At 58.0% G+C, this 53152-nt stretch carries 69 protein-coding genes and 2 tRNA genes (2 of these 71 cut by a window edge); 13 read left to right on the top strand and 58 right to left on the bottom strand.

Going from position 1 to position 53152, the window contains the following annotated elements:
• Positions 1–1801 carry the 3' end of an RHS repeat-associated core domain-containing protein gene (locus KHU30_RS02200; RefSeq protein ID WP_329956627.1) on the top strand. It extends 2816 nt beyond the left edge of the window, so only the last 1801 of its 4617 coding nucleotides appear in the window; the start codon falls outside the window, past its left edge; its stop codon occupies positions 1799–1801.
• Between the two features lie 195 nt (positions 1802–1996).
• Here the strand turns inward: KHU30_RS02200 and KHU30_RS25030 are convergent, their stop codons facing one another.
• Together KHU30_RS25030 and KHU30_RS02190 are read right to left on the bottom strand one after the other, a co-directional pair.
• Entirely contained in the window at positions 1997–2164 is a 168-nt protein-coding gene (locus tag KHU30_RS25030; RefSeq protein ID WP_329956651.1) for a DUF2345 domain-containing protein, read from the bottom strand.
• Between the two features lie 103 nt (positions 2165–2267).
• Positions 2268–3260: an MBL fold metallo-hydrolase gene (locus tag KHU30_RS02190; protein WP_230427156.1), complete on the bottom strand. Its 993-nt coding sequence runs from the start codon at positions 3258–3260 to the stop codon at positions 2268–2270.
• A 124-nt stretch (positions 3261–3384) separates the two neighbouring features.
• Here KHU30_RS02190 and KHU30_RS02185 point away from each other — a divergent pair, with 124 nt between their 5' ends.
• Positions 3385–4302, top strand: a complete 918-nt coding sequence (locus tag KHU30_RS02185; RefSeq protein WP_211441001.1) for a LysR substrate-binding domain-containing protein — start codon at positions 3385–3387, stop codon at positions 4300–4302.
• 515 nt (positions 4303–4817) lie between these two features.
• Here KHU30_RS02185 and KHU30_RS02180 read toward each other — a convergent pair.
• The 8 genes from KHU30_RS02180 to mltG all read right to left on the bottom strand — a co-directional run bounded on the left by KHU30_RS02180 (position 4818) and on the right by mltG (position 10624).
• A tRNA-Ser gene (locus KHU30_RS02180) sits at positions 4818–4907 on the bottom strand.
• 92 nt (positions 4908–4999) lie between these two features.
• Positions 5000–6256, bottom strand: a complete 1257-nt coding sequence (hemW, locus tag KHU30_RS02175; RefSeq protein WP_211441000.1) for a radical SAM family heme chaperone HemW — start codon at positions 6254–6256, stop codon at positions 5000–5002.
• Entirely contained in the window at positions 6253–6837 is a 585-nt protein-coding gene (gene rdgB / locus KHU30_RS02170) for an RdgB/HAM1 family non-canonical purine NTP pyrophosphatase (protein ID WP_211440999.1), read from the bottom strand. The genes hemW and rdgB overlap by 4 nt, the downstream gene beginning before the upstream one ends.
• Before the next feature lie 80 nt (positions 6838–6917).
• Positions 6918–7439, bottom strand: a complete 522-nt coding sequence (locus KHU30_RS02165) for a GNAT family N-acetyltransferase (RefSeq protein WP_407928011.1) — start codon at positions 7437–7439, stop codon at positions 6918–6920.
• Between the two features lie 16 nt (positions 7440–7455).
• Complete coding sequence (locus tag KHU30_RS02160) at positions 7456–7836, bottom strand: PilZ domain-containing protein (protein ID WP_211440998.1); 381 nt, start codon at positions 7834–7836, stop codon at positions 7456–7458.
• A gap of 20 nt (positions 7837–7856) precedes the next feature.
• The gene (locus KHU30_RS02155) at positions 7857–8900 is read right to left on the bottom strand and encodes a DNA polymerase III subunit delta' (RefSeq protein WP_211440997.1); all 1044 of its coding nucleotides are present in this window, start codon (positions 8898–8900) and stop codon (positions 7857–7859) included.
• 22 nt (positions 8901–8922) lie between these two features.
• Positions 8923–9552 carry a dTMP kinase gene (gene tmk, locus KHU30_RS02150; protein ID WP_211440996.1) on the bottom strand — a complete coding sequence of 210 codons (630 nt, stop codon included), beginning with the start codon at positions 9550–9552 and terminating at the stop codon, positions 8923–8925.
• A gap of 91 nt (positions 9553–9643) precedes the next feature.
• On the bottom strand, positions 9644–10624 hold the full coding sequence (gene mltG, locus KHU30_RS02145) for an endolytic transglycosylase MltG (protein WP_211440995.1): 981 nt from the start codon (positions 10622–10624) through the stop codon (positions 9644–9646).
• Positions 10625–10792: 168 nt separating this feature from the next.
• Here mltG and ygfZ point away from each other — a divergent pair, with 168 nt between their 5' ends.
• From ygfZ to KHU30_RS02130, 3 genes are read left to right on the top strand one after another with little or no spacing between them, the layout of a single operon-like run.
• On the top strand, positions 10793–11836 hold the full coding sequence (ygfZ, locus tag KHU30_RS02140; RefSeq protein ID WP_211440994.1) for a CAF17-like 4Fe-4S cluster assembly/insertion protein YgfZ: 1044 nt from the start codon (positions 10793–10795) through the stop codon (positions 11834–11836).
• A 7-nt stretch (positions 11837–11843) separates the two neighbouring features.
• Positions 11844–12137, top strand: coding sequence for a DUF4936 family protein (locus KHU30_RS02135; protein WP_211440993.1), 294 nt, complete (start codon positions 11844–11846; stop codon positions 12135–12137).
• Positions 12128–12904, top strand: a complete 777-nt coding sequence (locus KHU30_RS02130; RefSeq protein ID WP_211440992.1) for an NRDE family protein — start codon at positions 12128–12130, stop codon at positions 12902–12904. The genes KHU30_RS02135 and KHU30_RS02130 overlap by 10 nt, the downstream gene beginning before the upstream one ends.
• A 45-nt stretch (positions 12905–12949) precedes the next feature.
• Here the strand turns inward: KHU30_RS02130 and KHU30_RS02125 are convergent, their stop codons facing one another.
• From KHU30_RS02125 to KHU30_RS02075, 11 genes are all read right to left on the bottom strand, one after another.
• Positions 12950–13375: a GNAT family N-acetyltransferase gene (locus KHU30_RS02125; protein WP_211440991.1), complete on the bottom strand. Its 426-nt coding sequence runs from the start codon at positions 13373–13375 to the stop codon at positions 12950–12952.
• A gap of 27 nt (positions 13376–13402) precedes the next feature.
• Entirely contained in the window at positions 13403–13831 is a 429-nt protein-coding gene (locus KHU30_RS02120; protein ID WP_211440990.1) for a PaaI family thioesterase, read from the bottom strand.
• Between the two features lie 9 nt (positions 13832–13840).
• On the bottom strand, positions 13841–14152 hold the full coding sequence (locus KHU30_RS02115; RefSeq protein WP_211440989.1) for a Dabb family protein: 312 nt from the start codon (positions 14150–14152) through the stop codon (positions 13841–13843).
• Positions 14153–14266: 114 nt separating this feature from the next.
• Positions 14267–14866, bottom strand: coding sequence for a LysE/ArgO family amino acid transporter (locus KHU30_RS02110; RefSeq protein WP_211440988.1), 600 nt, complete (start codon positions 14864–14866; stop codon positions 14267–14269).
• A gap of 94 nt (positions 14867–14960) precedes the next feature.
• Positions 14961–17819: a putative bifunctional diguanylate cyclase/phosphodiesterase gene (locus KHU30_RS02105; RefSeq protein ID WP_230427155.1), complete on the bottom strand. Its 2859-nt coding sequence runs from the start codon at positions 17817–17819 to the stop codon at positions 14961–14963.
• A 246-nt stretch (positions 17820–18065) separates the two neighbouring features.
• Positions 18066–18851, bottom strand: coding sequence for an N-acyl amino acid synthase FeeM domain-containing protein (locus KHU30_RS02100; protein ID WP_211440987.1), 786 nt, complete (start codon positions 18849–18851; stop codon positions 18066–18068).
• 194 nt (positions 18852–19045) lie between these two features.
• Positions 19046–19771, bottom strand: coding sequence for an ABC transporter ATP-binding protein (locus tag KHU30_RS02095; protein ID WP_211440986.1), 726 nt, complete (start codon positions 19769–19771; stop codon positions 19046–19048).
• A gap of 1 nt (position 19772) precedes the next feature.
• On the bottom strand, positions 19773–21770 hold the full coding sequence (locus KHU30_RS02090; RefSeq protein ID WP_230427154.1) for a branched-chain amino acid ABC transporter ATP-binding protein/permease: 1998 nt from the start codon (positions 21768–21770) through the stop codon (positions 19773–19775).
• A gap of 2 nt (positions 21771–21772) precedes the next feature.
• Complete coding sequence (locus KHU30_RS02085) at positions 21773–22663, bottom strand: branched-chain amino acid ABC transporter permease (protein WP_211440985.1); 891 nt, start codon at positions 22661–22663, stop codon at positions 21773–21775.
• Positions 22664–22812: 149 nt separating this feature from the next.
• Complete coding sequence (locus KHU30_RS02080) at positions 22813–23970, bottom strand: ABC transporter substrate-binding protein (protein ID WP_211440984.1); 1158 nt, start codon at positions 23968–23970, stop codon at positions 22813–22815.
• A 310-nt stretch (positions 23971–24280) separates the two neighbouring features.
• Complete coding sequence (locus KHU30_RS02075; RefSeq protein WP_014005790.1) at positions 24281–24484, bottom strand: cold-shock protein; 204 nt, start codon at positions 24482–24484, stop codon at positions 24281–24283.
• 348 nt (positions 24485–24832) lie between these two features.
• Between KHU30_RS02075 and KHU30_RS02070 the strand changes: the two genes are divergently transcribed.
• The 3 genes from KHU30_RS02070 to KHU30_RS02060 all read left to right on the top strand — a co-directional run bounded on the left by KHU30_RS02070 (position 24833) and on the right by KHU30_RS02060 (position 29030).
• Positions 24833–26416, top strand: coding sequence for an ABC transporter substrate-binding protein (locus KHU30_RS02070; protein WP_211440983.1), 1584 nt, complete (start codon positions 24833–24835; stop codon positions 26414–26416).
• A 98-nt stretch (positions 26417–26514) separates the two neighbouring features.
• Positions 26515–27813, top strand: coding sequence for an MFS transporter (locus tag KHU30_RS02065; protein ID WP_211440982.1), 1299 nt, complete (start codon positions 26515–26517; stop codon positions 27811–27813).
• Between the two features lie 167 nt (positions 27814–27980).
• Entirely contained in the window at positions 27981–29030 is a 1050-nt protein-coding gene (locus KHU30_RS02060; protein ID WP_211440981.1) for an NADP(H)-dependent aldo-keto reductase, read from the top strand.
• A 46-nt stretch (positions 29031–29076) separates the two neighbouring features.
• Here the strand turns inward: KHU30_RS02060 and KHU30_RS02055 are convergent, their stop codons facing one another.
• From KHU30_RS02055 to KHU30_RS02035, 5 genes are all read right to left on the bottom strand, one after another.
• Positions 29077–30096, bottom strand: a complete 1020-nt coding sequence (locus KHU30_RS02055; RefSeq protein ID WP_211440980.1) for a bile acid:sodium symporter family protein — start codon at positions 30094–30096, stop codon at positions 29077–29079.
• 176 nt (positions 30097–30272) lie between these two features.
• Positions 30273–31625 carry a 4Fe-4S binding protein gene (locus tag KHU30_RS02050; protein ID WP_211442163.1) on the bottom strand — a complete coding sequence of 451 codons (1353 nt, stop codon included), beginning with the start codon at positions 31623–31625 and terminating at the stop codon, positions 30273–30275.
• A gap of 53 nt (positions 31626–31678) precedes the next feature.
• Positions 31679–32506 carry an FTR1 family iron permease gene (locus KHU30_RS02045; RefSeq protein WP_211440979.1) on the bottom strand — a complete coding sequence of 276 codons (828 nt, stop codon included), beginning with the start codon at positions 32504–32506 and terminating at the stop codon, positions 31679–31681.
• A gap of 93 nt (positions 32507–32599) precedes the next feature.
• Positions 32600–32935: a cupredoxin domain-containing protein gene (locus tag KHU30_RS02040; RefSeq protein ID WP_211442162.1), complete on the bottom strand. Its 336-nt coding sequence runs from the start codon at positions 32933–32935 to the stop codon at positions 32600–32602.
• A 33-nt stretch (positions 32936–32968) separates the two neighbouring features.
• The gene (locus KHU30_RS02035; RefSeq protein WP_211440978.1) at positions 32969–33511 is read right to left on the bottom strand and encodes an iron transporter; all 543 of its coding nucleotides are present in this window, start codon (positions 33509–33511) and stop codon (positions 32969–32971) included.
• 289 nt (positions 33512–33800) lie between these two features.
• Here KHU30_RS02035 and KHU30_RS02030 point away from each other — a divergent pair.
• Positions 33801–33877: transfer RNA gene (locus KHU30_RS02030), tRNA-Arg, on the top strand.
• Between the two features lie 102 nt (positions 33878–33979).
• Here KHU30_RS02030 and KHU30_RS25025 read toward each other — a convergent pair.
• The 18 genes from KHU30_RS25025 to KHU30_RS01940 form a co-directional block, all read right to left on the bottom strand.
• On the bottom strand, positions 33980–35092 hold the full coding sequence (locus KHU30_RS25025; RefSeq protein WP_230427152.1) for a tyrosine-type recombinase/integrase: 1113 nt from the start codon (positions 35090–35092) through the stop codon (positions 33980–33982).
• Positions 35093–35303: 211 nt separating this feature from the next.
• A complete protein-coding gene (locus tag KHU30_RS02020; RefSeq protein WP_211440977.1) occupies positions 35304–35690 on the bottom strand; it encodes a zinc-finger-containing protein in 387 nt (128 codons plus the stop codon).
• The gene (locus tag KHU30_RS02015; RefSeq protein WP_211440976.1) at positions 35687–36040 is read right to left on the bottom strand and encodes a hypothetical protein; all 354 of its coding nucleotides are present in this window, start codon (positions 36038–36040) and stop codon (positions 35687–35689) included. Before KHU30_RS02015 ends, KHU30_RS02020 begins: the two co-directional genes overlap by 4 nt.
• A gap of 47 nt (positions 36041–36087) precedes the next feature.
• Positions 36088–36333 carry a hypothetical protein gene (locus KHU30_RS02010; RefSeq protein ID WP_211440975.1) on the bottom strand — a complete coding sequence of 82 codons (246 nt, stop codon included), beginning with the start codon at positions 36331–36333 and terminating at the stop codon, positions 36088–36090.
• Between the two features lie 533 nt (positions 36334–36866).
• Positions 36867–37433: a siphovirus Gp157 family protein gene (locus KHU30_RS02005; protein WP_211440974.1), complete on the bottom strand. Its 567-nt coding sequence runs from the start codon at positions 37431–37433 to the stop codon at positions 36867–36869.
• On the bottom strand, positions 37430–37771 hold the full coding sequence (locus KHU30_RS02000; protein WP_211440973.1) for a hypothetical protein: 342 nt from the start codon (positions 37769–37771) through the stop codon (positions 37430–37432). Before KHU30_RS02000 ends, KHU30_RS02005 begins: the two co-directional genes overlap by 4 nt.
• Before the next feature lie 87 nt (positions 37772–37858).
• On the bottom strand, positions 37859–38524 hold the full coding sequence (locus KHU30_RS01995) for a hypothetical protein (RefSeq protein ID WP_211440972.1): 666 nt from the start codon (positions 38522–38524) through the stop codon (positions 37859–37861).
• Between the two features lie 28 nt (positions 38525–38552).
• Positions 38553–39209 carry an AAA family ATPase gene (locus tag KHU30_RS01990; RefSeq protein ID WP_211440971.1) on the bottom strand — a complete coding sequence of 219 codons (657 nt, stop codon included), beginning with the start codon at positions 39207–39209 and terminating at the stop codon, positions 38553–38555.
• Positions 39210–39310: 101 nt separating this feature from the next.
• Positions 39311–39544: a hypothetical protein gene (locus tag KHU30_RS01985; protein WP_211440970.1), complete on the bottom strand. Its 234-nt coding sequence runs from the start codon at positions 39542–39544 to the stop codon at positions 39311–39313.
• Between the two features lie 156 nt (positions 39545–39700).
• On the bottom strand, positions 39701–40150 hold the full coding sequence (locus KHU30_RS01980) for a VRR-NUC domain-containing protein (RefSeq protein WP_211440969.1): 450 nt from the start codon (positions 40148–40150) through the stop codon (positions 39701–39703).
• Positions 40147–40542, bottom strand: a complete 396-nt coding sequence (locus KHU30_RS01975) for a nuclease domain-containing protein (protein ID WP_211440968.1) — start codon at positions 40540–40542, stop codon at positions 40147–40149. The genes KHU30_RS01980 and KHU30_RS01975 overlap by 4 nt, the downstream gene beginning before the upstream one ends.
• Positions 40539–40778: a hypothetical protein gene (locus tag KHU30_RS01970; protein ID WP_211440967.1), complete on the bottom strand. Its 240-nt coding sequence runs from the start codon at positions 40776–40778 to the stop codon at positions 40539–40541. The genes KHU30_RS01975 and KHU30_RS01970 overlap by 4 nt, the downstream gene beginning before the upstream one ends.
• Entirely contained in the window at positions 40775–41005 is a 231-nt protein-coding gene (locus tag KHU30_RS01965) for a hypothetical protein (RefSeq protein WP_211440966.1), read from the bottom strand. Before KHU30_RS01965 ends, KHU30_RS01970 begins: the two co-directional genes overlap by 4 nt.
• Positions 41002–41373 carry a hypothetical protein gene (locus KHU30_RS01960; protein ID WP_211440965.1) on the bottom strand — a complete coding sequence of 124 codons (372 nt, stop codon included), beginning with the start codon at positions 41371–41373 and terminating at the stop codon, positions 41002–41004. Before KHU30_RS01960 ends, KHU30_RS01965 begins: the two co-directional genes overlap by 4 nt.
• Positions 41374–41379: 6 nt before the next feature.
• Positions 41380–41826 (bottom strand): hypothetical protein, encoded by a 447-nt coding sequence (locus tag KHU30_RS01955; RefSeq protein ID WP_211440964.1) that lies wholly within the window; start codon positions 41824–41826, stop codon positions 41380–41382.
• Between the two features lie 9 nt (positions 41827–41835).
• Positions 41836–42471, bottom strand: coding sequence for a DUF6475 domain-containing protein (locus KHU30_RS01950; protein WP_211440963.1), 636 nt, complete (start codon positions 42469–42471; stop codon positions 41836–41838).
• Positions 42468–43241 (bottom strand): hypothetical protein, encoded by a 774-nt coding sequence (locus KHU30_RS01945; RefSeq protein ID WP_211440962.1) that lies wholly within the window; start codon positions 43239–43241, stop codon positions 42468–42470. Before KHU30_RS01945 ends, KHU30_RS01950 begins: the two co-directional genes overlap by 4 nt.
• 24 nt (positions 43242–43265) lie before the next feature.
• Positions 43266–43655, bottom strand: coding sequence for a hypothetical protein (locus tag KHU30_RS01940; protein WP_211440961.1), 390 nt, complete (start codon positions 43653–43655; stop codon positions 43266–43268).
• A 201-nt stretch (positions 43656–43856) separates the two neighbouring features.
• Here KHU30_RS01940 and KHU30_RS01935 point away from each other — a divergent pair, with 201 nt between their 5' ends.
• The 3 genes from KHU30_RS01935 to KHU30_RS25450 all read left to right on the top strand — a co-directional run bounded on the left by KHU30_RS01935 (position 43857) and on the right by KHU30_RS25450 (position 45422).
• The gene (locus tag KHU30_RS01935) at positions 43857–44261 is read left to right on the top strand and encodes a hypothetical protein (protein WP_211440960.1); all 405 of its coding nucleotides are present in this window, start codon (positions 43857–43859) and stop codon (positions 44259–44261) included.
• A 257-nt stretch (positions 44262–44518) separates the two neighbouring features.
• On the top strand, positions 44519–44746 hold the full coding sequence (locus tag KHU30_RS01930) for an Arc family DNA-binding protein (RefSeq protein ID WP_211440959.1): 228 nt from the start codon (positions 44519–44521) through the stop codon (positions 44744–44746).
• A gap of 76 nt (positions 44747–44822) precedes the next feature.
• Positions 44823–45422: a DUF4902 domain-containing protein gene (locus KHU30_RS25450; RefSeq protein ID WP_211440958.1), complete on the top strand. Its 600-nt coding sequence runs from the start codon at positions 44823–44825 to the stop codon at positions 45420–45422.
• Between the two features lie 98 nt (positions 45423–45520).
• Here the strand turns inward: KHU30_RS25450 and KHU30_RS01920 are convergent, their stop codons facing one another.
• A complete protein-coding gene (locus KHU30_RS01920) occupies positions 45521–45949 on the bottom strand; it encodes a hypothetical protein (RefSeq protein WP_211440957.1) in 429 nt (142 codons plus the stop codon).
• A gap of 152 nt (positions 45950–46101) precedes the next feature.
• Between KHU30_RS01920 and KHU30_RS01915 the strand changes: the two genes are divergently transcribed.
• Entirely contained in the window at positions 46102–46410 is a 309-nt protein-coding gene (locus KHU30_RS01915; protein WP_230427151.1) for a phosphatidylserine/phosphatidylglycerophosphate/cardiolipin synthase, read from the top strand.
• Here the strand turns inward: KHU30_RS01915 and KHU30_RS01910 are convergent.
• From KHU30_RS01910 to KHU30_RS01850, 13 genes are all read right to left on the bottom strand, one after another.
• Positions 46407–46937, bottom strand: a complete 531-nt coding sequence (locus KHU30_RS01910; RefSeq protein ID WP_211440956.1) for a hypothetical protein — start codon at positions 46935–46937, stop codon at positions 46407–46409. The genes KHU30_RS01915 and KHU30_RS01910 overlap by 4 nt on opposite strands.
• Before the next feature lies 1 nt (position 46938).
• Complete coding sequence (locus KHU30_RS01905; protein ID WP_211440955.1) at positions 46939–47691, bottom strand: methyltransferase; 753 nt, start codon at positions 47689–47691, stop codon at positions 46939–46941.
• Entirely contained in the window at positions 47681–47872 is a 192-nt protein-coding gene (locus KHU30_RS01900) for a hypothetical protein (protein WP_211440954.1), read from the bottom strand. The genes KHU30_RS01905 and KHU30_RS01900 overlap by 11 nt, the downstream gene beginning before the upstream one ends.
• Positions 47869–48075: a hypothetical protein gene (locus KHU30_RS01895; RefSeq protein WP_211440953.1), complete on the bottom strand. Its 207-nt coding sequence runs from the start codon at positions 48073–48075 to the stop codon at positions 47869–47871. The genes KHU30_RS01900 and KHU30_RS01895 overlap by 4 nt, the downstream gene beginning before the upstream one ends.
• A gap of 2 nt (positions 48076–48077) precedes the next feature.
• Positions 48078–48299: a hypothetical protein gene (locus tag KHU30_RS01890; protein WP_211440952.1), complete on the bottom strand. Its 222-nt coding sequence runs from the start codon at positions 48297–48299 to the stop codon at positions 48078–48080.
• 199 nt (positions 48300–48498) lie between these two features.
• Positions 48499–48780 (bottom strand): hypothetical protein, encoded by a 282-nt coding sequence (locus KHU30_RS01885; RefSeq protein WP_211440951.1) that lies wholly within the window; start codon positions 48778–48780, stop codon positions 48499–48501.
• Positions 48777–49037, bottom strand: a complete 261-nt coding sequence (locus KHU30_RS01880; protein WP_211440950.1) for a hypothetical protein — start codon at positions 49035–49037, stop codon at positions 48777–48779. Before KHU30_RS01880 ends, KHU30_RS01885 begins: the two co-directional genes overlap by 4 nt.
• 50 nt (positions 49038–49087) lie before the next feature.
• Positions 49088–49441 carry a DUF3846 domain-containing protein gene (locus KHU30_RS01875; protein WP_211440949.1) on the bottom strand — a complete coding sequence of 118 codons (354 nt, stop codon included), beginning with the start codon at positions 49439–49441 and terminating at the stop codon, positions 49088–49090.
• 281 nt (positions 49442–49722) lie between these two features.
• Positions 49723–50610, bottom strand: coding sequence for a DUF7192 family protein (locus KHU30_RS01870; protein WP_211440948.1), 888 nt, complete (start codon positions 50608–50610; stop codon positions 49723–49725).
• Positions 50611–50673: 63 nt separating this feature from the next.
• Positions 50674–52020 carry an AAA family ATPase gene (locus KHU30_RS01865; RefSeq protein WP_211440947.1) on the bottom strand — a complete coding sequence of 449 codons (1347 nt, stop codon included), beginning with the start codon at positions 52018–52020 and terminating at the stop codon, positions 50674–50676.
• 40 nt (positions 52021–52060) lie between these two features.
• Positions 52061–52564, bottom strand: coding sequence for a hypothetical protein (locus KHU30_RS01860; RefSeq protein ID WP_211440946.1), 504 nt, complete (start codon positions 52562–52564; stop codon positions 52061–52063).
• Positions 52565–52567: 3 nt separating this feature from the next.
• On the bottom strand, positions 52568–52960 hold the full coding sequence (locus tag KHU30_RS01855; RefSeq protein WP_211440945.1) for a hypothetical protein: 393 nt from the start codon (positions 52958–52960) through the stop codon (positions 52568–52570).
• 1 nt (position 52961) lies between these two features.
• Positions 52962–53152, bottom strand: partial view of a hypothetical protein gene (locus tag KHU30_RS01850; protein WP_211440944.1) — the 3' portion only. It continues 172 nt past the right edge of the window; only the last 191 of its 363 coding nucleotides appear in the window; its start codon lies off the right edge, out of view; the stop codon is at positions 52962–52964.

Here is a 53152-nt window from a genome sequence, read left to right as displayed (position 1 = left end):
CGACCCGCTAGGAAACATCCTGCGTCACACCGATCCTGCCGGACGTGTAATGGAATTCCTCAACGATCCGGCTGGCGACCGCCTGCGCACGCGGATCCACCAGATGGAGATGAAACAGGCAGCCGGCGGTGAAGGCCACGCCGAAATTCTGTGGAGCCGCGAAGGCAGCCATGATGGTATGCACTATGTATTCGATCGCGCCGGCAACCTGATCCGGCGTGGCAGCAGCCCAATCGCATCGGCCAATTTATTGGCGACAGATCCCTCTTTAGAACTGCGCTGGGATGCCAACCAGCGCCTGATCGAGAGCAGTAACGCGGGCCGGACAACCCGCTACGGCTACGATCCGGTCGGACGGCGGGTATTCAAAAGCAATCCAAGCCACACCACCTGGTTCTTCTGGGATGGCGACGCCTTGCTGGGCGAAGTGACGCAAGCCAACGATACTCAGAGCGCCGACATCTGGTCGGCCGGCAATGTGGCCGATTTCATGGCGGTGCGCAAGCGGCTTGCTGCGCTGATGACGCTGCATGCACAGGCAAAGGAGTATGTGTATTACCCGGATACGTTTGTGCCGCTTGCATTGATTGATCGGCAGGCCAAAGTCGCCAAACGGCCTGCACGAGCTGCGGCAAAAAAAATGGCATCCCATCCCGTCGCGCAGAAGCCGGTAACAACTGTTCCTGTAGCAACACCGCAACCCCAGGCTTCACCAGACTCAAGGGCAGTTGCTACCGGGGATATCGACGGCATCGGTGCGTTAGGCAGTCTGGGTGGTTTAGGTGGCATGGGAGGATTGGGTGGTGTCAGGCTCGGCCAGCAGGGCGAAGCAGCTCGCTTGATGCAAGAGAACAATCATCAAGACAGTCTTGCAGGGTTGGGCACCGGGATGCAGCTGGGCAGCAGTTTCAGTGCGCCTCCACCCACGTTCACGTCGCCTGTCGTTGCGCCAGGCGCGGTGGCAAGTACCCCACCGGAGGTCACCGCCAGCGATGCGGAGCCAATCGTTGAAGAGGCCGGTAGTGGCGTCTTCCACTATCACGATGACCCCAATGGTTGTCCGACCGGATTGACGGATTGCCGCGGACAGGTAGTCTGGTCGGCTAGCTACACGGCATGGGGTGCGGTACAGCGACAGCATGTGCTAGCTGTCGACAACCCGATCCGGCTGCAGGGGCAGTATTTCGATGGTGAGACTGAACTGCATTACAACCGATACCGGTACTACGACCCCGCCATCGGACAGTTCGTCGGGCAGGATCCAATTGGTTTGGCAGGAGGCAATAACCCGTATCAATATGCCCCGTCATCTATTAGATGGTCGGATCCTCGAGGTTTAACTGCTGAGGACAATACTAAAAACGTTGTCGGAGATCTACCTCCTCACGTAAAAGGCATTCCAGCTCAAGGAAAATTTTGGATCCCCGGTGTCATGGCTCCAGATCAACAAAACATTTTTTCCTCTATAAATTCCGGCGGCACCGACATCATTGAGCCGTTTGTTAAAGGCCGCCAATCTGAGATCAGTAACAGAGCAATGGAAAAACAAGTGTTAGGTCATCTGGAAGGGCAAGCCGCTCTTTTCCTTCGCGTTTTTTCACATACATACAATGAAGGTCATATGGCCATCAACTATCTCAAGGGTCCTTGTGAAATCTGCATCCCTTATGTAGGTGGCATATTAAAAAAGGGGCAAAGGCTGTGGGTTGCATTTCCAACAGGCGCAGGAGGTGTCGACATTGGTCATTTCCATGGCCAGGAAAGTGGATTTTTCAAGAACGATGGGTGCCCGAAAGGGTGATAGCGAAACGTGTTGCCCCGTATATGCAATCAAACATCCATGGTGCAGTTTCGTTATCCGCCAACGCTGATGTATTTGCTCGAAAATATAATGAAATCCAGATATCCGGCAAGAAAAAGTACTCTGGTCATAATTCATCTTTCAAACTATTAAATGGCTGTGGCGCCGATGCCATGCAACGGCCCATCAAACAATCTATACCCCGTGCACATTCTTGCCGGTCGCGATGGCCGTGTTCTGAGTGCTGGCGATATGGGTACTGCCGCTGATGGTAGTCTCAATCCCGACAGGACCAGCCAGCACAACATGCGGTTGTGACAGTTCGGGGAAACTGCCTTCCTCGCTTGCGCCCTGCCCCTTGATCGCATCGTTCTGCGCCTTCGGGATTTGCGTGACATCACTCTGTTGCCCCTGCTTGTCCCGCGCCCCGGCCTGCTGCGATGTCTATCGCCGTCACTTTCGCGTGCTACAACGTCCCTTGTATTTGATACGGCGCAGTCACCCATTCATATCCCGTCGAGGTGCTTGCAACGTGGCCGAGGCCGGGGAACGAGATGTGCGCGCTGCCGACCAGGTAACCATTTGTCGCCGCCAAATGGAATAGGTGCTGACGCGATTTCACTGCGGCAACCGGATCAAAATCGTATGCGATCGTCACGTCCGGGTCCTTGAATTGCACGTGGCCAGCGTGAATTACGTCGCCCCACAGCAACAACTGCTTACCTCGGCTATCGATCAGGTAAGCAGAATGACCGGGAGTATGTCCGTAGGCTGGAATGCTGCTTATCCCAGGAAACAATTCTTGCGCGCCGACGAAAGGTTTCAGTTTTTTCGCGTCCATATAGGGATTGACTGTTGCGCGCGATTGGATAAAGGTCGTCCGCATTGACGACGGAGCGGCATTCGCTTTTTCTTCGCTGAGCCAATAGTCGGAATCATTCTTGTCAACATACACGTCCGCGTTCGGGAAAACGCGTTTGCCGCCTACGCTTAACCCGCCGGAATGATCGCCGTGGATGTGGGTCAGCAAGATGGCGTCAACCTGCTCAGGCTGGTAGCCGGCGGCACGCAAGTTGGTCACTAGGCGGCCACTACTGCCACCGCCAAACAGCTCACCAGCACCGGTGTCGACCAGAATCAGTTTCGATCCCGTATTGATCAGGAAGGTGTTGATTGAAAGCTCGGCCGGAAGCTCTTCGCCAATGTGGGAATAGGTTTCCCTGACTTCCTCTGGTTTGCTCATGATCTCGTCAACGTGACGCATTGCGGTGCCGTCGGACACGACGGTGACCTCGAAATCGCCAAGCATCATCCGATAAAAGCCCGGCGCCTGAAACTTCGCCATCGGTGCTTGGGCATAGGTGTTTTGTGTGACTGCAGTCATGCCGGCCAAAGCGGTCGCAACGATTATTGCAATTTTTCCGGCCTGCTTGATCAGCCTGCTTGAATCGACTTTCATGGGAGTTTCCTATTTTGAGGTTGAAATTGCGATTGGCGCAATGAAATTAGGGCTCCAGTGTAGCGAGAAATTATGATTTAATAATGCATCAATAACTTATTGCACTATGTAGCAAGGCTAATCAATGCGTGGAAATGAATTTGCGGAATTCAATGCTTTTGTAGCGATTGCCGAGCGTGAAAGCTTTGTTAAAGCAGCGGCATTTTTGGAAGTTACGCCGTCTGCGCTGAGCCAGTCGATGCGGCAGCTGGAAACGCGGCTGGGCGTGCGGCTTCTCCATCGCACCACGCGCAGCGTTTCGCTCACCGAAGCGGGTAGACAATTGTTGGACCATTTGCGTCCCGCATTGGATGGGCTGGCTAGAGCGGCGGAAACGATCAATGATTTTCGCGAAACGCCGTCCGGCACGGTACGTCTGACCGCACCGCGTGTCGCAACGGAGCTATTGATTGCACCGCGGCTTGCCGAATTCCGTAAGTACTATCCGGAGATAATCCTGGATATTTCGGTGGAAGATAAATTCGTCGACCTCGCAAAGCATGGATTCGATGCCGGAATTCGCCAAGGCGAGTTGCTGGCCAAGGACATGATTGCCAGCCGCATCGGCCGCGACCGGCGCTTTGCAGCAGTAGCGTCCCGCAGTTATCTTGCAAAACATGGCGTACCGCATTCCCCGCTCGATTTGCAAAAGCACGAATGCATACGCATCAAGCGCCCAACTACTGACGTCAACAAACCGTGGGTCTTCATGGACAAAGGACACACGCTCGAAATCTCCGTCACCGGACATTTACTCGCTAATGATGCCAATCTCGCATTGGCCGCCGCGCTAAGCGGTGCAGGTATCGCCTTGCTGGCGGAAGATCATGTGCGCCCCCATTTGCAAAGTGGCCGTCTAGTTGAAATGCTTGAAGACTACAGCTGGTCCCGCGCTGGCTTTTTCCTCTACTACTCCAGTCGCCGGAATATGAGCGCGTCCTTGCAAGCGCTAGTTTCATTCTTGCGCGAGCCGTTACGTCCGCCGGTCGCAGGCGCTCATTAAGAATTGATCCGTGCTCTTCCATCGCAGCTCCTCTCTTCAGAGATCACTAAAATTTCGCACGACCGCATTTGAATCTATATTCTGTTGATCTACACCGAAAACTGACCCACTTTTGGACGGAACCTCTCGGGCTGGGCCAAGGCCACGAGAGGAAGTGATGCGCTTGTCGAGCCTTCTCAGGAGGAGCGACATCATGTCAGCAAGAGGACCTTATTGGCGGCATAGTCCGCAATTTAAAATCCAGCTTTGCACGGGTAAACTTGGGCGCCGTGAGGCGCTCAAGACCGAGGCGGCCAAATCCCGCAAACAACGGCGCAGCCTGAAACAGCTTCACGAGGATCTGTTGGAATTGGGTTTCGAGGGATCTTACGACAGGGTGGCAGCGTTCGCCAGGCAATGGAGGAAGGGACAAACTGAGTGGGTTAATTCGGTGCGCAAACGAACAGAAACGATTGTTTTGCAAAAAATTTGCCAGAAAAGCAAAACGGCCCGTAGAGGGCCGTTTTGCTTGGATCTGGCGGAAGCGGTGAGATTCGAACTCACGAACGGGATAAACCGTCGCTAGTTTTCAAGACTAGTGCCTTCAACCACTCGGCCACACTTCCGGAAAGGACGTAATTATACCCAATTTGCAACAACTTAACGATAGCCGCCCCGCTTTTTATGCAAATTATCCTGGCTCAGCCGGGAAAACAGCTCAATCCAGCAGGAACATTTGCTGCAAATCATTCAAAAACCGCTGCCCCAGCACGGTCGGCTTGATGAGTTTGTGGTCGCGGTACAGCAAGCCCTTGGCTTCCGCCTGGTTCAGCGATTTTTCTATCGTATTCAGCGCCAGGCCGGTGCGTTCGCTAAACAGGTTGACCTCGAAGCCGCCATTCAGGCGTAGCGCATTCAGCATGAACTCGAAACCGAGGTCGTCGCGGCCGATTTCCGTTTCTTCCTGCACCACATTGCCCAGCCGGCTGTGCTCCAGATACGCCTTGGGCTGCTTGTAGCGCATCTGGCGGATCACGCGGTGCGGGAACGACAGCTTGCTGTGGGCGCCGGCGCCGATGCCGAGATAGTCGCCGAACTGCCAGTAGTTGAGATTGTGGCGCGCCTGCCGCCCGGCCTGGGCATAGGCCGATACTTCGTAGTGGCCGTAGCCGGCGGCGCCAGTGTGGGCGCTGATCATGTCTTGCATTTCGGCGCTGGCGTCGTCGTCGGGAATCACCGGCGGATACTTGGCGAAGTAGGTGTTGGGCTCCAGCGTCAGGTGGTACAGCGACAGATGCGGCGGCGCAAAGGCGATGGCGGTGGCAACGTCTTGCCGCGCCTCTTCCAGCGTTTGCGACGGCAACGCATACATCAGGTCGAGATTGAAATTGTCGAAGGTCGCGTGAGCGATCTCGACCGCGCGGCGCGCTTCGCCGTCGTCGTGGATCCGCCCCAGCGCCTGCAGGTGGCGGCCGTTGAAGCTTTGGATGCCGATCGACAAGCGGTTGATGCCGCTGTTGCGATAGGACTTGAATTTCTCGACTTCAAAGGTGCCGGGATTGGCTTCCATGGTGATTTCCGCGGCGCCGTCCAGCGGCAGCAGCGAACGCACGTCCGACATCAGGCGATCCAGTCCGGCTGCCGACATCAGGCTGGGCGTACCGCCGCCGATGAAGATGGTGTAGATCTTGCGGCCCCAGATCAGCGGCAGCGAGGCTTCCAGGTCGGCGCGCAAGGCGGCCAGGTATTCCTCTTCCGGAAAACCGCCCTTGGCTTCGTGCGAATTGAAATCGCAGTACGGACACTTCTTCACGCACCAGGGAAAATGGATGTACAGCGACAGCGGCGGCAAGGCGCTCAGGCTGAGCGCGCCCGGCTGCAAATAGGCCAATGCGGCCTGGGCGGCGGCGGAAGGCTTGTCCGCTGGCGTACTTTTGGCCTGGCCGGGCATGCCGATGGGCTTGATCGGGATCATCGCAGTTTCTCTACCAGCGCCCGCAGGGCCTGGCCGCGATGCGAGATGGCGTTCTTTTCCGCGGCGGTGAATTCCGCTGCGGTCTTGTTGTGCTCCGTGACCAGGAAGTACGGGTCGTAGCCGAAACCGCCGGCGCCGCGCGCTTCGCTGATGATCTGGCCGTTCCAGCGGCCGTCGGCGATCACCGGCTGCGGATCGTCAGCATGGCGTACAAACACCAGCACACAGTAATAATAGGCCGATTTGTCCGCATGCGGCGCCAGGTCGGCGATCAGCTTGCGGTTGTTTTCGGCATCGGACTTCGGTTCGCCGGCATAGCGCGCCGACAGTACGCCAGGGGCGCCTCCGAGGGCGTTGACGCAAACCCCGGAATCGTCGGCCAGCGCCGGCAGGCCGGTCAGGCGCGAGGCGTGGCGGGCCTTGGTCAGGGCGTTTTCGACAAATGTCAGATACGGTTCTTCCGCCTCGGGGACGTCGAATTCGCCTTGCGGACGGACGTCGAAATCGATCTGCGCCAGCAATTGGCCGAATTCTTTTAATTTTCCGGCGTTGTTGGAGGCTAGAACCAGGGTGCGTGACATAGGCAACTCAAAACAGAATAGGGGAAAACCGCTACTTTAGCAGCGGCAGGAAATTGCGTCGGACAGGGCTTAAATGCGTTTCAGGCGACGCGCTTGCCCAGGATCACCAGATCGCGCTCAATGCCATCGAGGGTGGCGACGCGCGGCATATTGGCCCAGCGCTCGAAGCCGAAGGCATCGAACAGCTTCAGGCTTGGCTGGTTATGGCCGAACACGAAGCCCAGCAAGGTGTGCACGCCGATGCTCGGGGCATGCGCAATGGCTTGCCCCAGCAGATAGCGGCCCATGCCCTTGCCGCGCGCATCTTCGTGGATGTAGATCGACAGCTCGGCAGTGCCTGCATAGGCAGGACGGCCGTAGAAATCGGAATACGACAACCATCCCAGCAGCGACTTCCGGCCATCGTCCCCCTCCTGCTCCACCACCCACAGCGGCCGGCGTTCCGGATTGTGATGGTCGAACCAGTCCTGGCGCGAAGCCACGGTGACCGGTTCGGTATCGGCCGTCACTTCGCGCGAGGCGACGGTGCTGTTGTAGATGGCGACGATCGCCGGCAAGTCCTGCTGCGTGGCGAGCCTGAAGCTGTAGTCCATATGATCCATGCTGCTGTATGTTTATTTAATAAGTATGAGTCGGACGCGCCGAACCCAGCGCCGAGCCCAGCACTTCCTCGATCCGCTTGCGCAGCCGCTGGCCGCTGTCGTCGTCAGGGAAATGCACGCCGACGCCCTGCGCCTTGTTGTTATTGGCATTCTTCGGCGTGATCCACGCCACCTTGGCGGCAATCGGGTACTTGGTGCCGTCGTCCATCAAGCTCAGGATCAGGTAGATTTCATCGCCCAGATGATAGGTCTTGTTGGTCGGCACGAAGATGCCGCCATTGGTCAGGAACGGCATGTAAGCGGCGTACAGCGCCGATTTTTCTTTGATTACCAGCGACAATACCGACGGCCGGGATAATTTGACCGGCTCGGCCGGGATTGTGGTGTTCTCTGCCATCTTGATCCTATAAGCAAAATTCAAGCAAACATGCTGGCGTAATCCAGCAGCATTTCTTCAATAAACAGGCGCGCCGAGAGCGGATGTTCGGCGACCGCGCGACGCTCGTTGCTGCTTTTCAGGGCTCGCAGCAAAGCACCGGTCTCGACTTTGGCGGCCAATCCGGCAAGCGCCTTTTCATACCGGGGATAATACCGGATTGTGCCGCACAATTTAAGCGAAAACAGATCGTACAGCCAGCGTTGTTGCCACGCCACCAGCTCGGCCACAGGGGTTTTCTGCAAGTGCTCGGCGCATTTCAGCGCGCCGTCGATGCCGGGCCGGGTCAGATGCTGCAAGAACTCGTCGACCAGCTCGCGCCCGTCGCTTTGCGACTGCGCATAGGCGGTCAGAGGCGCACCGCCCTGCTCGGCCAGCCAGACATCGGCATCCTTGACCTCCTGCTGGCGCAGCCAGGTCAGCGCCTGCTCGCGCGAAGGCAGCGGCATCGCGAACTTGCGGCAGCGCGAGAGGACGGTCGGCAGCAGCCGGTCCAGGCTATTGGAACTGAGCAGGAACACGGTATTCGGCGGCGGCTCTTCCAGTGTCTTCAGCAAGGCATTGGCGGCGGCGGTATTGAGCGCCTCGGCCGGATACAGCAGCACCACGCGCTGGCCCTGGCGATGGGTGGAAATGTTCATGAAGCCGGCCAGGGCGCGGATCTGGTCGATCTTGATTTCCTTGGACGGCGCCTTGGCCGACTTGGCGGTCTTTTTAGCGTCGCCCGCCTCGCCTTCGGCGCCATCGCCCTCGCCGGCGTCGTCACCGTCCAGGATCTCGGGCCGCACGCGGCGGTAATCGGGGTGGTTGTACTGCACGAACCAGCCGCAGGAGCCGCATGCGCCGCAGGCATGGCCATCCGGCTGCGGTGTTTCGCACAGCAGGGATTGGGCGAACTGTTCCGCAAAGGCGGTTTTGCCTATGCCTTCGGCGCCATGGAACAGGATCGCGTGCGGCAGCCGCGCGCGCATCTGCTGCAGCTGCTGCCAGATATCGCCCTGCCAGGGGAACAAGGTATCACTCATGCACGTGCCTTATCAGTCTGCGTCAAGGCTTGGCCTGTTCTGCACATAATGCTGCGATGATGCGGGTCAGCGCCTGCCGGACCTCGGCAATCGTCCGGGTAGCGTCGATGATCTGGAAGCGTTCGGGAAACTGGGCGGCGCGGCGCAGGTACTCTGCGCGCGTGGCGGCGAAGAAGTCCGATTTTTCCTGTTCGAACTTGTCCAGCGTGCGGCTGGCGTCGAGACGCTCGCGCGCCACTTCCAGCGGCACGTCGAACAGCAAGGTCAGGTCCGGCTGCAGATGCGGATGCACCCATTGCTCCAGCGCTTCCAGCTTGGCCAGCGACAATTGCCGGCCGCCGCCCTGATAGGCGAAGGTGGCGTCGCTGAAACGGTCCGAAATCACCCAGTCGCCGCGCGCCAGCGCCGGTTCGATGACTTGCGCCAGGTGTTCGCGGCGCGCCGCGAACATCAGCATGGCCTCGGTTTCCAGGTGCATTTTCTGGTGCAGCAGCACTTCGCGCAGCGCTTCGCCCAAGTCGGTGCCGCCCGGTTCGCGGCTGGTGACAACCGTCAGGCCGTGGCTGCACAGCAGATCGGCGACAAAGCCGATATGGGTCGACTTGCCGGCGCCGTCTATGCCTTCGAATGTGATGAATTTTCCTGATGCCATTGTCTTAATCTGTTTGTGAAGCTGTTTCACGCTATTGAGTTGCGCTACTGCTGCGTACTATTTTTACTATTATCGCCCATCGGCGAGAAATCTAGCGCTGATACTGATTGACCGCCTGGTTATGCTCGCCGAGGCTGCTGGAGAAATGGCTGCTGCCATCGCCGCGGGCAACGAAGTACAAGGCGTCGGTTTGCGCCGGATGCAGCGCCGCCGCGATCGACTCGGCGCCGGGCAAGGCAATCGGCGTCGGCGGCAGGCCGGCGCGCGTGTAGGTATTGTAAGGCGTGTCGGTGGTCAGGTCGCGCTTGCGGATGATGCCCTGGTACTGCTCTCCCATGCCGTAGATCACGGTGGGGTCGGTCTGCAGCAGCATGCCGATCTTCAGGCGGTTGACGAAAACGCCGGCGATCGTGCTGCGGTCGGCGCGGCGGCCGGTTTCCTTTTCCACGATGGAGGCCATGATCAGGGCTTCGTAGGGAGTCTTGTATGGCAGCGTAGCATCGCGCCCTTCCCATGCCTGGCTGAGGCGCTTGAGCAGCAAGGCATGCGCCTGCTTGTACACCTGCAGGTCGCTGGATCCCTTGGCGAACAGATAGGTGTCGGGGAAGAACAGGCCTTCCGGCATGCTGTAGTCGGGGCTGATCTTTGCCAGCAGTTCGGTATCGGACAAGTCCGCCGTATCGTGCTTGAGCGCGGCTTGCGCGGCGACCGCCTGGCGCATCTGGCGGAAAGTCCAGCCTTCGATCACGGTCAGCGATTCTTGCGCAAACTCGCCGCGCACCAGCTGCGTCAGCAGGCGCAGCGGCGTAGCGCCCGGTTTCAGCTCGTAGCTCCCGGCCTTCAGCTTGCCGCCCTTGCCGGTGACGCGCGCCAGCAATTCCAGCAGTTGCGGATTGACGCCGACGCCGGCATCGGCGATCTGTTCCACCGAAGTCGCGAGGGTGCTGCCGGGCTTGATGGCGAACGGCCGCACAGGCCCGGCGTCGAATACCGGCTGCTGGGCCCAGTAAGCCATGCCGCCGGCGGCCAGGCCGCCCAACAAGATCACCCACAACAATAGTTTTTTAAACAAGACCGGTCGCTCCGAATTTATCGCATTTATGAGCGCCTGTTAACATTTGAAAATGTTAACAGGCGCTCGTTCAAGCAGCGCAAAAACGGCTAAATCCAACGCCTTTTTTGCGACATCACTATAATCAACCCAATATGATAATCGCTGTTTTGGGAATGCCTACAATTTATGAATGAAATAACAAGTATCTGGCCGGATTTTTTACAGCAACAGACATTGGCAGCGCTGCCGCCGGCCGTGGCGGCTCAGCCGTCTTTCTTCGCCCCGCTGCCGGAACTGGGCCTGATCGCTGTCAGCGGCGAAGACGCCGCCAGTTTCCTGCATACCCAGCTCACCAACGACGTCCAGAACCTGACCGCCGCACAGGCGCGGCTGGCCGGCTATTGCTCGCCCAAGGGCCGCCTGCAGGCGACCTTCCTGATGTGGAAGAGCGGCGACAATATTTTCCTGCAGCTGCCGCGCGAGTTGCAGGCGGCGCTGCAAAAGCGCCTGCAGATGTTCGTCATGCGCGCCAAGGCCAAGCTGGCTGATGCAACCGATACGCACGCCATCCTCGGCCTGGCCGGCAATGCCGCTGCAGCAGCGCTGGCGCCATGGTTTCCGGCACTGCCGGACGCACCCTACGGCAAGATCGACAACCAGCACGGCAGCCTGATCCGCGTCGCCGACGCCGACGGCGCGCCGCGCTATCAATGGATTGCCAGCCCGGAAACCGCCATCGCCGCCTGGCCGCAGCTGAGCGGCAGCCTGCAAGCGCTAGGCGCGCAAGCCTGGCGCCTGAGCGAAATCCAGGCCGGCATCCCGCAGATCACCCTGGCTACGCAAGAACAGTTCGTACCGCAGATGGTCAACTTCGAAGTGCTTGGCGGCGTCAACTTCAAGAAAGGCTGCTACCCGGGACAGGAAATCGTCGCCCGCAGCCAATACCTGGGCAAGCTCAAGCGCCGCGCCGTGCTCGCCAGCGTGCAAGCCGTCGGCATCGCCGCCGCCACTGAAGTATTTTCCAGCAACGATCCCGAGCAGCCGTGCGGCATGATCGTCAATGCCGAGGCCGACAGCGCACACAGCAGCCGCTGCCTGCTGGAGATCAAGCTGGCCGCGCTTGAGGGCGGAGGCACCGTGCATCTGGGTTCGGCCCACGGCGCGCAACTGCAATTCCACGCGCTGCCGTATTCGATCATCGACGTCACCGACTCTGAGCTGTCGGCCTGAGCCTGCGATGAGCACCAATCTGTATATCTACTACAAGGTCGCGGCCAGCCGCGCCCAGGAGTTCGACCATGCCGCCGCGGCCATGCAGGCCGACCTGTCGCTGCAGCACCAGATCAATACCGCGCTCAAGCGCAGCGCGGAGATAAAAGATGAACACCACACCTGGATGGAAGTGTATTCTTCGGTGCCGCCGGATTTCCTGCAAGTGATCGATCAGGCGGTTGCCCGGCATGGCCTCGCAGCCCTTATCGATGGCCCTCGTCATACTGAATTTTTTGTCAATATTTCATCATGTGCTTGATTGTTTTTGCGTGGCAAGTGATTCCTGGCTCTCCCTTGATAGCCGCCGCCAACCGCGATGAATTCTATGCGCGCCCGAGCGCTGCCGCCAGCTGGTGGGAAGACCAGCCCGACATCTATGCCGGCCGCGACCTGCAGGACGGCGGCACCTGGATCGGCATCACCCGCGGCGGCCGCTTTGCCGCCATCACCAATGTCCGGGCGCCGGCGGAACGGCGGCCCGATGCGCCCAGTCGCGGCGCGCTGGTGGCCGATTTCCTGGCCAGCAGAAAATCGGCGGCGGAATATGTCGCTGAAATCGCTGTCGACGCCGCTCGCTTCAATGGCTTCAACCTGCTGGTCGGCGATGGCAGCCAGCTGATCTGGTATTCCAACAAGGGCGAGGCAGATCCGCGCAACGGCCAGCCTTTGGCGCCTGGCGTCTACGGTTTGTCGAACGCCACGCTGGACGTCTGCTGGCCCAAGGTGGTGCGCACCAAGGCGCAATTCTCCAGCCTGCTGTGCCAGGGCGCGCCCGATGCCTGTTTCTTCGACATGCTCAGCGACACCACCCGCTCCGGCGATTGCCGCCTGCCGTCCACCGGCGTCAGCATTGAGACCGAGCGCATACTGTCGGCCGTATTCATCGAATCGCCGGATTACGGCACGCGCGCTTCCACCATCGTGAGAATGAAGGCCAACGGCAGCGCCATACTGCACGAACGGATTGCGACGCCCTCGGGCGCGCCTTGCCACACGCACGCGCCATCCGGCCGCTGTACGCGCTGAAGGCGCCCCCTGCCTGCTGTCCTGCCTGTCCTGCCAGGATCAACGTCAGCTGAAAACCTGGCGCATGCAGACATGCGCAATCCCCGCTTCGTAATATTCCTCGCCATCGCGAATGAAGCCGTGGCGGCCGTAAAACGCTTCCGCCTGCGTCTGCGCATTCAGCACCACTTCGCGGTCGCCGCGCTGGCGCGCCTGCGCCATCAAGGCTTGCAGGATCGCTGCGCCTATGCCTTGCCCGCGGCCTGCCGAACGCACCGCCATGCGGCCGATATGGCCATCCGGCAGCAAGCGTCCGGTGCCGATGGCATGGCCGTTCTCGTCATAGGCGACGGCATGCACGCAATGCTCATCCATATCGTCCCACTCCAGCTCGACCGGGATTTTTTGCTCGATCACGAATACGTCGAAACGCACGGCGCGCGCGTCCGCCTTCTGCACCGCCCAGTTGTCGACTGTCAGATGAAATTTCATGTGTTCCACATTTTTCATGGTTTGCTTTCAGCCCGGCTTGATCTTGAGTGCCGCCCGGTTGTGCCTGAGATACTTGAAGGTGCCCATCGCCTTTGCCACCAGGTGGTCGCCGTGCCACAGCTCGGCGTCGCAAAAGCACATGGTGGTGGATTGATGGAAGGCCCGCCCCTTGGCCACGAGCCGCGCGCCGGTGCGCCCCGCAGGTTGCAGGAAGCTGGTTTTCATTTCCACCGTGACGGCCGCTTCGGCTTGCGGATAAAGCGAACGGCCGGCCAGCGCCATCACCACGTCCAGCATGGTCATCGACACCCCGCCATGGGTCACCTGCCAGCTGTTCATGTGATGCGGCTGCAAGGTCAGGGCCAGCTCGGCCGCGCCCTCGCCCATCTCGACGAATTCAACGCCGAGATAAGTCAGGAAGGGATTATCGATCGGGAAAACGTGGGAAGGAAACATGACGGCCGCTCAGCTCAGGTAATCCATGCATTGGCGCGCTTCGCGCACCGCGCCGAAGAAGGGCTTGATGGCGACGTGGGCCGAATGATTCTGGTAGGCGTCCAATGCCGCCTGCGACTCGAATTCGGAATTCAGCAAAACGTCATAAGTCGCTTCCAGGCCCGGCTGGGCCACGACTGCTTCGAACTTGATCATGCCAGGCACGATACCGGCGCAGCTATCCAGCAGGGCCTTGAGTTTCAGCGCATTGCTGGCCTTGTCGGCGCCTTCGGCGTGGTCTTTCAATTTCCACAATACGATGTGTTTGAGGGTCGCGCTCATGGGATCTCTGCTCTCTGTCTGATATGAATGAATGCCGTGCGCTCCTGCAACGCCGGTGCCGCGGCCAATCCGTCATTTTACATTCTTGGCGCGGCGCTGCCTCTGGCCGCAGGTTTACTCGGTCAGCAATTTATACGCAATCGTCCACATGGTAAGACCGACCACGACTTCCAATATGCGCCAGGAGACCGGCTTGGCGAAGATGGGGCGCAGCAAGGCGGCGCCGTAGCCGAGCGCAAAAAAGAACACCAGCGAAGCCAGCATGGCGCCGCCGGCGAATCCTACCTTGTCGTCCGGGAACTGGGTCGAGATGGAACCGATCAGCAATACCGTATCCAGGTAGACGTGCGGATTGAGCCAGGTCAGCGCCGCGCACGTCAGCAAGGTTGGCAGCAAGGCAGCTGCGCCATTGTCAGCCTGCTCCAGCACCGCCGAGGATTTCCAGGCGGTGTAGAAGCTTCTGGCGCCATACAGGAACAGGAAGGCCGCGCCGCCGTAGCGCATCGCGCTGGTCAGCCACGGCGCTTGCTGGATGACGATCGCCAGGCCGGTCACGCCCAGCAGTATCAGGACGGCGTCCGAAACCGCGCAAGTCAGGCAGACCCAGAACACATGCTCGCGCTTCAATCCCTGCTTGAGGACAAAGGCATTTTGCGAACCGATCGCCAGGATCAGCGACAGGGAAAGGGAAAAACCAGAAATTGCAGCAGTCATGCATCTCCAACGTCAAACATTTTCGGGCAGCGGCAGCGGCCCCGGGACAGCATTTTAAACCAGCCAGACCTTGGCCTCATCACCTGCCCTGTCCTCAATGCAGGTTTGAAGACCACTTGCCGCTTTCCGCCGTTTCGGCAGCGCCGCTGCGGCGCTCGGCGACGAAGCGCGCGACGTCCGGATCCACAATGAAACTGGCGGCGGAGCGCGCCAGCAGGATGGCGTCAGGCGATTGTGGCTTGGCCACGATAAATCCCTGCACGTAGTCGACCCCCAGCTTGGCCAGCGCTTCTATCATGGCGCAGTCTTCCACCCACTCGGCGATGCTTTTCATGCCAAGATTGCGGGCCAGCTCGACGATTGCTTCCACGATCGCTTCATTGGCGGGATGCTTGTTCATGCTTTGAATGAATGCGCCATCGATTTTCAGCGCATCCGCCGATAAGCTCTTCAGGTAGGTAAAGGAGGTATAGCCGGCGCCGAAATCGTCCAGCGCCACCTTGGCGCCCAGCGCCTGCAGCCGTTCGATGATGCGGCTGGTGTGGTCGAGATCGTGCAGCGCTACGCTTTCCGTGACTTCGATGCACAGCAAAGGCACCACCTGCAGATGCTTTTCCAGGATCACGAACAGATCCTGGATGAATTTCTCATCGTTGAGCGAAGCTCCGCTCAAATTCACGCACACGAACTTGGTCAGCGGCAGCCGTGCCTGGTGCTGGTCCAGCCACTCCAGCACGGTCGCCATGACCCAGCGGTCGATCACCGCGATGCTGCCGTTTTCCTCCGCCGCCGCGATCACCCGGGTCGCCGGCACCACCTTGTTGTCCGCATCGCGCAACCTGAGCAGGACCTCAAAATTCAGCGACTCTTCCGGGTGCTGCAGCGACATGATCGGCTGCATTTCGACAAACAGGCCGGAAGGCAGGAATTCCCCGCCCAGCCTTTCGATCAGGCTGAGCTCTTCCAGCCGCTCGCGGAACACCGGCGCGTTCTTGTGATACACCACGATATGTTCGTTATGGGCCTTCTTGGCCTCCCGGCAGGCGCGGTCGGCAGCGGAAATGGCGTCCTGCACGCGCATGCCGGCATCCACCTCGACCAGCCCGATCGAGCCCTTGACCTGGAATGCGCGTGCGCCGATGTGATAAGACTGGTAGCTGATTTTCTGGATGATGGCGGAACAGATTTCCGTAGCGGCGCCGATCCCCACATCCTGGAACAGGATGATGAATTCGTCGCCGCCGATGCGGCCGATATGGTTGCCCTCGCCCAGCGACAACTCGACCCGCTCGCACAGCTGCTTCAAGACCTCGTCGCCGGACTGATGACCGAACAGATCGTTGATCAGCTTGAAGCGGTCCAGGTCCAGATAAGCCAGGGCCAGGGGCCGGTCGTCGCACTGACGCTCGATGGCTTGCTGCAGCATGATCTCGATGCCGCGCCGGTTCAGCACGCCGGTCAGGGGATCGTGCTCGGCCAGGAAACGCAGGCGTTCTACAGCGTTGGAACGGTCGCTAATGTCTTGCAGCGAACCTTCGATACGGCCATTGGCGAAGGTAGCGGTGACCAGATAGGTGCTGGCCAGGCCGCCGGCGCCGGTAATCCCGTGCAGCTCGGTTTCATTGCCGCCCTTGCCGGACACGATATGCCACAGCTTGTTATGTGCGCCGGGTTCGAAATAGTCGTCCCATTTCTTCAGCCATGGGGTTCCGGCATCGTGGCCGAGTATTTTCTCCAGTGCCGGATTGGTGCGCACAAAGCTGCCGTCGGCCGAAAGCGTAAACAAGCCGATGGGCGTGACCTCGTAAGTGGTGCGCAATTCTGCCTGGGCCAGGGCCAGCTCGCGTTTTCCGGCGCGCATCTGTTCGGCGAAGGCAAACGACGCCATCAGGCTCGACAGCAAGGCCACGATCACGTTATTGGGGACTTCATCCAGCGTTTTGATGCCGAATGCGGCGGCGACCACCTCATCGACCCGCGTGAACAGCACGACAAACATGGATGCGCAATACCACAGCACGGCACGGGTGCGGGCTTTCCAGACGATGCGCGCCAGCAGGAAGATCAATATGAGTATGCCGACCACGGTCCAGCACCACAGCACCGGCAAGAACCGCTGGTAGGACAGCAATAAGGCGGCGACCAGCAGCAGCCCGCCAAGCCAGCGCAAGACGTTCTGCAGGAAAACGAAGCCTACCTGTTTCAACTCATTCTGGAACAGCCTGCCGAACAAAGTGAACGTCACGATGTAATAAGTGGCGAAAGTCAGTTTGCGCAGCCATGGCAGCCACTGGTTGGGAATCGTCCATATCAGCCAATGGGCGTCCCACCCCATGGCATTGGCGCCCAGCCGCAGATTGCCCAGCAGCCAGACGGCAAACAGGACATACATCCACTCGCGGTTGATCAGCGCCGCCACCAGCACGAACAGGGTCAGGGTCAGCAGGCCGCCTTCCATCAAGCCTATGCCGCGATAAAATTCCTTTTGCGATTGTTCGAAATCCGGAGCGCTCCATTGACGCACAGAAATTCGCGCCGGGCCGGAAAACACGCCACGGCACAGCACCGTCGCAGGCAGAGCCTGCGCCGCCAGCGACAAGATGAATCCGGTCTTCTCAGCCCTGACCTGGCCATCGGCACCGGAACGGCTGCCGCTCCCAAGCAAACGCCGGCCCTCGTCTTCCCAGCAGCTCACCTGCTGCGCGTGGCGCGAAGGCAGTTCTACTTCCACCGCACCGGAATCGGCGGCCGGCAGCACGACGAAGGAAAACCAGAATGGCGTTTCCAGCAATTGCGTGTTTTGATAAGTCTTTTGGGGGGCGCCTGTCAGTTTCTGCAATGCCTGTTCCGGCTGCAAGCTCTGCTCCGGGTCGCTCAGCACCCGTAACGGCGACGAAGCCGGATCCTTATGCCCGAAATGGCTATCAAGCGTCCCGAACGCAAGGATCGTCAACAAGATAACCAGAGCTGGCACCAATACAACCGAAAAATAGAAACCCAGCCAATCCCGCGGCTTAAGGTTGTCGGTATTTTTTTTCGGCGTATCGGCATGGAATAGCCACATAAACATCGCGTCCGTAGAGTGAGAGGGTTCTACTGTACTGTAAAAAAAGCCACATTATTTTTTTTCAACAACAATAACACCCTCTCATTATCATATTTTAACAATACTGAACTATATGACTATTCCAGCCCATGATTATCCCTTCCCTCTGCCGTGAAGGTCGCCGCGGCTGGGAGCAGATTGAGAGGCTGCCAGGAAATCGGGGGGTTGATCCAGCATCAAATCCGCATGGCGCATTTCAAACATCAAGGAAAACAGCGGATGGACGGCGGCGCTCCAGCGCGCCTTGGCAGTCGCGACTTCGAACGCCATGACGCGGTGAGGCAGCATGCCGACGTGCTGCATGGGGATGAACTGGCCGCCGGCAAAGACATCCTGAAACAGCAAGGCGTCATATTGCCGGTCCAGGGGCGAGCGCGCTGTGATCACCATCCAGTCGATCTCATTTTCTACACAGTACAGAAAATAAGCTTTGAACAGCAAGGTTTTCACCATCTTGCCGACCTGCCCTGGAGTTACGCCCAAACGTGTCGCTTCCGCCAGGCGCTGCCCCCGCAGCCACGCCGGCAAGGTCACCGACTGTTCCAGCACCAGGGGCTGGTCATGATTGGTCTGGATGCGCATCGTACCTAAAGACGAGCCGTCGAGCTTGGACTCCGCCAACAGGATGATCGTATCCTGAGCCAGGTCTGCCGGTTCGAACTGCGACAGGTTGCGGGCCAGTTCCGGCAGGTGGCGGCTGTAGGCCGCATGCCGGATCCTGACCGCTTTCTGCAAAGCCTGTTCGTCATTCACGATGCGGATAGTAAACGGCAAGCGCTGCTCGCGCAGCGCTGCCATTGCGGATTTTGAAGGCGATGATGGCTGCGTGCTGTAGTCGTTGACGTGGCCGGACGTGATGACTGTATGGTCGTGTTTCATGTTGAATGCTCCGAAGTAGAAAACATGGTTGGCCGTTTTATGCACGTATTGCATTACGGTATTGCCAGATTCTCACGTTCAGTGCACTGTAGAAAACTAAACCAGGTTAGTGTTCAAGCCATTAGTGGCATATAACTCACGCAAAATGACTGTCAATCAACATTAATTTCCAAGCGTCAATATATTGCACCGATTCAGTGCTGAGCGCCGCCCAGATACGCCGCCTTGACTGCAGGATCGTTCTGCAGTTTCTCGGCCGGGCCATGCACGGAAATCCGTCCATTTTCCAGCACGTAGCCGTAATCGGCGACATTCAGGGCGGCGGCTGCGAACTGCTCCACCAGCAGCATGGTGACGCCCTCCGCCTTGAGCCGGGAAATGATGCGGAACACTTCTTCCACCAGGATAGGCGCCAGCCCCATCGAAGGTTCGTCGAGCAGTATCACTTCAGGATTGAGCATGACCGCGCGCGCCATCGCCAGCATCTGCTGCTCGCCGCCGGACAAGGTGCCGGCCAGCTGGCCTTGGCGCTCTTTCAAACGCGGAAACAGTTCCAGCGCCCGCTCCAGGTCGAGCTTGATGTCGCCGCGCGGACGCATGCGGGTGAAGCGCGGAAAGGCGCCCAGCAGCAGGTTGTCGACCACGCTCATGGTGGCGAACACACGCCGCCCTTCAGGCGAATGCGCCAGGCCGGCGCGGGCGATCTTGTGCGAAGCCAGGCCGGTCACATCGACCCCAGCCAGGGTGACGCTGCCGGACTTGGCCTTGATCATGCCGGAGATGGCGCGCATGGTGGTGGTCTTGCCGGCGCCGTTGGAGCCGATCAGGGTCACCACTTTGCCTTTCGGCACATCCAGCGAAATACCGTGCAGCACTTCAACCTTGCCGTAGGCCGCATGCAAATTGGAAATCGAGAGCATCTTATATCTCCGCTGGTTTGGAAGTGGATGGCGCACCGGCTTCGGCTGCAACTGCAGCGCTGCCAGCGTCATCGCCGGCACTGCCGCCGAGATAGGCTTCGATCACCTTGGCATCGCTTTGCACCGCCGCCGGCTTGCCTTCGGCGATTTTCTGGCCGAAATCCAACACTGTTACCGTATCGGAAATCGACATCACCACATCCATATGGTGTTCGATCAGGATAATCGTGATGCCGTGCTGGCGGATCTTGTGGATGATCGCAATCAGCTCCTTGATGTCGGGCGCGGTCAGGCCGGCTGCCGGTTCATCCAGCAACAGCAGTTCCGGATTCAAGCCGAGCGCGCGGCCGATTTCCAGCAGGCGCTGCTTGCCGTAAGGCAGGTTGCGCGCCTCTTCGCCGGCCAGTTCACCGAGGCCGACGAATTCCAGGATGCTGGCGGCGCGCTGCCGCGCCTGCAGCTCTTCGCGCCGGTAGCGCGGCGTGTGGAAGATCACGTCCAGCACATTGCTGCGGAAGGTGTGATGCAGGCCGACCAGGACATTTTCGGTGGCGCTCATTTCGCCGAACAGCTGCACATTCTGGAAAGTGCGGGCGACGCCGCCCAGGGCAATCGCCGCCGGCGTGGTACCTGAAATCGTCTTGCCGTTGAACTCGACCATGCCTGCAGTCGGCTTGTAGATGCCGGTGAGGACGTTCATCATGGTGCTCTTGCCGGAACCGTTCGGCCCGATCAGGCCATGCACACTGCCTTTGACGATATCCAGGTTGACTTCATTCAAGGCCTTGAGGCCGCCGAACTGCATCAGGATTTTCCGGCCGCTAAGCAGCGTGCTGCCGACAGCGCTGCCGCCGACCATTGGCCCCCAAGCCTGTCCAGGCTGGGCGGCAACGCTGGCCGGATGGTCGTTTGCCGTCGCTTTGTACCCAAGGAGATTGCGGGCAAAGCCGACAATCCCGTCCTGCAGGTAATACACAACGAACAGCGTCATTACGCCGAAGATCGTCAAGCGCCAATCGGTGATGTTTTCCAGTCGATAGGAAAATAACGCCATGCCGACAGTCGCGGCCAGGGGCACCGCCAGTTCGCGCAAGGTCTTGCGCTTTTTCCACAGCAGGAAGGCGCTTGCCAGCACGCCGATCACGGCCGCCGCCGTAGCGATCTGGCGGAACAGTTCGATATCGGCCAGCAGGCTCGGCAGCATGACCACGATCAGCGCACCCAGCAGCGAACCGATGCGGCTCTTGCGGCCGCCCATGATCACCGCCAGCAGGAACAGGATGGTCAGCTCGAAGTTGTAGGTGTTCGGGGAGATATATTCTTCCGAATAGGCATACAGGCTGCCAGCCAGGCCGGCCAGCGCGGCGCTGATCACGAACGCGATCACTTTGTAGCGGTACACCGAGACCCCCATGCAGTCCGAAGCAATCGGGCTGTCGCGCAGCGCCTGGAAGGCGCGCCCGAGATACGATTTGACGATACGGTGGATCACGATCAGCGACAGCACCATCAGGACCGCCACCAGGTAGAAGTAACCGACTTCGCTGAGGCGGTGGCCGAAGAACTCAGGCTTGGTCAGCTTGATCCCCATCGGCCCCTCTGTCAGGAAACTCATTTCATTGATCAGGATCTGGATGATGGTGCCGAACGCCAGCGTCACCATGGCCAGGTAAGGCCCCGTTACGCGCAGCGCAGGCAAGGCCAGGATGGCGCCGAACAAGGCGGTCACGGCCAGGCTGGCCGGGGCGGCGATCAGGAACGGCCAGCCCAGCTTGAACACCAGCACGCCGGTGGTATAGGAACCGATGCCGAACAGGCCGGCATGGCCCAGCGACACCTGGCCGGTATAGCCGACCACGATATCCAGCCCGAACAGCAGGATGGCGTAGATCAGGATGGTTTCCGCCAGGTGGATGTAATACGGATTCGGGATAACTTGCGGAAACGCCAGCAGCAGCAAGATGCCCGCGATCGACAGTGCGAATAACTTTTTACTCATCTTCACACCTTCTTGATGGCAGTCTTGCCGAACAGTCCGGCCGGCTTGATCGCCAGCACCAGCAACAGCAGCACCAGGCCAGGCACTTCCTTGTAGCCGGTCGAAATATAGAATCCGGTCAGGGTCTCGGCAACGCCCAGGATCAGGCCGCCGACAATCGCCCCCATGCCGGATGTGAGGCCGCCGATGATCGCCACAGCGAACGCCTTGAGGCCGAGCGAGGTGCCCATGGTTGCCCCGGTCAGCGTCAGCGGCGCCACCAGCACGCCGGCAAAAGCCGCCGTGGCCGACGACAGCGCATAGGAAAAGGTGATCACCATGCTGGTGTTGATGCCCATCAGGCCAGCCGCATCGCGGTCGTTCGAGGTGGCCACCACCGCCTTGCCGTAAATCGATTTGCGATTGAACATTTCCACCGCCAGCATCATCGCCAGCGCGCCCAGCACCACCACGATCTGCATCGGCTGCACATTGGCGCCCAGCACCTGGAACGGCGTCGCCGACAGCGGCGTAGGAAAGGTCAGGTCGTCCTTGCCCCAGATGTTCTCCGCGACATTCTTGAAGATGATCGCCAGCGCGATGGTCGACATGATCCAGCCGAATTCGGACTTGATCTTGAGCGCCGGCCGCACCCCTATCCATTCCACCACCATGCCCTGCAGCGCACCGAACACGATCACCACCGGAATCATCAGCCAGTAGTTCAGGTACGGGCCGCCGTGGATGTTGCCGACCAGGCTGAGGCCGACCAGCGCGCCCAGCATCAAGGCTTCGCCCTGGCCGAAATTAAGGGTGCCGGAAGTGGCGAACGTGAGTTGATAACCAAAAGCGATCACCGCGTAGATCATGCCTAGCGCGATGCCGCTGAAGACGAGTTGCAGCAGAATTTCCATGATATGGGTCCAAGAGACTGCAATAGCCACGATATGGCAAAACGGCGCTGCCGTCTGACGAAACAAATCCAGCCTGTATACCTGCGCAGGCTGGACCGATGTCGCTTAAACGGATGTTTGGCGGGCGCGTAACCAGCGCCCGCCTCCTATTACTTGGCTAATACCACCCGGCCATTCTTGACCTCGCCGATCACCACCATGGCCGGCTTGATCGCTTCGTGGTCGTCATGGCTATATGGCTTGGTGTAGCTGGTGACCACGCCGTCCACGGTGCCGTTCAGGTTTTCCAGGGCCTCGCGCACTTTGACGCCGTCGGTGCTGCCGGCCTGCTTGATTGCCGCAGCCAGCAGATAGAGCGAATCATAGCCTTGCGCAGCTGACACGGGAGACGGCATGCGGTCGATCTTGTAGGCTTTCTGATAGGCTTCGATGAAGGCCTTGCGCTTGGCCGTGTTGCCATCCTGGATGAAGGTTTGCGGCATGCGCGCGCCGTCGCCGTTCTTGCCGGCGTTATCGATGAAATTCCCCATCGACAAAGTCCAGCTGCCGATGAGAGGCACTTTCCAGTTGAGTTTTTCCATGCCGTTGGCGATCTGCGCCAATTCGGGGCCGATGCCGTAAGTCAGCACCACTTCCGCGCCGCCCTGCTTGGCCTTCAGCAGCTGCGCCGTCATGTCGACGTCTTTCAGGTTGTATTTTTCAACGGCCACCGGCTTGATGCCTTTGGCGGCCAGGGCGCGTTCCAGGTCCTCGCGGCCGAGCTGGCCGTAGTTGGTGGAGTCAGCCAGGATCGCTACCTTGCTATGCTTCTGCCGCACTACCGCTTCGTCGACAATCATCGCCGATTGGATGGTGTCGTTGGCCGAGGTGCGGAAGACGTAATTATCTTTCTGGGCCGGCGCCACGAACTGCTTGGTGATGATGCTGCCGGTAGCGACGTTGTTGATGACCGGGATCTTGGCTTCCTGGTAGAAGCGCTGCGACGCCAGGGCGACGCCGGTATTGATGAAGCCGACCGTGCCGACCACTTTTTCCTTGTTGATCAGCTCTTGTGCAACCTGCACGCCGCGTTCATTCTTCGCTTCGTCGTCGCGCTCGACCAGTTGCAGCTGCCGGCCCAGCACGCCGCCGTGGGCATTGATGTCGGCTACCGCCAGCTTGACGCCGTCGCGCATGGAAACACCCATCGGCGCGGAACCGCCGGTGAAAGGACCGCTCACGCCGATCTTGATCGGTTCCGCCGCCACGCCAGCCAGCGACCAGCTAATCAGCGCTGCCGCCACACACGCTTTGCTTATGGTGTTCATGCATTCTCCTCTGTATTTTTATAAGACAAGTATCGGCATGCACAAATACCGAAGTACTCGATTAACGTAAAACCCCACCCAGCTTACTGTAAAAAAAAGTTATCTGTATACAGCAGACTTCTCCAGCATTTCAGGCCACCCTTACAGCTTCCTGACAGCAGCCTTCCTTTACGTTCTTATGGCAAATATATAGAGTATGTCGCGCGGCGCATCTACCCGCATTACGGCGCGCCGCCTGCATTTGCTGCAGACGAAAAAAATCCCCGGCGAGCCGGGGATTTTTGCGATGCTGATTCAGCGACTAATTAAATTAGATAGCTTGAATGTTCGAAGCTTGCTTACCCTTTGGGCCAGCAGTAACTTCGAAAGAAACACGTTGGTTCTCTTGCAGCGACTTGAAGCCGGAAGAATTGATTGCGGAGAAGTGCGCGAACAGATCTTCACCACCTTCGTCAGGAGTAATAAAACCAAAACCCTTCGAATCATTGAACCACTTTACGATACCAGTTGCCATTACATTTCCTATTTCAGTTAAGTTGGGCTGTCGCCCGTTAGATCGTTTGAAGCAAGAAAGAAATGACAGACTAATACTGCACTACTAGCTCGAATCTTAAACGATGCGCCATTATAACCGATAATTTTATTAAAAGCACCGGCCGGGCAAATAATTATTGCATCGGAAGAAAGAGTTGCCTTTTCGACTGCCCGCCGTCGCCTTCTGCGCTCCTTCCCCCGCCGCTTCTGCGCAAAGCGTATATAACTAAAACACATAACAAAAAGAAATTATTATGTTTTGATAATTATATGCCCGGTCATAGAATGGGAGTCAGTCTTATTTACCTCACACCGATTGGGAGATCGCATGTTTCAGCTTTCCAGAAAGAAAGTACTCGTCCTGGCTTTCGCCGGCCTGAGCGCCCTGGCCTCTTTGAATCCCGCAGCCAGCTACGCCGCAGATCTGAAGATCGGATTATATGCCGATGTCTCTACCCTGGATCCGCATTTCAACAATATCGCGCCGAATATCTCGCTTTCTTCGCATCTGTTCGATGCCCTGGTGAATGTTGATGCCAACGGCCAGCTGATTCCCGGTTTGGCGACGTCCTGGAAAGCCATCGATCCGCTGACCTGGGAGTTCAAGCTGCGGCATGGCGTCAAGTTCAGCGACGGCTCCGAGCTGACCGCGGAAGATGTTGTATTTTCGCTGGACCGGCCCGCCACCCTGACCACCAGCCCCGGCCCGTTCACCAGTTACACCAAGCAGATTATCGGCAAGCAGGTGGTCGATCCATATACAGTGCGCCTGAAAACCGCCACTCCTTACGGCCCGCTTGCGCTGGATGTCAGCACGATTTTCATCGTTTCCAAGAAAGCCGCGCAAAACGCCACGACCGAAGACTTCAACAGCGGCAAGGCGCTGGTCGGCACCGGCCCCTTCAAATTCGCCAGCTTCAAGCGCGGCGACAGTATCGAGCTGGTGCGCAACGATGCCTACTGGGGCGAGAAACCGGCCTGGGACAAAGTTACCTTCCGCATCCTGACGTCTGACGGCGCTCGCCTGGCCGCCCTGCTGGCGGGTGAAGTCGACGCTATCGAAAACGTGCCGCCTGCCGACCTGGCCAAGCTGAAGACCAATCCGAAATTCACGCTGGCGCAAAAAATCTCCTGGCGCACCATTTTCTGGACCCTGGACCAGTCGCGCGACAAGTCGCCCGACATCACCGACAAGAACGGCAAGCCGCTGGACAAGAACCCCTTGAAAGACGTGCGCGTGCGGCAAGCGATTTCCAAGGCCATCAACCGCCAGGCGCTGGTCGAACGAACGCTGGAAGGACTGGCGGTACCGGCATCGAACATCATCGCGCCAGGCATCCTGGGCTACGCCGATGCGCTCAAGGTGGAAAAATACGATCCGGAAGGCGCCAAGAAACTGCTGGCGGCAGCGGGTTATCCGACCGGCTTCGGCATTACGCTGCACGGCCCCAACAACCGCTACATCAACGATGAGCGCGTTGTACAGACGGTGGCGCAGTTCCTCAACCGGGTCGGCATCCAGGCCAAGGTTGAGACGCTGCCGCTGGCAGTCTATTTCGGCAAGGCGCGCGCCGGCGACTATAGCGCGGCCTTGCTGGGCTGGGGCACGCTGGCTGGCGATTTCGGCCTGCGCACCTTGCTCGGCACCACCAATCCCGACACCGGCTGGGGTTCCTGGAACTGGGGCAAGTACAGCAATCCGAAACTCGACCAGCTGGTGCAATCCTCGCTCGCTTCCGTCGACCAGAAGCAGCGCCAGGATTTTGCCCGCCAGGGCGCCGTGGTTGCACTCAGCGATTACGCTGTGATTCCGCTCTATCATCAGTACGCCACCTGGGCGCTGCGCAAAGGCTTGAAATACACGCCACGCACGGATGAGTTCACCTTTGCCTATCAGTTCCGTCCCGAATAGCCACATGCCACAAAAAAGCCGCTGAAGTTAGCGGCTTTTTTTACGGGATCGGCATATCCTATGGCCTCGCCCTGCTTCCCCGACACTGCCGCTGCATAATGACCGCCCCAGCTCCCACGCCCCCCGCCCCCGAAACCGAATCCGTCCTGCGCCATCGCCCCTTTACCCTGTTCTGGGGCGCCCGCGTTGCCTCCACCCTCGCCAACCAGATGCAGATTGTCGCTGTCGGCTGGCAGGTATATCAGCTCACCCATAGCGCTTTCGACCTCGGCATGGTCGGCCTGGTGCAATTTCTGCCGGCCCTGGTGCTGGCGCTGGTGGTCGGCCATGTCGCCGACCGCTACGACCGCCGCAAGATTGCCCGCATCTGCCTGTTCATCGAAGGCCTGGCTGCCGCCGCGCTGGCCATCGGCAGTTACCATGGCTGGCTGACCAAGGAAGTCATCTTTGCCATCGTGTTCGTGATCGGCGCCACCCGCGCCTTTGAGTCGCCCACCTTGCAGGCGCTGGTGCCGGGACTGGTGCCGCCGCGCCTGCTGCCGCGCGCGATCGCCTGGTCGGCATCGGCCACGCAAACCGCGGTGATCATCGGCCCGGCGCTGGGCGGTTTCATTTATGTACTGGGACCATGCGCGGTGTATGCCAGCAGCAGCACCCTGTTCCTGGCGGCCAGCCTGCTGGTGGCGCTGATCCGCATCGAAAGCGTGTTGCCGCGGCGCGAACCCGCCACCGTCAAATCCGTGCTGGCGGGGATTGCCTTCATCAAAAGCAGGCCGGCCATCCTGGGCGCGATTTCGCTAGACTTGTTCGCAGTCCTGCTGGGTGGCGCCACTGCCTTGCTGCCGATCTATGCGCACGACATCCTGGCCACCGGCCCGCTCGGCCTCGGCCTGCTGCGTTCGGCGCCGGCGGTCGGCGCTTTGTCCATGGCCATTTTCCTGGCGCGCAAGCCCTTGAGCCGCAAGGTCGGCCGCAGCATGTTTACTGCTGTCGCCATCTTCGGCCTGGCGACGGTGGTGTTTGCGCTGTCGCGCTCGTTTGCCTTGTCGCTGGCGGCATTGGTGGTGCTCGGCGCTTCCGACATGATCAGCGTGGTGGTGCGCTCTTCGTTTGTGCAACTGGAAACGCCAGACCATATGCGCGGCCGCGTCAGCGCCGTCAATTCTGTGTTCATCGGCACCTCCAACCAGCTGGGCGAATTCGAATCCGGCGTGACGGCGGCCTGGCTGGGACCGGTGCAAGCGGTGGTGCTGGGCGGCGTCGGCACCATCATTGTGGTGCTGCTGTGGATACGGCTGTTTCCTACCTTGTTCAAGCTTGACCGGCTGGCCGATCCGCACCTGCCGGCAGCCGGCAAAAGCGATGCGCCGGCCGCCGGCACAGCCAAGGCCGGCTGATCCCGGCTGGCCAGGAGCAGCAGCCGAACCCGCTTGCGGCTATACTCACTATCCTCTTTAAAACATGGCGCGGTTACGCTCAACGGCCATCGATGCGGGCAGGCAAGCCGTCCTGCATTTTCATACCGCATTCCATACTCATCCGGCCCGCAGCAAAGGAAACATCAATGCAATATCATGAACTGGGACACAGCAATCTGAAAGTCAGCCTGATAACACTAGGCACCATGACCTGGGGCGAACAAAACAGCGAAGCCGAAGCGCATGCGCAGATCGAGCTGGCGCTGGCGCACGGCGTCAACCTGATCGACACCGCCGAAATGTACCCGGTGCCGCCGCGCGCCGAGACCCAGGGCTTGACCGAACGGTATGTCGGCAGCTGGCTGAAAAAATCCGGCAAGCGCGACCAGGTGATGATCGCCACCAAAGCCACCGGACCTGCCCGCAAGCCGCACAATCCACGCCACGTGCGCGGCGGCATCAACAATTTCGACCGCAAAGGACTGACTGAAGCCCTCAACGGCAGCCTGGAACGGCTGCAGACGGACTATGTCGACCTGTACCAGCTGCACTGGCCGGACCGCAGCGTCAACTGCTTCGGCACGCTGAACTACAACCACATTGCCGATGAAGATACGGTGCCGATCGAAGAAACGCTGACCATCCTGGCCGACTTCATCAAGGCTGGCAAGGTGCGCCATATCGGGATATCGAATGAAACACCGTGGGGCATCGCGCAGTTCCTGCGAGCTTCGGAAAAATTCGACCTGCCGCGCGTAGTCAGCATCCAGAATCCGTACAGCCTGCTGAACCGTACTTTCGAGATCGGCCATTCGGAGTTTTCTTACCGCGAACAAGTCGGCCTGCTGGCCTATTCGCCGCTCGCCTTTGGCGTGCTGTCTGGGAAATACCTGGATGGAGCACGCCCTGCCGGCGGCCGCTTGACTTTGTTCGAACGCTTCAGCCGCTACACCAATCCGCAAGTCAACCGGGTCGTTGGCGACTATGTAGCGCTGGCGAAAAAGCACAACCTGGATCCGGCGCAAATGGCGCTGGCTTTCGTCAACAGCCGCGGCTTCCTGACCAGCAACATCATCGGCGCCACCACGCGGGAGCAACTGCAAAGCAACCTGGACAGCGTCAACCTGATGCTGGATGAAGAGATCCTGCGCGAGATCGAGGCGATTCATTCGCGTCAGCCCAACCCCGCTCCCTAAGCCTGCTGTCCGGGTGGGCCGAAGTCCAGCCCATCCGGACGGGCGATCAATCTTCCGGACTGACGTCCGGCCAGACCGGCCCCGGGGCGCCGGCCACGATCTCTACCGGCCGGCTGGCGTAGCGCCTGGCCAGTACCGCGCACACCATCAGCTGAATCTGGTGAAACAGCATCAGCGGCAAAACGATCATGCCCACGGTATGTCCGGCAAACAGGACTTTCGCCATCGGCACGCCGCTCGCCAGGCTTTTCTTCGATCCGCAAAAGACAATGGTGATCTCGTCTTCCTTGTTGAAACCCATGCGCCGGCTGGCGAAGGTGGCGATGCTCAGCATCACGAACAGCAGCAACGACACTACCAACATCAGGCCCAGCAGGGAAACCGGCGGCAACTGCTGCCACAAGCCCTGCACTACCGCTTCGCTAAAGGCCGTATACACCACCAGCAGGATCGAACCCTGGTCCACGATCTTCAAGATGATCTTGTGCTTTTCGATCCAGCCGCTGATCCAGCGCCGCGCGATCTGGCCGGCGACAAACGGCACCAGCAGCTGCAGCACGATATTCATGATGGAATCGAAAGAGCCCTTGCCCTGGCCGTGCGCCACCACCACCAGCCCGACCAGCACCGGCGTCAGGAAAATGCCCAGCAGGTTGGAAGCCGAAGCGCTGCAGACCGCCGCCGGCACATTGCCGCGCGCTACCGAAGTAAAAGCAATAGACGATTGCACGGTGGACGGCAAGGTGCATAAAAACAGGATGCCCAGATACAGATCAGGTGTGACCAGCGGCAGCAAGGCCGGCTTCAGCACCAGTCCGAGCAGCGGAAACAACACGAAAGTGGCGAGCAGCACCGTCAAGTGCAAGCGCCAGTGCAGCGCACCCTGCACCACCGCCTCGCGCGACAGCTTGGCGCCATGCAGGAAAAACAGCAGGCCGATGGCCAGCGTGGTGATCAGGTTGAAAGACTGCGCCACCTGGCCGCGGGCGGGAAAAAGACTGGCAATGAGAACGGTAGTCACCAGCAACAGCGTGAAGTTGTCGGGCAGGAAGCGGGGGCGAGCCATGATAATAGAAGGTCAGCTAAAGTTTAAAAGAGGCTTCCCGCCCGCAGCCGCGCTCCATGGACGGAAGGCAGCGCAGAAAATATGGACGGGACAACAATCTCATTTTACGCATTAACCGCGGCAAGCAACGGAGGATTTCCGTTTTCAGCGCATAACGATGGGGATGCGATGGGTATTTACCACAGCCAGAACATCAGCAGCCAGGCGAAATTGACCAGCCCCAGGCCAGCGATGACCGGCGCCATGCTCGCCAGCCGGCGTCCGAAAGACGCTGTGTAACGGCCGGTAACGCGCCACGCCAGCCAGACGCTCCACAAGGTGGTGGCGATCAGCAGGAGCGCACGCAAATCGTTGGCCCAGAATACCGGCAGATGTTCGCCGCGCAGCAGACTGATGGTGGTGGCCGACAAGCCGACAAACACGCCGCAGCCGGCCAGCGGAATGGTCGCTTGCACCAGATGGTTGAAGCGCTTGCGGTCCCAGCCGCCCAGCGCGCGGCTGCTCAGCGCGAACAGCAGGCTCAGCGCGCTGCCCAGCACCAGGCCGGTGGTCAGGATGTAGGCGATCACCAGGCCGCCGTCGAGCCAGCTGAAAACATCGTTCTGCGCCGGATAATTGGTAAACACCCACCACGGCGCATGCGTATCGAAAGGCCACATGATGTCGCGGTCGATCAGCCAGGTGGCAATGGCCTGCTTGATCTGCACAAACCAGGGACTGGCCGACCAGTGAAAAGCGCCGATGGCAATCCCCATCAGGCCATACAGCGCCAGGGCGCTTTCCCACAGGCTGTTTTGCTGCTCGCCATGGCGCACGATTTCCTCGGTCGGCGCGCGCCAGGTCAGCTCGATGGCGTCGCGGTGACCGCTGCAGCGGCCGCACATATGGCAATCGGCGGCGCCCTTCATAGCCCGCAACGGCAGCAGCGGCGCGCAGTTGACAGGAATCACGGTGCGCCCCTGCGTGTGGCTGTGGGTGCCATAAGAAGCGCGCCAGGCGGTTTCATTGACCTTGTAATGGAACGGCGCCAGCTTGGCCAGCAAGCCGAACACACCGTTCACCGGGCACAGATATTTGCACCAGACGCGCTTGTCGCGGCCATACAGATAGCCGACGATGATGGCGCCGACGGTGGAGCCGCCCAGCACCAGCAGCACCGCCTTGGGGTATTGATAGACGCTGACCATCTGGCCGTAAACCGTGGTCAGGGCAAAGGCCACGAAAGGCCAGCCGCCCCAGCGCATCCAATGCGGGATCGCCTTGCCGCGGCCGTGGCGGCTGGCGAATTCGGTCAAAGCCCCTTCCGGACACAGCACGCCGCACCAGACGCGCCCCATCAGCACCATGCTGATCAGCACGAACGGCCACCAGATGCCCCAGAAGGCAAACTGCGCGATCAGGGTCAGGTTCGACCAGATGTGCGCGGTCTCGTCCGGCAGCGGCAAAAAGATCGGCACCAGAATCAGGAAGCCGTAGACCAGCACAATCCCCCATTGCACCCAGCGAATCAGCTTCGCGTGGTCCCGCATCCAGTCAGCCGTGCGGGAAAGTCGTGTCGCCTGGGGAATTGCACAAGTAGTCATCAGATCGTTTTTGTTTTAGGACGGGCGCGTTTCAGGAACAGCAGGACACCGATCCAGTAAGCCGCATACACCAGCAAGCTCATCAGCGCAGGCTGTGCGCGATAGCCGGTCAGCGTGGATACCAGGTTGCCAAACTTGGTCGTATCATCGAGCAGGCGGGAGCTGTCCCAGACCGGATCGATCAGCGTCGGGATGATATCCAGCGACATCAGGCGCTCGATGCCGGTCAGCAGCAAGCCTGCAGCCAGGAACAACAAGATGATTTCGGTGACTTGAAAGAAGCGGCGCCAAGAGAAAATTCTACCACCGAGCTGCAGCAGATAGAAAGTCAGGAAGGCCAGCGCAAAGCCCAGCACTGCCGCCAAGATCATGGCGCCGGCGGTTTCGCCTTGCTGCGCCAGGCCGAGGCCGTACAGGAAAATCACGGTTTCGCTGCCCTCGCGCGCAATCGCCAATGCCGCCAGGGCGAATACGCCCCACCAGCTTGCCTGTTGCATGTTCTCGCTGAGCGAGGTTTCCATGTCGCGCTTAAGCGTACGGCCATGCTTTCGCATCCAGAACACCATCTGCACAATCAAGAAGGCCGCCAGGATCACCATCACGATCTGGAAGTAATCCTGTGCATCGCCCGACAGCAGTTCGCTAAAACCCAGCAGCGCTGCACCGAGGCCGATCGCGGCCAGGATGCCGACGCCGACGCCGCCCCACAGATAAGGCAGGCCGCGGCGCGCCGCGGCGCCGCCGTTCTTCAGCCACGCATGCAAAATACCCACCACCAGCAAAGCCTCGACGCTTTCGCGCCAGACAATGAATAATACCTGGCCCATTCCCAATCTCCAGTCAGTCGCGGCCGCGCCGTTCGGCACCGCCCCGCAAATATTTACAATGCAAACAATCGCAGCCTCTAGATATAGAGGCTCTTATTTGGCGACGATGACGCCCTGCGCGGTGGCATGGAAATCATCGAAAAACTTGTACTCGCCCGGCGACAGCGGCGCAATCACCACGAACGATTCCGCGCCCGGCGCCAGCACTTTTTCCTTGCGCAGCTGGACGCTTTCAAATTCCGCCGCCGACTTGCCGAGATTATGGATTTCGATTTTGATTTTTTTACCGGCCGGCACTTCGATCCGTGCCGGATTCAATACGCCATCCTTCATTTCCAACTTGAAGGTCGGCAAATCGGCGGCCATCGAAACCGCCGCCGCAAAGAATAAGCCGATACCCAGCAAGCCGCGCACTTTGGCAGACACCATGGTCATGCTCTCCGATCGAAAGTTCATGAGAGATTAATATCCGCCTTTTTTGCCGACGCCGGCGAAGGTGAATTCATTGACCACTTCAAACGGTTTGAACCAGGCGCCGACGCCGGTCTCCTTATCCACGTGACGGCCGAAGTGCGCGCCGGCATTGGCTGACGGCGGCGAGATGATCATCTTCAAGGTGTACTTGCCCGGCCCTGCCAGCTTGACGTTGTCGCCGTAATGCGGACCGTCGCTGGCCACCATCGGCATCATGTCGCCTTTGATCACCTGGTTCGAACCGGCTTTGGTGAATACGTAAGAGATGACCAGGTTCGGCATCCAGTCGCCTTCGGCAAAGCCGTTGGGATTGTTTTTGACTGCCCGGATATCCGCCTCGACATGGATGTCCGACAGCTCCGCCTTGCGCATCATGCCTTCCGGTTCCATCTTGATCGGCTGCAGGTAAACAGCGGCAATCTCCAGGCCGTTCATGATCTGCTGCTTGCCGATCGGGTACTCAGCCGCTGTCGCGGCGCCGGCAATACCAAGAGATAACGACACAGCTGCCGCAATTGCTTTTACCTTCATGTGATCAACCTTCTTTCGTAACGTAAACAACAAATGATAATGATTATTGTTTGATTATAGCACCGGGCGAATTTCCTCATTGCCCGGGCATCGCAGGCAAGCTTCAGCAAAAAAATAGCAATTAATTGCAGAAAAGGCTTCCCATTCTGCAATTGTTCAGGCATAGTAGCGGACTTGGTTGAGGGCAAGCAGAAAAAGAAGTTTAGCTCTGCAAGCGAAGCGAAATATGAAGTTTTTAAATATTTTCCTCTTCCAAAATAAACAAAGATCGTATATAATTTTGTTTTTCGCGGCTGTAGCTCAGCTGGATAGAGTACTTGGCTACGAACCAAGGGGTCGTGGGTTCGATTCCTGCCAGCCGCACCAGTAATTCAAAGGGTTGTGAGAGAAATCTCACAGCCCTTTTCTGGTTTTTGCGTGACTTTTTGCGTGACTATTTCTAATTGCCCGATGCTCTGGGCAACCTCCCTACCCGTTTACCACTCGCAGTATTGTCGGCGTATCACGCGTCGAAGCCACTAGATTCGCCATTTCAATCAGGCGCGCGATTGTCGGTGTTGCGTAGTGCTCCGACATATCGCTGGTGGCGTGCCCCATTAGAGCCTTCCTATCCTCGCTTGATACCCCGGCGGCCCTCAACCGCTGCCCAAACGTGTGCCGAAGGTCATGAACGCGCACCTGCGTGAGATTTGCGCGACTTCTTGCCTTCTGCCAGCCCGTGTTATTGATCGTATCTACACGGTCGGGTTCGTGCTGCGGCAGTTTCTTGTCCTTTACCTCTTGCTTGTAGGTAAACACAAACTCCTTATGCACGCCGCGACATGACTCCATCACGCTCATTGCAACGTCATTCAGGATGGCGACATGCGGCCGCTTCCCCTTGAACTCCGACGCGGGCACCACAAACACGCTGCGCTTGAGTTCGGGAATGTATCGCTCCCAACTCCACCGCAGGCCGCACACGTTGTCGTCACGTAGTCCGGTGTTCACGGCAAACAGCGCCATGCGCTCCAAATGTGGCGGCAATTCTGCAAACAGTCGCTTTTGCTCGTCCCAGGTAATCGGGTACGGCTGCCGCTTTGTTTGCTTCGTATCCAGCATTTCGATCAGCGGCGCGGTCGGGAGCCACGCCTTACCCTCATCAGTGCGCCACACCCTGGCGCACTTGGTCAATATTGACCTGACCACCTCCAGCGTGCGATTGACGGTCGCCGGCTTCACCTCATCATCCTGAATCCGGCTATCGCAAAACGACTCCAAGCTACCCGAGTGAACAGATTCCAGTGGCAGGAAGCCGATGTACGGCAAAATCAGCGTGATGTGGTAGGCAATCAAATCTAGTGTTCGCACACCGCGCTTCTCGCAATCGGTCAAATATTTGTCGGCTGCAAGCGCAAAATTGCGCTGCGTGCCTTGGCTACGTTTGATGTCGATTGCTGCTTGCTGATCTCGAAGCCAGGCTTCGGCTTCGTCTTGGCTGACTTCGCCAAGGCGGGCAAAGATGCGTTGCCCTTTATAGACTTTCTCGACAGTTCGGCCACCACCTTCGGCAACCTGGATGCCCTTTGTTCTTGTTCGCATGATGCTGGTACTCCTATCCTGCGACTCGAACGCCCATTGCGGTCTTTATATTCATCCGCCCATGCGTCCAAGTCAAGCCTGTCAAATGCCACGCTGCGAAGCCCGATCGGGATCTCCGTCAGCAGCGGTCGAATTTCTGCGTCAAACCTGTTGCGATCAACCCCCAAATAGGCAGGGGCGTCCCGATGTCGAATGAAGCGCGGCAGGATCGTCATGCGGCCTCCCGCGCTTCGATCGGCGTTCGCTGACACAGAAGAACCACCTTGTTGCACATCGCCACGTCGAACATGCCAATGTGGCAGTCCTTCTTTTTGATGCCGAGCTGGTCAGCGAGCCATCCGTAGGCGTCACCCCGCCGTCGTGCGCCGCCCTGCCACATCGGATCGAATGCAGCATGCGCGCGCACCTTGGCGGCTCGCAACACCACATCGGCCAAGCGACCAAGCGGGTTGAGCGTTCCCTTGTGGCAGCCTACATATGCGCCACAAGGAGCGCACAAGTAGAATCGCTTCTCGCGCAGATCGGCGCGATGCGGGTAAATCACCTCTCCGGTGACGAGGGCCGCCTGGCTCCCGCAGTAGGCGCAAACGACTTTCATTTCGACTCCTGACTCTGGATGTATGCGATCACGTTGCGTGCGAAGGCGAGTGCGAGCGGAGGTACGGGCAATGGCGGCTTTCGGGCTGCATCTGGCATCTGAACCCATGTCTCGTTGAAAATCTCCTCCAGCTTTGCATCCGTCACCGGGCGCAATTGCTCATCCATCTTCAACGACAGTTGCGCCGCCTGAAAGCCGGACAGCCAGCTGGCGAACTTATTGCGCTGATTGAATGGATCGTACGGGTTGATGTACCGACCCTTGAGGCGGGCGTCGTGCCCCTCGCTCCATATCGCAATGTCGGCCGCCTTCTCGGCGTCGGTCGACTCAACCGGTTCTTCGTTGTTCATTTTTACCCCTCCCTACTCTTAGACTGACAATCGTTGAAATTGGCCTGTTATGCACTGGCGACATCCCCCTGAAATTTCAAATACGCCTTGCGCCTATCGGTCGCGTCGTACCGTTCGCATGTGGACGCGGCGCCGCGGAACGCGCTCGCGCCAAGCGCCGCATCAAACTGGCAATGCCCAAGCCCTACCTCATAATGTTTCGGGAACCGCATCTTATCGACAGAGAAATGGCGACATGATTTGCAGGTTCTGTCTATCGCTCTCGGCTTTGCAGGCTTAAGCAAACTGTTCATGGACCGTCTCCTTCGATCGCGCTGCAATCTCGGCAATGACTACCGCGCTGTCCTCTCCGTACCGCCCAACCCGTACATGAAGTTCGTAGTCGGGGTGATGAATACAGCACGCGCTCTTGATGCGATGCTTGTAGTGGTAGCCCTCGCAGGAGCAGTAGTCATTCCGGTATTGCCGCGCCTTGTCCAAGTAGTACCGGTTGCATGCCTTGCAGTGCTTGCAAACCGGTGTGCGCTTGTACCAGTCGTAGCGGTGTTTCATGGTGTTGCGCCCCCGACATTTAGAGCATCGGTAGGCGTAGCTCATGGTTTGTCGGCCAGCCCGCGCCAACTAATGATTGTGCTGATGGCGTGCTGCTTCCTGCGTAGCGCCTGGCTCCTGGCCGTATCGGAGCGCCAGTAGGCCATGGACCAGTGCTCCCCATCCCACCAGCGAAGCGCAGTCGGGTCTTTGCCTGCACTCGCGTTGTATTCGCCAACATGAATTGGCTTCGTTTTCGGCGGGAACCACCGAGTCATCTGAGGTGTTGAATTTTTCATTTGATTGTCAGCTTGAACGTGGCCATCGATAGCTTTGCGCCAGGAACCACCACCCCATCGCGAACGTCCTCATTTAGCCTTTTCTTGTCGATCTTGGTAATCGGCTCGGGTGTGACGGTCGTTTTGTAGTCGGCCGGAATGAGCGCTTCGTCTACTATTTCCGCGGTCTGAATGTTTTTCTGCATGTTCAGGCGGAACTCAGGATACTTGCGCGGCATCGCCAAGCCGACCGCTTGAATAGAGCCTGCAACAGTCGCCAACAGCCACTCTTCCTTGCGCTGGTCGCGGGCATTCGCCGCATTCATTTTGTCCAGCACGTTCTTGGCGATGGCATCCATCATTGCCTGACGGGCTTCGCGCTCAGTGCGCAACTCCAAGGCATATGCCACCATTGAGCGGATTTTCACGTCAAGGTCGTCGGTAGTACCCTGGAAAGCTGCCATTGCCGCGTCGTGCTCGGCCTGCGCCGCCGGGTCAAGTGGTTGGCCGTCTTCGTTCAGCGGGAGGTCGCTGAGAGTGTCCATCAGCGCCCGCATGACTGCGGTGATTTCGTAAATTTTCATGGTGCAATCTCGCTTTTGTTGATGAGGCTCTTCCAGACCGGCATCGGCCGCATGTGACCTGTTTTCGACGGTGCATAGCCGTCACGCACAATCAGTCCCGCCTGAACGGCGCGTACCGTAACGTGGCCCCATGCGCGACTATCGTGCGGCGCTGCGATGCCGATCTTGGCCGCGTATTCGCGTACGTCCTCGGTCAAGAAACAGACGGTTTTCTCGGCAAACTTGCGGAAGGCGGCAAAGGCCGCTTCGCGCCAATCCTCACCTGCGTGCTCGGCCACAATCGCCATTGCGTCGTCGCGTTTCGTTCGTGCCTGGCTGTAATCGGGTGCTGTTTGCATTTTGATTTCTCCGGTATCCGCCGGCGCGATCTACGAGGCCGCGCCGGACGTTAAACTATCTATTTGGTAGCCTATATGGGCGAGTTTTTAAAACGGAATTTCGTCGTCAAAATGAGATGGCACTTCGCTGGCCGGGCGCGCGCCGGAGTGGCCGCCGTGATGCGCCGGACGGCTCGACTGTTGCTGCTGGCCGCCCTTCTCATACTTGTCCTTCAAGCTAGCTAGGATGGTATCGAGCGCAACAGCCTTCGGTGCGCGCTCCAGGATTTCCTTTGGAGTCTTGCGGCTTTGCACGTCATAGCAACCGTAGATAATCATTTTCTCCTTGGCTTCACCGAGATAGACGGAGTGTTCTTTTTGCAGCACCAAGCCAATAGGCTTGCCCATCAGATCGGGGAACACCTCAACCCTTTGCTTGGTGACGGCACGGGCTACCTTGTCCCACTTTTCCACCACGGCCAGCGCTGTGCCCATGTCCTTGATGCGGAAAAGCAGCATCAGCGCGTCCACAATGCGACGACCGGACAATTCTTTGCCGGCGCCGTTTTGCGTCCACACGGACAGGAAGGAGGCCGTCGCGCCGTCAAGCGTTTTAAAGTCAAATTCAATGCCGACCGCGCCGCTGTCGGCCAGAATTGGCTCGGCGCGTGTAATGGTGCCCTCATAGCCGCCGGTTGCGTTTACGCGGCCGGTGCCGCCGATTTTTGCCGCATTGCTATCGTTGCGAGAGTAGCTGTTCATTGGTGCGTTCATTTTTCAGGTTCCTTCAAGTGTGGGTGGGTTATGCTGCTTCGGGTTGAGACAGGTCGTAGTAACTGCAAATCGTGGCATCGACCATTGCCAGATCATTTTCAATATTGTCTTCCTCGAACATTTCCATCGGCGTTTTCACGGTGTCGCTGCCGCTGTTGTGCGTCGAGAACGTGTACTCACCGCCCTGGACAACTGTTTTCAGAACGATCGTGAACATGCCCTCAATCGTGATCTTGTCGTCCAGTAGCTTGCCAAGGCTCTTGCAGCGGGTTTTACCGAACTCGTCGCTTACGCTGTGCGATAAAATATAGACCCGCACGTCAGGCGGCAGCGCGGCGGCAGCGTTGAAAATGTCCCAGGCGTTACGGCCAATGTCGGTGAATTTCTGAAAGCCGGTTTCCTGGCTGCGGCGCATGAATTCGTCGGCCATCACATACTGGAAATCGTCCAGCACAATGACCTTGCGGCGCGTCTTATGCATGGCGGCAATGACCTGCTCGGCCACATCGGTGACGATGATATTTCCTCTGGGGTTATCCTTACTCACCAAGCCCCAACCCGGCTTTTTGAAACTGAGCGGTTTGCGAATAGCCTGGATTAAAAGGGTGCTGGATGGGTCGAGATTGCGAAGACTGGCTGTTTTTCCAGTGCCCGACTCGCCGATGATGAGGGTCGCGGTTGACATGATTTATTCTCCGATTCAAAATTTTCAAAGTGTTGTTGTGCTGCCTCTTGCTCTTGCTGCTCAAGCACGAATGCGCCGATCTTGCTCATTACTGACTCCGGTTATTGACTCGCTTGATACGCCGCTACCGGAAAGGTCAAATGCTCACCACCCTGTAGCAGCGAATCCCACTTTTGCCGCCGCTTGAATTCCGCCTTGGCGGCGGCAATAATTTCCTGCTTGCGAACGCTTTCTTTTAGCTCTGCGTCGTTGTCCAGTTGCTGTATAAATGCGTACACTAGAACCAGTGCAACAGCGCCAATCCACGGTGAAACCCTAGAAATCTGCTTTTGCATCTTGCCCACCCGTTATTACGTTTGCTTTCTAATGTGTATTCAGAATACCTATTTGGTAGCCAACTGGCAAACTGTATTTTCAATTAATTTTGTGGAAAATAAACTACAAACTCCCTATGAAAGGCAACAGTTTCCAACTGTTTAAAACAGTCAAATTCAACTGTTTTCAGGCTTCCTAGCAGGTAGCGCTTTGCAGCCCACCCGTAGGTAGTCCTGAACCGTCCGAAACGCGGCCAGCGGGCAAGTGCAAACCACTACCAACCATCCAACAGATGTTAATTTGTCAATATAGTCATCTTGCGCCTCTGTGGTCCTGCCTGTCTTGGGTCGCTTGAACTCAATAGCCAAGCCCACGAACGCGCCGCATGGCACCGGCAGCATGTAGTCGGGCACACCTGCGCGCATACCCTCTGCAAGCATCCGGGCAGCTACCGCTTTACTTCGCTTGGCCGCATTGGGTACGGCGAAACCGAGTTGCAACAGCGGCAGGTTCGTTTTTTCAGCTAGGCGGCACAGGCGGATAAATGCCGCTTGGATGTCGTGCTCATACGGCGCTGGCGCGGCCAGGCTGACCGGCTTGAGCTTGGGTAGCTTGGGCACGGTCATTGCGCCACCTCCGCAGGTAGCAGATTTTTGCGTCTCAAGATTCGACGTGTTTGGTCGCGCCCATCATTGAACAACGCCAGCATCAATTCGTAGCTGAACCCGGCCGGGCGCGGTGCCCGACCGTCCAGCACATCATGGCAGTCGACGCAGCCGTAAGCTGCTTCGGTGTCGGGTGCCTTGAGTCCGGCGCCCTTCCCGTCGGCCAATAGATTTGAGTGACAAAGCACGGTGGTGTCGGTGCGGTAGTTGCAAATTCCGAACGGGAAGCGCAAGGTGCATTCTTCGTCACGCGCCGACGCCTGAATTTTCGTCAGCGGCTTCTTGGTCGACCTCATGCGCTTGGCTGGCTTGCTGCGAACAAATGGCGTGCGCTTTAGGGGTGAGCGCTTCAATGGAACGCCCCTTCGCGTCGAGGGTTAATTTCATGCGCCAACTGTTTCTGAGCAAGATCGGGTTCGGCGAAGCCGCCATCAACGCGACCATTGCGGTAGCCGTGCCAAAACGACTTTGACTTGTCACTACCAGGCTCATCGTTGCCCTCGAAGCCATGCCAATAGCCAAGCATCATTTCGTCTTTATCCAGCATGGCGACCTCGGCTAATGTGGAAACCTTCGTGAATTCGCTCATGCCTGCACACTCTCAAGATCAGCCAGCACATCCACTATTTTTGATGCCCCGGTATATACGCCCACCAGGTCGGCACCGTGCTTGCGAAGGACGAAGGGGTAGCCTTTTTCGTCCGTGCGCATGATCCGTATATCCTTTCCGGCCGGAGCAAACACTGCAAAAGGAGTTGGGCGGCGCATAGCGCACAGAATTTGATAAGCCTGGCGGTTCTGTGTGTTTGTGCTCATACGTGGCGACTCTTAATTTTGCGAAACTCACCGCTTCCTTCGCGGCGGCCATCAAGCGAAGGCATATATTTGCTTTGGAGCGGCCGGAACACTGGCGGCGTTCGGGATGGAGCAATGGCGCTGGGGTCGACCGGCTTCGCTTTCGTATGCAACGCGTTGAAGTGGCGGCGGATGCTGTCGCAGTTGAGCAGCTGCTCACCGACACGGACGATGGTACATTCGTCCAGCATGCTTTCGATTGACGTCTCCACCGTCTTTTTCGTGAAGGCTTCGATGAAGCTCTTGAGCTGATCAGCTGTGAGCGACGTGTTCAGATAAATCAACTCGCAGATCACGTACTTGGAAGTGCCTTTGTTTGGAATTTTCATATGACCTCACAGGTTGATCGAGTAGCTGCGGTAATCTGCGAGCAGCTGCTGGTAGAGCATGCCGGCGCGGCCGGCGCTATCGAGTTCTGAGCGACTTTCCACGCCGCAGAACGACCGGACAAAATCGGCGGCCATCTTCTCCCGTGCCGCCGTGCCTTCCAACTGGTAGCCGGACTTGTACTCAACGAACTGCTGAAAGCCCAACGATTTGCACATCAGTGCCGCCTGCTGCGACAGCTTTTGCGTAACTGGCTTTTCGTCGTCGTTGATTTCGACCAGCACCGCCATGAAGCGCTGGCCAGCCATGTTTGCCTTCTTGACTGTGAGGTGGCGGAACAGGTCAAGATCGCCCTTGTCCGCCAACATGAATGTGACAGTGGCGCCGCCGGAATGTGTTTCCTTCCAATTTGCCAGCATCAGTTCCCCCTGGAACGCCGGTGTGAGTTCGCTCATTTTTCCCTTTTATTTGAGTCGTTTTACGTTGAGACCAGCAGTCACGTTGCGCGTGATGCCGATGATTGGAGCGCCGCCGCCGCAAAGAAGAACCTGCTGGCAGAGCGCCTTGTTGCCGACCAAGACGGGCGGCTGTATCGCCACTCCGCTCTGACCGTTTTGGCTATTCGCGATGCCAACCAGGACCGGCTGATAATCCGGTGTCTCGCTGCGCATGCGGTAGCCCTGGTAGCGCGTCTGGAATTCCTTGGCGATGAAAGGCCAGTCGCGCTCGTCCTTGGTGCCGAACCACACCCACCCGCCCATTTCTTCGATGACCCGGTGAATCAGCGCGTCATCGAAAACGACATCTTCCCAGGTGCCTACGCTCCGCAACGCGTGATCCACCTTCGACCAGGCCACGGCCGATTGGTCGCCGGTGCGGCCTTCCAGCATGATCGTCAGGTCGTTCACCTTTGGCATGAACGCCGCCTCTTTGTCGGCGCGGGAGATGTGGCGCTGGATGGCTGTCTCGATTGCATCGATATCGAACCGATGCAATCCCTTCCAGTAAATCTCGATCGTGAATTTCGACAGCTTGGTGCGGTAGTAGTCGGCGGTGCCGGTCAACATGGCGGCGAATTTGCCGCGGTCGGATTCGGTCATGGTGTACCACCGTCTAACCATTCCAGTGCGGCGGCGGCGGTCGCCTGGCCGGCCGGCCCAAGCCCAACGTCAACACCAACCCCGCTTGCAGGCCGATGCGGTGCCGGCGGCGGAAACAGGCCCAAATAGCTGTTCATCGTGGAGTTTTCCAGAACCGCCTGCGGATCGTGGCCGGCAGCCATGAGTTCGCCCAGTTTCTTGATCGCCAGCGGGATGCCTTGCTCGGTAACCGGTTTCTTGATTTTCTGGCGCATCGCTAGAAAGTCGTTCCACGGCTTCAAAGGCAACCAGTCGGGCAGAACATCAGGCATTGCCGAAGGCGATGCTGCCTTTGTTTTTCTAGTTCTCTTCTTTGTCTCTTCTTCTCTACTCTTCTCTAGCGTTTCAGTGCGTTCGGTTGCGTTCGGTTGCGTTCGGTTTTGTGCTTTTTGGGCTTCGCGCCACTCTTTTGAGCGACTAGCAGAGCCATCCTCCCGCAGTGGCTGGCGCTTTTCCCATCCGGCGAGGCGATCGCCGTCCAAAACCCGACCCTGCATTGCCTGGCAGATTGCCGCTACCTGATCGGTATCGATATCGAGTGCGGTGGCGACATCTTCATCGCACCAGCCTTCCGTTCGGCCGCGTTCGGTTGCGTTCGATGCGCATGTCATCATGTGCACGTACACCGCGATCACGTCTCCGATTTTTTGCTGCGAGATACGAGCGATCGTGCGCCACTTGGGATCATTTATCATTTCCGTCCATACTCTGAACCAAGGATGATTAGCCATTGGATTTGCCTTCGGCTACCGGGGTTATGCTGATTGGTGGGGAGTTGGCAGCGACTGCTTTTGCTTTTGGGCTGCGCGCTCGGCGGCGGCCTGTTGCTCAGCAATCCTCGGCGCGTTTTTTGCGATCAGGCGCGCCGCTTTGGCGGCGATGCGAACCGATTGGCGGGTGCAGGTCTCGTAATCAGGGAGGACTTCGGGGGTAATTATTTTTGCTGCAGCTTCGATTTTTTCGAACGTGGTTGGTGTGCAACTTTTCGTGTAGTACGCCATCATTTTGAAGTAGGAAAACAGGATGCCGGCTTGCTTGCACACCTCTTGAACCTTTTCCGTTCCAACGATATCCCACCAGGCATGCAGGCCGAGGCTGTTGATATCGTGCGTCGTGGTCGTGGTTGCTACTTTTGCTTTTCTCATTTCTTCCCTTCGTTGATTTAACTAACTTGAAGTCCGATTTGTTTAATCGAATACCTTTATGGTAGTTCTTCAGTTTGTAACTGGCAACAACGAATCGCGACAAACGATAATTCATTCGCGTTTTATTTGTCTTAAAAGTGATTTCTGCTACTATTTAGCTAGTCAAATACGATATACGCGATAATCCATGAGAGGCGCTGAATGAACATCACCGAAATTAGATTGAGAAACCTGGGTGAGCTGATGAAACGCTTTGATCAGAAGGAAGCCGCACAGGGCCTCCCTGAACGGGGTGCGCTGGCTCGCTTTGCTGAGTCAGTAGGACTCTCACCTGCGTATCTGTCTCACATCAAAAACAAGCGTAAGTCCATGGGGCACGCGACTGCGCGCCAGCTGGAAAGCGCACTTAAGCTACCGGCCGACTGGATGGATGTTGATCACTTGTCCGGCGCCGTTCATATGGACACGGCGGCGCGTGAGTTTGGCGCCCTTGCCATGAAGTTGTATATGGATGACCCGGAGGCTGTGCGCGCGGTATTGATGCGATATATGACCGAGAGATATGTCCCCGCGTCCAAGGACGCTCCCAAAAAGGAAGCAAAGTAAGGGTCGCGGACATCTATTCGGGTGCCGGATATGAATTGTGATTGCGCTACCGAATAGGTGTGACGCGCTGCATTGGACTTCATTGGATCGGGATCGGTGCATTTCGTTGTCGGAATTCAACTATGGCCGCACAGTAACAAACCGGCAAGTGTAGAAAAGTACACTTGACAACTTTTCCCTGATGTGATGTTGGCAATTCGTCCATAGCTTCATGCTGTAGCTACATGGTGAAATGGTTCTTTCGTACACTATGTCGCATGAAGAAATACGAGCCTGTTCGCCCAAAAACAACAAACATAGTGCCCTTCGGCTTGCGGATGCAGCCTGATTTGCGGGGCATGATCGAGGCCGCGATGGAAGAGTCCGGCCGCTCAATGAACGCAGAGATTTGCGTTCGCCTACAGCAATCGTTCGGCCCGGATAAGACGGATGAAATACTTGCCGCAACGCAAAAAATACTGGAGATAGTCAGCTCGTCAAAGTAGGCCAGGGCCGCGCCGCGCTTGCGCTCACAAGGAAATAGCTTCATGCTGTAGCTGTCGCTTGTGAGTAGAGTAAATCGTGAATATCTCGGCCATCAGGATCAGCCCCGACGGATATTTCCGCTTGCAGCTTTCCGCTTTCAGGGAACTGCCCTTCAAACAGCTCATTGCGAACGCCGATGCGGACCTTCTCCGCGACCTTCTGAAACAGACCCTCCCAGCTCAACTGGCCGGCTTTTGCAAACTCGCCAGCGAAGGGGTGCCGGGCCTCGACATCGAGTTCGACTGGTACGTCCACGGCGGGACCAAGCTGATCATGATCGTGGCGCCCAGCATCAGAACAAATTTGATGCTAGTCACCGGTGCCGGGGGCGACTACGGCCTGGCGCGCACGCGCCGGCTTGTCTCCGCCTGGATCAAAACATTTTTCCGGCCGCCGCACGACAGGCTCAACGCACATTCAGAACTGTCGATCGCCAAGCGAGCGATATTGACTGACGGCGAGCGCGAGATTCTTCACTGGGCTGCCAAGGGTAAAACTGCGTGGGAAATATCGATGATCACCAACGTATCGGAACGCACGACTGCGCATCGATGGTCGAGCGTGATTAGGAAATTGGGGGCTTCTAATATGGTGCAGGCGGCCATTACGGCGCTGTCTTTGGGATTGCTCAGGTAGAGCATATGAGGAAAAAACCGCGCTCGGTTGACCTGGTGATAACCGGAGAGGAAGCTCCAGATCAATCGAGCGCGTTGTGGCATGGGTGGTTTCGACTATTAATCACCCCGCACAATGTCAAAATTTCCGTTCGAGTCGGTGGTTAGGCGAAAATGTTTGACTTCATTCTGTCGCAAAACAGTTTCTCGCTGTGTCCACCTTTCTTTATCTAGGCCGCAAAGGCCTTTTCCTTGTGGGTCGCGCCCAACCCGCAGCAGTACGTCGCCGGGAGGCAGAAGGAAGCGCGCCGTTTCGCCGCTCGCAAAACGAGCTGCCAGCGTCCCGTTTATGTGGACCGCAGAGTAGCAGGCGCTATTGATGAAACCAACGTCGCGCGTCACTACAATGGCGCCTGTTGCCGCACCTGTATTTTCTTGGAGTGCCAACAGACGATCCGCAGCGATTGGCTTTACCTCAGCCACAGGAGTTGGTGTAGTGGCGCAGCCGGACACCAGAGCAAAAAGAGCGAGCGCAAGAACGGTTTTCATCGTTAAGCCAATTTTTATTGTGGATTAACTAAGGTATCCGATTGTTTTGCTTTGCGCAAGCGCAACTATTTGGCTTACATTGTGCATGTGCGGTCGCGGCCCGCCGCGGCTTGTACCGGTCATTTCATCGTCGGCCTACCTAGGGGATCATCATGTCAGTATTTGCAATTACCGGAGTGAGGATAAATGCCCAAAACGGGCGTATCGAGCTAGTTCGTTGGGGGCAAGTCAATCCAGCCACCAACACCTGGGCCAAGGAGCCTACCGAATCTCCTGTGATCGACGTAGTGGATGCCGTCATGGGTGGCGACGATGTTTACACCATTTTCCCTGTTGGCGGTAATACGGTGTTAGGCCCGAAGGTCCAGTTGGTTGTGTACGCGCACGGCAGAGAAGGAATTGAAACCGTTGATGCTGCCTACAATGCCGGGCGCACTTTGGCCGATTTGCCACAAATTTAGTGGATCGCGCTTGCCTGGGCAGAGTTTGTTAGGGCCTGCTGCACCGCATTGATGATCCGGCAAAGGTAAGCGTAGTCTGGATTTGGCTTGGTCGGCAGTGCGTACCACCACTCGTCGCCAAAAACCTTTTGCATCAAATCAGGATCAGACCAGCCATCGTCGCCCACGACCGCATCCTCTATTTCGTCGCACAGCTCGCGCGCGTCATCCTTGCTGATATCGCGCTTCCGGCGCTCGGTGATTACCCGCTTTTTGCAGCCATCCTTAATGCTTTCGGAATCGATGATTGTTTCATCGATTCCGACATCGAGATTTTTGGCTATGTAATGCTCATTGCATGAGCAGAAGAACCGCTCAATGGTGCGCTCACCCATGCTGCCCCAGTACGCTGTCCATGACTTCGTGTAGCAGCTAATTGTGATGCGACCCTTGTTCGGCGCGATGTCCTCTAGACAGACGCGGATCGGGTCAAGCCTCTCGGCGCCGGTGATCGTTATCTGCGCGACTATTGATTTTTCAATTTGCATTTTATGCCCCCGGTATAGTGACAATTACTGTGTTGACGCCCGTGCCGGACGCCTTGAACGACCCCTCCGGCAGCGCTTCAATCTCGCCGCCGCGCTCGCGCACCAGTTCGCGGAACCCGGTCGTCAGCTTGTTGTCACGGAATGACACGCCGGCGGACATGACGGCAACCAGCAACCCGATCGGCTTGAGAAATTTCAGCGCGTGCAAAACGTGGTGAATATCGGCTTGCTTTGCAAACGGCGGATTCATCACAACGCGGTCATAGTTACGCCAGGGAGTAATGGCCAGGAAATCGCCCTGCACTATCCCGCCGTTCAAATTTCCGTCGTCGTGCATCTTCAACAGCTCGGCGTAGTTGTTGTCCAACAGTTCAATGCAATCAACATACGCGCCTTGCTTTACAACTTCGTAGGCAATTGCGCCACGACCTGCGCTCGGCTCAAGTGCCCGGTGCCTGCAGTGGATTTCGGCGCGCTGCAATAGCTTCATCACAACCGGGTACGGTGTAGGGAAATATCCGAAATCCTGCGGCACAGTTACCTCGCCAGTCAAAATGATCTGATCCATTGCGTCGGCCGCAGGAACGCTGAAGCAATGCGCCTTGGCTTTCCGGTTCCACATGCCACCCGCGGCCTCCAACACGACATTGGTGCGCAGGTACAGCTGGCGATTGAGGTAATCCGGCAGTCGCAACTGGTAGCCGTCAGAGGTGCTGTTGCTCAACACGTTGAGCACTTCATCATCAATTTTCATTTTTGGATTTTCCGTAAGCAATTTCAGCAAGTTGGGCGTAGGTCGGCGCGGGGCCGCCGTCGCGCTGGGTGGCAAGGAGTTCCTTCAACTTCTCCATACCGGCCAGCGCGCACACAATTTCAAGCAAGCCCTGGTAGTGGGCCAGCACCTTTTCGGGATCATGGTTCGGCCTGGTGTTCATGCCGCCACCCGCAGCTTCTGGATAGGAAGGATTTCGATCCTCTCGGCCAGTTCGAGGAATCGCTGGGCCTCTGGCGACATAGCAATGCCGCAGTCGTGGAATAGCGCATACATCCGGCGCCGCATTTGCGCTGCACCCTCGACCATGCCGAACGCAACCCCCTCGCGGTTTGCCTGCATTATTTTTTGGGCTTCGGTCGCCATATTCACCTCCGTGAAAGTGTTGTTGGTTGGCGCAACTCGCCCCGGCAAGCGCGTTCGTATGCTGCCTTGGCGTCCGCCGGCCAGCCGTCGGCGGCGCACAATTGCGCGCGCTGGGTCTGAATGTCGCGCTCAATGTCGGCGTCGGCCACAAGGGCGGCGCGAATGACCGTCAAGACGATGAGCGTGAATGCAGCGATGGCGGCGATGGAAAAATAAGCTCTCATGCAGCACCTTCAATGTCGTAGTGGATGCCGCGATCGCCATACAAGGAGCGCATGGACTCAGTGCTTTCACCGCGTGAGCAGTAGTCGATGCAGCTGGTGCAAAGGCCGTAACCTATGTCCCGGTTATGCCACTGGCGGCCTGTTGTGTAATTACCGCAGCAACAGCAAGTGAGGCGGCCTGGCTCGCTCAAGGTGGCGCTCATGCTTCCCCCGCTTTGGCGAGGGCAGCCATGGCTTGTGCAAAATTTGCCGAAAGCAGCGTCCCGTCGAGTCTTGACTTTGCGTATTCCGAATTGGTGTATGCCTCAAGGGCTTTGAGCAGCTCCTCATGCACGCTGACGGTGCGGCGGATGAATTCTGCTTTTTGATCCGGCTGATCAAACGTCGTCACTTCGGCTACCGATTTGCCTTCTGAATCGATTAGCTCGATCCATTCGCGTCCGTCGATCTTTCTTAGGGGAAGGCGCAATGGGACATTCATGCTCCACCCGCCTTTCCAATCGCAGTCCGTGCGTTTTCAATCATGTAGCGCGTATCGCCTTCAAGATCATCCTGGCTCAGCTCGGCGCATTCCAGCAAGCCAGTTATCGCAGCGACCAACGCGGCATTGCGCTCCGCGGCCGCCGCAAGTTCGGCCTCCACTTGCGTCAGACCGTGCTCCAACATTTCCGCATCCACTCCGCCCAAGGGCATGCGGCGCCGGCAGGCTTCACGAATCGTTACTCGTTCTTGTGTCATGTCTTTCTCCAGTATTCAGTTAGCCGGGGCGAACCCCGGCGGCCAGCCGGTTAGGCAGCGATTGCGATGTGATCCATCCATGTGATCGACGCGACCAGTTCGGCGACTGTTGTTTTGCAGTCGGCCAGGTTGTCGCCCTTGTTGTCCCAAACCGTGCCAGTGACCACGCACTTGCCTGCAATCGGGTCGTGGTGGATGTCCGGCAGGAGAAAGTAATCCTGGCCGCCGACAAAAGGCCCCTCATCGTCAATCCAGGCGGTATCGCCGTTCGGGAACGTGAGTGCGTCCACGTCGTGGCAGCCGATGTGCTTGTAGAACTGCTCCAGCTGGCTTTCGTCACTCAACAGAATGGCCGAAACAGTCCTGCCTTTTGGGTCAATCAAAAATGCCTTAAATGTTGCCATATAACTAACTCCAGTCAAATACGGTTGAAAAATGGTAAATCTGCAACGTTGTTTAAACGCCCTAAAAGGTAGCTAGGCTGGGCGCAATTTCCCCGCATAGCATCGGGTGGCGCAATGCTTGTTTCAGCGCCTTAGCGCCCCATTCCGCACCTTGCTGCGGCAGTGCCAGTTATCGGGTGGCAAGGGGCGGGTAAATAAAGCTGCGCGTTGCATAAAAACAACAATTCGTTGTTCCTGGTCGGAATGCTCAGAGCGCTTTTTGGTAGTCAATATGGGCGCAATTATTCCGCGTCCTGTTTGCCGTACTTGGCAATCTGTTCATGCACCCACGCAGCAGGATCGGACAATATCAAGTCCGACGTGGAGATTGCTGGCGGGATCACCAGCGCCTCGCCGTCGATGCCGAGGTAGCCGCAAATGCGCATGCGGTATTGCTCCTTGTTTTCCGGGAATCCCTCGGTATATCCACGCCCTGAACGGATTCCCCTGAATTCGCCGAAGTTGCCGCCGTTGCGCTGGCCGCCTATTGCCCAACACGCTCCATACATCAAGTGCCGGGCAAAGCCGACATGCGTTATGGCATATGCTGCGCTAGCGAGGTCAAGCGGCGTCGTATTCACATTTACAGCAATGATTGTGAATAGGTCATCGGTTGCTTCGCGTGGCTTGCCCTCTTGTACGTTGAGCAGCTTCAAGGTTACGGGCCGGGACGCCGACAGCGCCATCACCACAGACAGAACGGCAATCCCACGCTGCTGCATTTTCTTTGCGCTGACACTGGCGCTACATGACACGTCCACCAGAATTGTCAGCGGCGCGTTCTCCGATTCAACCAACGTTGGCTCCCGCATACTTTCCGGCTCGCCCATCAGCGCCTCCGGTACGCATGGGTAGCAGCCGGCGACGCTTGGCATGTCAACGTAGCCCGCTGAATACAACTGTTCTTCAAACTTCGCCATCATCGCCTCGGCGGCGGCGACCTGCGACGTGTCCCCTTCACGGCACATCCGGTAAGCATCGGCAGCGCCGATATCGCCGTACCAACTTGCTTTTATGCCTTGCCCCCTGCCATCTCTGTTCGCAAATGAAATATCTTTTTGCTGGCAGTAGTTACCCAGCTCTGCAACACTGTCAAAACTTTGAATATTCAATTCAGGGTGTGTGTACATTTTCGATTCTCCTGATTTTTCGATGGCGGCCAGCTCCAATAACCGGCCATGCTGAATTGACTGTTAGTAATCGGACGGCTTGACCATGTCCCATTGGGTTTCGGTCATGCCCTTTTTGAGGGTCATCGTTACCACGTCGGCATGTGCCATGCCGCTTGCCAACAGTTGCGCACCGAAGAGCGATGCGCGTGGCGTGACCATCACCTTGACACCCTTTGTTTCGACGGCTTTGCGAACCTGCTGCACATACGTGACCCACTCGTCGTTTTGGGCGATGTGCTTTTCCAGTGCCGTGTCCAACTGCCAATTCATAAATACAAAGCGGTCGAGAAAAGCGGCATCCTGTTTCATGCGGCCGACCAGCTCGGCGGTGGCGCCCTGCCCGTTGGTATTTGCTGCGGCGATGATGATGCAATCCTTGTGGCGCTTGAGCATGCCGTCAGGGAATGCCATGATGCCGTTTGCAAGGGCGCTGTTGAACGCCAGCACGGCGGATGGCACCGAACCATCGACTTCATCGAACAAGTAGACGCCGCCGCTTTCCCATGCGTCACGGAATGGCGTGGACTGGTAATTGCCGTGTGCGTCCTTGAATCCGATCAGCTCGTATTTGTTGGCGATGGAGCCATTGCAATAAAACTTCATCCCGAGCGCTTCGGCCGCATTCGCTGCCGCCCTTGTCTTGCCAGTGCCTGGCAGGCCGGTCAACCAGACGTTGAGATTGCTATTGCCAGCGGTGTCAGCCGAGCCAAGCACTTTCAAGAGCATGTCGAACTGTTTGTGCTGTCGACCTTCCAGGGTGACGGTGCCGGTCTTGCTAGTTACGTCCAGTTTGCGTGCAGGCATGTCGGAAAGTTTGGCGTCGAGCATGTCTTGCATCTGCTTGAAGACGCTAGCGACGCCGCCTTTGATTTTGTCGCCAAGCTCGTTCACCTGCTGGGTGACGATGCCGGTTGCGATCTTCGCCACGTCGTCAGAATTTATTGATACCTTATTGGTAGCCAATACCTGCGCAAGTAATGCCGCGATCTGTGCCACCTGATCCGCGTCGCCTGCGGCTGGCGCTGGCGCCGTCTTCTTCGCAGGCCATGCAGCTGCAGGGTTCAGCGCCGCCGGCGCCGGCGTCGTCTCGCCGGATTCGCCGGCCATCATCGCGCTGATCGCATCCTTGGCGCTGACCAGGGATTCGCCGCCGCCGACGCGCATGTTTTCGATATCGTCGTCGGTCGCGCCAATGGCTCGCAGCGCCTCAAGTTGCGCCTCGGCCGGATGCGTTTCGATCAGCTCGATAATTTCCTCTTTCGATACTCGCGCCCAATCGCCCTTCTCGCCCAGCTTGGCGACAACCCGGGACAGGTGCGTTTTCGTGAGTTGTTCAAAGTCGTATGTCGTGTCGCTTGTCGTGTTCATTTGGATTCCATTATCAGAGAGGTTGGTTGGGGTGTTGCAATTACATTGCGGCGGCATCGAGCCACTGTGGCCAGGACAACGCCATGTCTTTCTCGCTTGCGAAAAACTCACATTCGCAATACGTGGCCTTGTCGCCGTCGATCAGGCCAATCAAGTAACCGTCGTTGTATTCGACCGCTCGGAGGCAAATCACGCCGTATTGGTCATGGGACATAACCACCTGCTCCCGTACTACCGGGCAGCGGCCAAGCGCCTTTGCCTGCATCACGTTTGTCAGCAGCAAGTCGCCGCCGAAAACGGCGTCTGGCATTACCGGGAACTTGTGTAACGGCGTTGCTGGCGTTGCGCGCCGGGCTGGCGCTGGCTCGGCCGCCGGTGCCGCCGCCTTGCCGACAGCTGCCGTCAGCGCGTCCACAACGGCGTCCAGGGTCGAGGGTTTCAGCGCCTTGGCGATTGTGGCTACCGTTTCGGCAGTGCTGGCTTTAACAGTCGCAACAGTCGCGGCTGTTTTCGTCGTCTTGCCTTTGGTGAGGTTCGTTGCCATGGTCTAGGCTCCTGTCGCAGTGACGATCGCTGCTTCGGCCTGGTGATCGGCGCCAACGCACGCCTCAGTCATTTCGACCAGGGCCGCATAGTCGTTCGGCAAAATTTCTGCATTCAGCCGGCCGGACTCAATGCAGTCTGAAAGCGCGTCATGAAGACGACCGTATTTTTCGCGCATGGTTTTCAGCGCTGCGAGCAAGTCCGGTGCGGCCTCGATCAGCGGCGTCACCGTATCGATGTCATTGATTCGACCTTGCATGTCCTCCCGGTCGTCGTCATCGTAGTGACTTGACTCACGCCCCTCCATATTTCCCAGGTCATCGGCCAGCGTGGCGCGCAGCTCGTTGGTGACGTAGGAAACGGCTTCGCCGACGGATTCAAAGAATTCAAGTTCCATGTCAAGCCTCCGCTGTCGTGTGCAGGGCAAACTGCCATTCATTCATTTGAACGATCGCGTCATCAACAGTCGGCGCGACTTCGAGGATCTGAGCGGCCAAGATGCGGCCTTCCTGGCTCAGCACCCCGGTCACAAACGGGCCGATACGACCGTATGTGTCGAGCGAAACGGCCACTACCTTGTAGTCGCGCT

Source organism: Collimonas humicola (genome assembly GCF_018304945.1).
GTDB classification, from domain to species: Bacteria; Pseudomonadota; Gammaproteobacteria; order Burkholderiales; family Burkholderiaceae_D; genus Collimonas; species Collimonas humicola.
Note: the sequence above shows the minus strand (reverse complement) of the source record. Positions and strands in the feature narration are given on the sequence as shown.

Coding starts and splice junctions, on each gene's coding strand:
- KHU30_RS02070 (WP_211440983.1), top strand. CDS start 24,833: ATGTTTCAGCTTTCCAGAAAGAAAGTACTCGTCCTGGCTTTCGCCGGC.
- KHU30_RS01955 (WP_211440964.1), bottom strand. CDS start 41,826: ATGAGCGAACTCACACCGGCGTTCCAGGGGGAACTGATGCTGGCAAAT.
- KHU30_RS01940 (WP_211440961.1), bottom strand. CDS start 43,655: ATGAGAAAAGCAAAAGTAGCAACCACGACCACGACGCACGATATCAAC.
- KHU30_RS02115 (WP_211440989.1), bottom strand. CDS start 14,152: ATGAGCGCGACCCTCAAACACATCGTATTGTGGAAATTGAAAGACCAC.
- KHU30_RS01900 (WP_211440954.1), bottom strand. CDS start 47,872: ATGAACACCAGGCCGAACCATGATCCCGAAAAGGTGCTGGCCCACTAC.
- KHU30_RS02045 (WP_211440979.1), bottom strand. CDS start 32,506: ATGGGCCAGGTATTATTCATTGTCTGGCGCGAAAGCGTCGAGGCTTTG.
- KHU30_RS02005 (WP_211440974.1), bottom strand. CDS start 37,433: ATGAAAATTTACGAAATCACCGCAGTCATGCGGGCGCTGATGGACACT.
- KHU30_RS02055 (WP_211440980.1), bottom strand. CDS start 30,096: ATGGCTCGCCCCCGCTTCCTGCCCGACAACTTCACGCTGTTGCTGGTG.
- tmk (WP_211440996.1), bottom strand. CDS start 9,552: ATGGCATCAGGAAAATTCATCACATTCGAAGGCATAGACGGCGCCGGC.
- KHU30_RS02090 (WP_230427154.1), bottom strand. CDS start 21,770: ATGAGTAAAAAGTTATTCGCACTGTCGATCGCGGGCATCTTGCTGCTG.
- KHU30_RS25025 (WP_230427152.1), bottom strand. CDS start 35,092: ATGCGAACAAGAACAAAGGGCATCCAGGTTGCCGAAGGTGGTGGCCGA.
- KHU30_RS01985 (WP_211440970.1), bottom strand. CDS start 39,544: ATGCAAAAGCAGATTTCTAGGGTTTCACCGTGGATTGGCGCTGTTGCA.
- KHU30_RS02135 (WP_211440993.1), top strand. CDS start 11,844: ATGAGCACCAATCTGTATATCTACTACAAGGTCGCGGCCAGCCGCGCC.
- KHU30_RS02015 (WP_211440976.1), bottom strand. CDS start 36,040: ATGAACAACGAAGAACCGGTTGAGTCGACCGACGCCGAGAAGGCGGCC.
- KHU30_RS01945 (WP_211440962.1), bottom strand. CDS start 43,241: ATGGCTAATCATCCTTGGTTCAGAGTATGGACGGAAATGATAAATGAT.
- KHU30_RS02095 (WP_211440986.1), bottom strand. CDS start 19,771: ATGCTCTCGATTTCCAATTTGCATGCGGCCTACGGCAAGGTTGAAGTG.
- KHU30_RS02185 (WP_211441001.1), top strand. CDS start 3,385: ATGCGTGGAAATGAATTTGCGGAATTCAATGCTTTTGTAGCGATTGCC.
- KHU30_RS02075 (WP_014005790.1), bottom strand. CDS start 24,484: ATGGCAACTGGTATCGTAAAGTGGTTCAATGATTCGAAGGGTTTTGGT.
- KHU30_RS01855 (WP_211440945.1), bottom strand. CDS start 52,960: ATGGAACTTGAATTCTTTGAATCCGTCGGCGAAGCCGTTTCCTACGTC.
- KHU30_RS01995 (WP_211440972.1), bottom strand. CDS start 38,524: ATGAACGCACCAATGAACAGCTACTCTCGCAACGATAGCAATGCGGCA.
- KHU30_RS01905 (WP_211440955.1), bottom strand. CDS start 47,691: ATGAAAATTGATGATGAAGTGCTCAACGTGTTGAGCAACAGCACCTCT.
- KHU30_RS01960 (WP_211440965.1), bottom strand. CDS start 41,373: ATGAAAATTCCAAACAAAGGCACTTCCAAGTACGTGATCTGCGAGTTG.
- KHU30_RS01915 (WP_230427151.1), top strand. CDS start 46,102: ATGTCAGTATTTGCAATTACCGGAGTGAGGATAAATGCCCAAAACGGG.
- KHU30_RS02010 (WP_211440975.1), bottom strand. CDS start 36,333: ATGAACAGTTTGCTTAAGCCTGCAAAGCCGAGAGCGATAGACAGAACC.
- KHU30_RS02000 (WP_211440973.1), bottom strand. CDS start 37,771: ATGCAAACAGCACCCGATTACAGCCAGGCACGAACGAAACGCGACGAC.
- KHU30_RS01865 (WP_211440947.1), bottom strand. CDS start 52,020: ATGAACACGACAAGCGACACGACATACGACTTTGAACAACTCACGAAA.
- KHU30_RS02040 (WP_211442162.1), bottom strand. CDS start 32,935: ATGGTGTCTGCCAAAGTGCGCGGCTTGCTGGGTATCGGCTTATTCTTT.
- KHU30_RS01890 (WP_211440952.1), bottom strand. CDS start 48,299: ATGAGAGCTTATTTTTCCATCGCCGCCATCGCTGCATTCACGCTCATC.
- KHU30_RS02065 (WP_211440982.1), top strand. CDS start 26,515: ATGACCGCCCCAGCTCCCACGCCCCCCGCCCCCGAAACCGAATCCGTC.
- KHU30_RS01930 (WP_211440959.1), top strand. CDS start 44,519: ATGAAGAAATACGAGCCTGTTCGCCCAAAAACAACAAACATAGTGCCC.
- KHU30_RS01965 (WP_211440966.1), bottom strand. CDS start 41,005: ATGAGCACAAACACACAGAACCGCCAGGCTTATCAAATTCTGTGCGCT.
- KHU30_RS01895 (WP_211440953.1), bottom strand. CDS start 48,075: ATGGCGACCGAAGCCCAAAAAATAATGCAGGCAAACCGCGAGGGGGTT.
- KHU30_RS01870 (WP_211440948.1), bottom strand. CDS start 50,610: ATGTACACACACCCTGAATTGAATATTCAAAGTTTTGACAGTGTTGCA.
- KHU30_RS01970 (WP_211440967.1), bottom strand. CDS start 40,778: ATGAGCGAATTCACGAAGGTTTCCACATTAGCCGAGGTCGCCATGCTG.
- KHU30_RS02165 (WP_407928011.1), bottom strand. CDS start 7,439: ATGGATCATATGGACTACAGCTTCAGGCTCGCCACGCAGCAGGACTTG.
- KHU30_RS01880 (WP_211440950.1), bottom strand. CDS start 49,037: ATGACACAAGAACGAGTAACGATTCGTGAAGCCTGCCGGCGCCGCATG.
- KHU30_RS02120 (WP_211440990.1), bottom strand. CDS start 13,831: ATGTTTCCTTCCCACGTTTTCCCGATCGATAATCCCTTCCTGACTTAT.
- KHU30_RS01935 (WP_211440960.1), top strand. CDS start 43,857: ATGAACATCACCGAAATTAGATTGAGAAACCTGGGTGAGCTGATGAAA.
- KHU30_RS02060 (WP_211440981.1), top strand. CDS start 27,981: ATGCAATATCATGAACTGGGACACAGCAATCTGAAAGTCAGCCTGATA.
- KHU30_RS01980 (WP_211440969.1), bottom strand. CDS start 40,150: ATGACCGTGCCCAAGCTACCCAAGCTCAAGCCGGTCAGCCTGGCCGCG.
- KHU30_RS01860 (WP_211440946.1), bottom strand. CDS start 52,564: ATGGCAACGAACCTCACCAAAGGCAAGACGACGAAAACAGCCGCGACT.
- KHU30_RS02050 (WP_211442163.1), bottom strand. CDS start 31,625: ATGCGGGACCACGCGAAGCTGATTCGCTGGGTGCAATGGGGGATTGTG.
- KHU30_RS02155 (WP_211440997.1), bottom strand. CDS start 8,900: ATGAGTGATACCTTGTTCCCCTGGCAGGGCGATATCTGGCAGCAGCTG.
- KHU30_RS01990 (WP_211440971.1), bottom strand. CDS start 39,209: ATGTCAACCGCGACCCTCATCATCGGCGAGTCGGGCACTGGAAAAACA.
- KHU30_RS02190 (WP_230427156.1), bottom strand. CDS start 3,260: ATGAAAGTCGATTCAAGCAGGCTGATCAAGCAGGCCGGAAAAATTGCA.
- KHU30_RS01885 (WP_211440951.1), bottom strand. CDS start 48,780: ATGAATGTCCCATTGCGCCTTCCCCTAAGAAAGATCGACGGACGCGAA.
- KHU30_RS01920 (WP_211440957.1), bottom strand. CDS start 45,949: ATGAAAACCGTTCTTGCGCTCGCTCTTTTTGCTCTGGTGTCCGGCTGC.
- KHU30_RS02080 (WP_211440984.1), bottom strand. CDS start 23,970: ATGAACACCATAAGCAAAGCGTGTGTGGCGGCAGCGCTGATTAGCTGG.
- KHU30_RS01910 (WP_211440956.1), bottom strand. CDS start 46,937: ATGCAAATTGAAAAATCAATAGTCGCGCAGATAACGATCACCGGCGCC.
- KHU30_RS02110 (WP_211440988.1), bottom strand. CDS start 14,866: ATGACTGCTGCAATTTCTGGTTTTTCCCTTTCCCTGTCGCTGATCCTG.
- ygfZ (WP_211440994.1), top strand. CDS start 10,793: ATGAATGAAATAACAAGTATCTGGCCGGATTTTTTACAGCAACAGACA.
- KHU30_RS02125 (WP_211440991.1), bottom strand. CDS start 13,375: ATGAAATTTCATCTGACAGTCGACAACTGGGCGGTGCAGAAGGCGGAC.
- KHU30_RS02100 (WP_211440987.1), bottom strand. CDS start 18,851: ATGAAACACGACCATACAGTCATCACGTCCGGCCACGTCAACGACTAC.
- KHU30_RS02160 (WP_211440998.1), bottom strand. CDS start 7,836: ATGGCAGAGAACACCACAATCCCGGCCGAGCCGGTCAAATTATCCCGG.
- rdgB (WP_211440999.1), bottom strand. CDS start 6,837: ATGTCACGCACCCTGGTTCTAGCCTCCAACAACGCCGGAAAATTAAAA.
- KHU30_RS02130 (WP_211440992.1), top strand. CDS start 12,128: ATGTGCTTGATTGTTTTTGCGTGGCAAGTGATTCCTGGCTCTCCCTTG.
- KHU30_RS01950 (WP_211440963.1), bottom strand. CDS start 42,471: ATGACCGAATCCGACCGCGGCAAATTCGCCGCCATGTTGACCGGCACC.
- KHU30_RS02020 (WP_211440977.1), bottom strand. CDS start 35,690: ATGAAAGTCGTTTGCGCCTACTGCGGGAGCCAGGCGGCCCTCGTCACC.
- KHU30_RS01875 (WP_211440949.1), bottom strand. CDS start 49,441: ATGGCAACATTTAAGGCATTTTTGATTGACCCAAAAGGCAGGACTGTT.
- KHU30_RS02035 (WP_211440978.1), bottom strand. CDS start 33,511: ATGAAGGTAAAAGCAATTGCGGCAGCTGTGTCGTTATCTCTTGGTATT.
- KHU30_RS02085 (WP_211440985.1), bottom strand. CDS start 22,663: ATGGAAATTCTGCTGCAACTCGTCTTCAGCGGCATCGCGCTAGGCATG.
- hemW (WP_211441000.1), bottom strand. CDS start 6,256: ATGATCCCGATCAAGCCCATCGGCATGCCCGGCCAGGCCAAAAGTACG.